This is a genomic window from Novosphingobium lindaniclasticum LE124 (assembly GCF_000445125.1).
GTDB classification, from domain to species: domain Bacteria; phylum Pseudomonadota; class Alphaproteobacteria; order Sphingomonadales; family Sphingomonadaceae; genus Novosphingobium; species Novosphingobium lindaniclasticum.
Genome location: NZ_ATHL01000149.1, coordinates 1 through 55,839, shown reverse-complemented (window position 1 = coordinate 55,839; position 55,839 = coordinate 1). Strand labels below are relative to the sequence as shown.

General features: G+C 66.1%; 56 protein-coding genes, 2 tRNA genes and 1 pseudogene (1 of these 59 only partly in view). 24 read left to right on the top strand and 35 right to left on the bottom strand.

The window, feature by feature from the left end; genetic code table 11:
* The 7 genes from L284_RS45065 to pepN all read right to left on the bottom strand — a co-directional run.
* A tRNA-Gly gene (locus L284_RS45065) sits at positions 1–23 on the bottom strand; it reaches 51 nt to the left of the window's first position.
* A gap of 122 nt (positions 24–145) precedes the next feature.
* Positions 146–682: an adenine phosphoribosyltransferase gene (locus tag L284_RS45060; RefSeq protein ID WP_021236008.1), complete on the bottom strand. Its 537-nt coding sequence runs from the start codon at positions 680–682 to the stop codon at positions 146–148.
* Positions 683–774: 92 nt separating this feature from the next.
* Positions 775–1,587, bottom strand: coding sequence for a cytochrome c1 (locus tag L284_RS45055; protein WP_021236007.1), 813 nt, complete (start codon positions 1,585–1,587; stop codon positions 775–777).
* A 28-nt stretch (positions 1,588–1,615) separates the two neighbouring features.
* On the bottom strand, positions 1,616–2,929 hold the full coding sequence (locus L284_RS45050; protein ID WP_021236006.1) for a cytochrome b: 1,314 nt from the start codon (positions 2,927–2,929) through the stop codon (positions 1,616–1,618).
* A gap of 23 nt (positions 2,930–2,952) precedes the next feature.
* Positions 2,953–3,486, bottom strand: coding sequence for a ubiquinol-cytochrome c reductase iron-sulfur subunit (petA, locus tag L284_RS45045; RefSeq protein ID WP_021236005.1), 534 nt, complete (start codon positions 3,484–3,486; stop codon positions 2,953–2,955).
* 272 nt (positions 3,487–3,758) lie between these two features.
* A complete protein-coding gene (gene pgeF / locus L284_RS45040) occupies positions 3,759–4,541 on the bottom strand; it encodes a peptidoglycan editing factor PgeF (RefSeq protein WP_021236004.1) in 783 nt (260 codons plus the stop codon).
* On the bottom strand, positions 4,534–7,188 hold the full coding sequence (gene pepN / locus L284_RS45035; RefSeq protein WP_021236003.1) for an aminopeptidase N: 2,655 nt from the start codon (positions 7,186–7,188) through the stop codon (positions 4,534–4,536). The genes pgeF and pepN overlap by 8 nt, the downstream gene beginning before the upstream one ends.
* A gap of 92 nt (positions 7,189–7,280) precedes the next feature.
* Here pepN and L284_RS45030 point away from each other — a divergent pair, with 92 nt between their 5' ends.
* A complete protein-coding gene (locus L284_RS45030) occupies positions 7,281–8,129 on the top strand; it encodes a Rossmann-fold NAD(P)-binding domain-containing protein (RefSeq protein ID WP_031343165.1) in 849 nt (282 codons plus the stop codon).
* Here L284_RS45030 and L284_RS45025 read toward each other — a convergent pair.
* On the bottom strand, positions 8,039–8,959 hold the full coding sequence (locus L284_RS45025) for a DMT family transporter (RefSeq protein WP_021236001.1): 921 nt from the start codon (positions 8,957–8,959) through the stop codon (positions 8,039–8,041). The genes L284_RS45030 and L284_RS45025 overlap by 91 nt on opposite strands.
* Positions 8,956–9,981 (bottom strand): threonine aldolase family protein, encoded by a 1,026-nt coding sequence (locus tag L284_RS45020; protein WP_031343162.1) that lies wholly within the window; start codon positions 9,979–9,981, stop codon positions 8,956–8,958. Before L284_RS45020 ends, L284_RS45025 begins: the two co-directional genes overlap by 4 nt.
* A 62-nt stretch (positions 9,982–10,043) precedes the next feature.
* On the opposite strand from L284_RS45020, the gene L284_RS45015 reads away from it, so the two are divergent.
* Entirely contained in the window at positions 10,044–10,334 is a 291-nt protein-coding gene (locus tag L284_RS45015) for a GNAT family N-acetyltransferase (RefSeq protein WP_021235999.1), read from the top strand.
* 134 nt (positions 10,335–10,468) lie between these two features.
* Here L284_RS45015 and L284_RS45010 read toward each other — a convergent pair whose 3' ends face one another.
* Together L284_RS45010 and L284_RS45005 are read right to left on the bottom strand one after the other, a co-directional pair.
* Positions 10,469–11,692, bottom strand: coding sequence for a M20 metallopeptidase family protein (locus tag L284_RS45010; protein ID WP_021235998.1), 1,224 nt, complete (start codon positions 11,690–11,692; stop codon positions 10,469–10,471).
* A 65-nt stretch (positions 11,693–11,757) separates the two neighbouring features.
* Positions 11,758–13,134 (bottom strand): lipopolysaccharide biosynthesis protein, encoded by a 1,377-nt coding sequence (locus L284_RS45005; RefSeq protein ID WP_021235997.1) that lies wholly within the window; start codon positions 13,132–13,134, stop codon positions 11,758–11,760.
* 181 nt (positions 13,135–13,315) lie between these two features.
* On the opposite strand from L284_RS45005, the gene L284_RS45000 reads away from it, so the two are divergent.
* Positions 13,316–14,071, top strand: a complete 756-nt coding sequence (locus L284_RS45000; protein ID WP_021235996.1) for a phosphocholine cytidylyltransferase family protein — start codon at positions 13,316–13,318, stop codon at positions 14,069–14,071.
* A gap of 87 nt (positions 14,072–14,158) precedes the next feature.
* Here L284_RS45000 and L284_RS44995 read toward each other — a convergent pair whose 3' ends face one another.
* Both L284_RS44995 and L284_RS44990 read right to left on the bottom strand, forming a co-directional pair.
* Positions 14,159–14,587: an HIT family protein gene (locus L284_RS44995; RefSeq protein ID WP_021235995.1), complete on the bottom strand. Its 429-nt coding sequence runs from the start codon at positions 14,585–14,587 to the stop codon at positions 14,159–14,161.
* A gap of 13 nt (positions 14,588–14,600) precedes the next feature.
* Complete coding sequence (locus L284_RS44990; RefSeq protein ID WP_021235994.1) at positions 14,601–15,749, bottom strand: CDP-alcohol phosphatidyltransferase family protein; 1,149 nt, start codon at positions 15,747–15,749, stop codon at positions 14,601–14,603.
* A gap of 171 nt (positions 15,750–15,920) precedes the next feature.
* Here L284_RS44990 and L284_RS44985 point away from each other — a divergent pair, with 171 nt between their 5' ends.
* From L284_RS44985 to L284_RS44975, 3 genes are all read left to right on the top strand, one after another.
* Complete coding sequence (locus tag L284_RS44985) at positions 15,921–16,964, top strand: diacylglycerol/lipid kinase family protein (RefSeq protein WP_021235993.1); 1,044 nt, start codon at positions 15,921–15,923, stop codon at positions 16,962–16,964.
* Positions 16,965–17,034: 70 nt separating this feature from the next.
* Complete coding sequence (locus L284_RS44980) at positions 17,035–17,949, top strand: hypothetical protein (protein WP_021235992.1); 915 nt, start codon at positions 17,035–17,037, stop codon at positions 17,947–17,949.
* On the top strand, positions 17,946–18,719 hold the full coding sequence (locus L284_RS44975; protein WP_031343160.1) for a nucleotidyltransferase family protein: 774 nt from the start codon (positions 17,946–17,948) through the stop codon (positions 18,717–18,719). Before L284_RS44980 ends, L284_RS44975 begins: the two co-directional genes overlap by 4 nt.
* A 74-nt stretch (positions 18,720–18,793) precedes the next feature.
* Here the strand turns inward: L284_RS44975 and L284_RS44970 are convergent, their stop codons facing one another.
* Positions 18,794–19,291 (bottom strand): DUF2141 domain-containing protein, encoded by a 498-nt coding sequence (locus L284_RS44970; RefSeq protein WP_031343159.1) that lies wholly within the window; start codon positions 19,289–19,291, stop codon positions 18,794–18,796.
* 233 nt (positions 19,292–19,524) lie between these two features.
* Here L284_RS44970 and rpe point away from each other — a divergent pair, with 233 nt between their 5' ends.
* The 7 genes from rpe (at position 19,525) to dxs (ending at position 27,189) form a co-directional block, all read left to right on the top strand.
* The gene (gene rpe, locus L284_RS44965; RefSeq protein WP_021235989.1) at positions 19,525–20,187 is read left to right on the top strand and encodes a ribulose-phosphate 3-epimerase; all 663 of its coding nucleotides are present in this window, start codon (positions 19,525–19,527) and stop codon (positions 20,185–20,187) included.
* Between the two features lie 148 nt (positions 20,188–20,335).
* Positions 20,336–22,213, top strand: a complete 1,878-nt coding sequence (locus tag L284_RS44960) for a heparinase II/III family protein (RefSeq protein WP_031343158.1) — start codon at positions 20,336–20,338, stop codon at positions 22,211–22,213.
* 156 nt (positions 22,214–22,369) lie between these two features.
* A complete protein-coding gene (gene purH, locus L284_RS44955) occupies positions 22,370–23,962 on the top strand; it encodes a bifunctional phosphoribosylaminoimidazolecarboxamide formyltransferase/IMP cyclohydrolase (protein WP_021235987.1) in 1,593 nt (530 codons plus the stop codon).
* A 37-nt stretch (positions 23,963–23,999) separates the two neighbouring features.
* Positions 24,000–24,209, top strand: coding sequence for a hypothetical protein (locus L284_RS44950; RefSeq protein ID WP_021235986.1), 210 nt, complete (start codon positions 24,000–24,002; stop codon positions 24,207–24,209).
* Positions 24,210–24,361: 152 nt separating this feature from the next.
* Positions 24,362–24,511, top strand: a complete 150-nt coding sequence (locus L284_RS48465; protein WP_021235985.1) for a hypothetical protein — start codon at positions 24,362–24,364, stop codon at positions 24,509–24,511.
* Positions 24,512–24,584: 73 nt separating this feature from the next.
* Complete coding sequence (locus L284_RS44945) at positions 24,585–25,046, top strand: Fur family transcriptional regulator (RefSeq protein WP_031343157.1); 462 nt, start codon at positions 24,585–24,587, stop codon at positions 25,044–25,046.
* 220 nt (positions 25,047–25,266) lie between these two features.
* Positions 25,267–27,189 carry a 1-deoxy-D-xylulose-5-phosphate synthase gene (gene dxs / locus L284_RS44940; protein ID WP_021235983.1) on the top strand — a complete coding sequence of 641 codons (1,923 nt, stop codon included), beginning with the start codon at positions 25,267–25,269 and terminating at the stop codon, positions 27,187–27,189.
* A gap of 76 nt (positions 27,190–27,265) precedes the next feature.
* On the opposite strand, the gene L284_RS44935 is transcribed toward dxs, so the two are convergent.
* From L284_RS44935 to L284_RS44925, 3 genes are all read right to left on the bottom strand, one after another.
* Positions 27,266–28,561 (bottom strand): amidohydrolase family protein, encoded by a 1,296-nt coding sequence (locus L284_RS44935; RefSeq protein ID WP_021235982.1) that lies wholly within the window; start codon positions 28,559–28,561, stop codon positions 27,266–27,268.
* A complete protein-coding gene (locus L284_RS44930) occupies positions 28,558–29,943 on the bottom strand; it encodes an amidohydrolase (RefSeq protein WP_021235981.1) in 1,386 nt (461 codons plus the stop codon). Before L284_RS44930 ends, L284_RS44935 begins: the two co-directional genes overlap by 4 nt.
* Positions 29,944–30,010: 67 nt before the next feature.
* The gene (locus L284_RS44925; RefSeq protein ID WP_021235980.1) at positions 30,011–31,666 is read right to left on the bottom strand and encodes a peptide MFS transporter; all 1,656 of its coding nucleotides are present in this window, start codon (positions 31,664–31,666) and stop codon (positions 30,011–30,013) included.
* A gap of 279 nt (positions 31,667–31,945) precedes the next feature.
* Here L284_RS44925 and L284_RS44920 point away from each other — a divergent pair, with 279 nt between their 5' ends.
* Both L284_RS44920 and L284_RS44915 read left to right on the top strand, forming a co-directional pair.
* A complete protein-coding gene (locus L284_RS44920) occupies positions 31,946–32,227 on the top strand; it encodes an integration host factor subunit beta (RefSeq protein WP_021235979.1) in 282 nt (93 codons plus the stop codon).
* A 167-nt stretch (positions 32,228–32,394) separates the two neighbouring features.
* Positions 32,395–32,479 (top strand) — tRNA-Leu (locus L284_RS44915).
* Positions 32,480–32,484: 5 nt separating this feature from the next.
* On the opposite strand, the gene L284_RS44910 is transcribed toward L284_RS44915, so the two are convergent.
* Entirely contained in the window at positions 32,485–33,705 is a 1,221-nt protein-coding gene (locus L284_RS44910) for an ABC transporter permease (protein ID WP_021235978.1), read from the bottom strand.
* Positions 33,702–34,661, bottom strand: coding sequence for an ABC transporter ATP-binding protein (locus L284_RS44905; RefSeq protein ID WP_021235977.1), 960 nt, complete (start codon positions 34,659–34,661; stop codon positions 33,702–33,704). The genes L284_RS44910 and L284_RS44905 overlap by 4 nt, the downstream gene beginning before the upstream one ends.
* A gap of 70 nt (positions 34,662–34,731) precedes the next feature.
* Here L284_RS44905 and queG point away from each other — a divergent pair, with 70 nt between their 5' ends.
* Positions 34,732–35,847 (top strand): tRNA epoxyqueuosine(34) reductase QueG, encoded by a 1,116-nt coding sequence (gene queG, locus L284_RS44900; protein ID WP_021235976.1) that lies wholly within the window; start codon positions 34,732–34,734, stop codon positions 35,845–35,847.
* Here queG and L284_RS44895 read toward each other — a convergent pair.
* The 4 genes from L284_RS44895 to L284_RS44880 form a co-directional block, all read right to left on the bottom strand.
* Positions 35,831–37,057: an NAD(P)/FAD-dependent oxidoreductase gene (locus L284_RS44895; protein ID WP_021235975.1), complete on the bottom strand. Its 1,227-nt coding sequence runs from the start codon at positions 37,055–37,057 to the stop codon at positions 35,831–35,833. The two genes, queG and L284_RS44895, sit on opposite strands and share 17 nt — an antisense overlap.
* A 107-nt stretch (positions 37,058–37,164) precedes the next feature.
* Entirely contained in the window at positions 37,165–38,157 is a 993-nt protein-coding gene (locus L284_RS44890) for an LLM class flavin-dependent oxidoreductase (protein ID WP_021235974.1), read from the bottom strand.
* Positions 38,154–39,023 (bottom strand): tetratricopeptide repeat protein, encoded by an 870-nt coding sequence (locus L284_RS44885; protein WP_021235973.1) that lies wholly within the window; start codon positions 39,021–39,023, stop codon positions 38,154–38,156. The genes L284_RS44890 and L284_RS44885 overlap by 4 nt, the downstream gene beginning before the upstream one ends.
* Positions 39,024–39,039: 16 nt before the next feature.
* On the bottom strand, positions 39,040–39,798 hold the full coding sequence (locus tag L284_RS44880) for an alpha/beta fold hydrolase (protein ID WP_021235972.1): 759 nt from the start codon (positions 39,796–39,798) through the stop codon (positions 39,040–39,042).
* A gap of 140 nt (positions 39,799–39,938) precedes the next feature.
* Between L284_RS44880 and L284_RS44875 the strand changes: the two genes are divergently transcribed.
* Positions 39,939–41,270 (top strand): glycosyltransferase family 39 protein, encoded by a 1,332-nt coding sequence (locus tag L284_RS44875; protein ID WP_021235971.1) that lies wholly within the window; start codon positions 39,939–39,941, stop codon positions 41,268–41,270.
* 114 nt (positions 41,271–41,384) lie between these two features.
* On the opposite strand, the gene L284_RS48305 is transcribed toward L284_RS44875, so the two are convergent.
* From L284_RS48305 to L284_RS44865, 3 genes are read right to left on the bottom strand one after another with little or no spacing between them, the layout of a single operon-like run.
* Positions 41,385–41,552: a hypothetical protein gene (locus L284_RS48305; protein ID WP_021235970.1), complete on the bottom strand. Its 168-nt coding sequence runs from the start codon at positions 41,550–41,552 to the stop codon at positions 41,385–41,387.
* 3 nt (positions 41,553–41,555) lie between these two features.
* The gene (locus tag L284_RS44870) at positions 41,556–41,747 is read right to left on the bottom strand and encodes a helix-turn-helix transcriptional regulator (protein WP_021235969.1); all 192 of its coding nucleotides are present in this window, start codon (positions 41,745–41,747) and stop codon (positions 41,556–41,558) included.
* On the bottom strand, positions 41,744–42,166 hold the full coding sequence (locus tag L284_RS44865) for a hypothetical protein (RefSeq protein ID WP_021235968.1): 423 nt from the start codon (positions 42,164–42,166) through the stop codon (positions 41,744–41,746). The genes L284_RS44870 and L284_RS44865 overlap by 4 nt, the downstream gene beginning before the upstream one ends.
* Positions 42,167–42,545: 379 nt before the next feature.
* Between L284_RS44865 and thrS the strand changes: the two genes are divergently transcribed.
* Genes thrS through L284_RS44850 form a run of 3 tightly spaced genes read left to right on the top strand, consistent with a single transcriptional unit; the run spans position 42,546 to position 45,685 of the window.
* Complete coding sequence (gene thrS, locus L284_RS44860; protein WP_021235967.1) at positions 42,546–44,543, top strand: threonine--tRNA ligase; 1,998 nt, start codon at positions 42,546–42,548, stop codon at positions 44,541–44,543.
* 27 nt (positions 44,544–44,570) lie between these two features.
* Positions 44,571–45,014, top strand: coding sequence for an acetyltransferase (locus L284_RS44855; RefSeq protein WP_021235966.1), 444 nt, complete (start codon positions 44,571–44,573; stop codon positions 45,012–45,014).
* Entirely contained in the window at positions 45,011–45,685 is a 675-nt protein-coding gene (locus tag L284_RS44850) for a spermine/spermidine synthase domain-containing protein (RefSeq protein ID WP_021235965.1), read from the top strand. Before L284_RS44855 ends, L284_RS44850 begins: the two co-directional genes overlap by 4 nt.
* A 141-nt stretch (positions 45,686–45,826) precedes the next feature.
* Here the strand turns inward: L284_RS44850 and L284_RS44845 are convergent, their stop codons facing one another.
* The 6 genes from L284_RS44845 to L284_RS44830 all read right to left on the bottom strand — a co-directional run bounded on the left by L284_RS44845 (position 45,827) and on the right by L284_RS44830 (position 49,046).
* Positions 45,827–46,045 (bottom strand): hypothetical protein, encoded by a 219-nt coding sequence (locus L284_RS44845; RefSeq protein ID WP_021235964.1) that lies wholly within the window; start codon positions 46,043–46,045, stop codon positions 45,827–45,829.
* 27 nt (positions 46,046–46,072) lie between these two features.
* Complete coding sequence (locus L284_RS44840) at positions 46,073–46,414, bottom strand: hypothetical protein (protein ID WP_021235963.1); 342 nt, start codon at positions 46,412–46,414, stop codon at positions 46,073–46,075.
* A gap of 35 nt (positions 46,415–46,449) precedes the next feature.
* Positions 46,450–47,337, bottom strand: coding sequence for a bestrophin family protein (locus L284_RS44835; RefSeq protein WP_021235962.1), 888 nt, complete (start codon positions 47,335–47,337; stop codon positions 46,450–46,452).
* Positions 47,334–47,540 (bottom strand): hypothetical protein, encoded by a 207-nt coding sequence (locus L284_RS0124990; protein WP_040714322.1) that lies wholly within the window; start codon positions 47,538–47,540, stop codon positions 47,334–47,336. Before L284_RS0124990 ends, L284_RS44835 begins: the two co-directional genes overlap by 4 nt.
* Positions 47,541–47,751: 211 nt before the next feature.
* A complete protein-coding gene (locus tag L284_RS48980; RefSeq protein WP_268745360.1) occupies positions 47,752–47,877 on the bottom strand; it encodes a hypothetical protein in 126 nt (41 codons plus the stop codon).
* A 188-nt stretch (positions 47,878–48,065) separates the two neighbouring features.
* Complete coding sequence (locus L284_RS44830; protein ID WP_021235959.1) at positions 48,066–49,046, bottom strand: agmatine deiminase family protein; 981 nt, start codon at positions 49,044–49,046, stop codon at positions 48,066–48,068.
* A gap of 144 nt (positions 49,047–49,190) precedes the next feature.
* Between L284_RS44830 and L284_RS44825 the strand changes: the two genes are divergently transcribed.
* The 4 genes from L284_RS44825 to L284_RS44810 all read left to right on the top strand — a co-directional run bounded on the left by L284_RS44825 (position 49,191) and on the right by L284_RS44810 (position 54,040).
* Positions 49,191–51,914 carry a bifunctional [glutamine synthetase] adenylyltransferase/[glutamine synthetase]-adenylyl-L-tyrosine phosphorylase gene (locus L284_RS44825; protein WP_031343150.1) on the top strand — a complete coding sequence of 908 codons (2,724 nt, stop codon included), beginning with the start codon at positions 49,191–49,193 and terminating at the stop codon, positions 51,912–51,914.
* Positions 51,911–52,387, top strand: a complete 477-nt coding sequence (locus L284_RS44820) for a peroxiredoxin (RefSeq protein WP_021235957.1) — start codon at positions 51,911–51,913, stop codon at positions 52,385–52,387. Before L284_RS44825 ends, L284_RS44820 begins: the two co-directional genes overlap by 4 nt.
* Complete coding sequence (locus L284_RS44815) at positions 52,384–53,181, top strand: ferritin-like domain-containing protein (RefSeq protein ID WP_021235956.1); 798 nt, start codon at positions 52,384–52,386, stop codon at positions 53,179–53,181. Before L284_RS44820 ends, L284_RS44815 begins: the two co-directional genes overlap by 4 nt.
* A gap of 145 nt (positions 53,182–53,326) precedes the next feature.
* Positions 53,327–54,040 carry a M23 family metallopeptidase gene (locus tag L284_RS44810; protein ID WP_021235955.1) on the top strand — a complete coding sequence of 238 codons (714 nt, stop codon included), beginning with the start codon at positions 53,327–53,329 and terminating at the stop codon, positions 54,038–54,040.
* A gap of 132 nt (positions 54,041–54,172) precedes the next feature.
* On the opposite strand, the gene L284_RS48130 is transcribed toward L284_RS44810, so the two are convergent.
* The 3 genes and pseudogenes from L284_RS48130 to L284_RS44800 form a co-directional block, all read right to left on the bottom strand.
* Positions 54,173–54,523 (bottom strand): hypothetical protein, encoded by a 351-nt coding sequence (locus L284_RS48130; RefSeq protein ID WP_152524775.1) that lies wholly within the window; start codon positions 54,521–54,523, stop codon positions 54,173–54,175.
* Complete coding sequence (gene istB, locus L284_RS44805; RefSeq protein WP_021235954.1) at positions 54,524–55,393, bottom strand: IS21-like element helper ATPase IstB; 870 nt, start codon at positions 55,391–55,393, stop codon at positions 54,524–54,526.
* Positions 55,390–55,839: pseudogene (locus tag L284_RS44800) on the bottom strand (IS21 family transposase); the annotation flags it as partial. The gene istB and the pseudogene L284_RS44800, both read right to left, overlap by 4 nt.

Genomic DNA, 55,839 nt, shown 5'->3' with positions numbered 1-55,839 from the left:
CTTTACCACTAAGCTATACCCGCCCATTGATGGGCCTGTCCCGATCGGGACGGTGACCTGCGTCGTGGCTGCCGCTTGCCACGATAAGGCAGGTGTCGTCAACGCCTTCCTTGCATCTTATCTGCATTGATCAGCGTCCGGGCTATCAATGACCGGGATAGTCCAGCAGCGCGTGCACCGTGATGCCGGCGGAGCGCAGCCGGTCGCCGCCACCGAGATCGGGCAGGTCGATGGCGAAGAGAGTGTGCTCGACGGTCGCTCCGGCGCGTCGCAGCAGTTCGATCGCGGCCAGTGCAGTGCCGCCGGTTGCCAGGAGGTCGTCGACCAGGATGACCTTGTGTCCCTCTCCCACGGCTTCGGGATCAACTTCCAGCGTATCGGTACCGTACTCGAGTGCATAGTCGATGGCGATGACCGGAACCGGGAGTTTGCCGGGCTTGCGGATGGAGACGAAGCCAAGGTCCAGCCGCGCCGCGATCGCGGCGCCGAAGATGAAGCCGCGCGCCTCGACGCCGGCGATCACATCGGCACCCGAGGCTTTCACCCTTTCCGCCATCAGGTCGACAGCAGCCGAAAAGCCAGGGCCGTGGCCAACCAGGGTGGTCACGTCGCGAAAGAGGATGCCGGGCTTGGGGAAGTCCGGCACGGTGCGCACCAGCGCCTTGATCTCGTCGAGGGTCATGCCGCCGTGCTTACGGGGTCGAGCGGACAAACGAAAGGCCCCCGCCATCGTAAGATGAGGGAGGCCTTTCGTTCAGGTCACAGGCGGAAGCCTCAGTGCTTCTTGCCGGCCCAGATATTGCGGTAGGACATGTAGCCCAAAATCGTGGCGAACAGGAGGAAGCCCAAGACCGGCCAGCCGGTCTGCTTGCGCTTCTCCAGCTTGGGTTCCGCGGTCCAGATCAGGAAGGCCGAGACGTCCTTGGCCATCTGGTCGACCGTCGCCTTCGTGCCGTCGGAATAAGTCACCTGGCCCTCGCCGGTGAGCGGCGGCGGCATCGCGAGGTTGAGATTGGCGAAGTAGGGGTTGTAGTGCAGACCATCCGGCGTCTTTGAATCCGGGAACTTCTTCAGAAGCTCGGCAGGCTGGTCCTGATAGCCGGTCAGCAGCGAATAGACGTAGGCCGGACCGTCGTGACGCGCCTTCGCCATCAGCGAGAGGTCAGGCGGGGTTCCCTGGCCGGCATAGAGCACCGGCGGGAAGTAGTCGGTCGCCACGCCTTCGCGGGTTTCCACTTCGCCCGTGCCGTTGTTGTAGACCGGCACCTGGAAGCCCTTGGCGATCGCCTTCACTTCGGCATCGTTATAGCCGAGCGCCGCAAGGTCGCGGAAAGCGACATGGCGCAGCGCGTGGCATACGGCGCAGACTTCCTTGTAGACCTGGAAGCCGCGCTGGAGCTGCTGCCGGTCGAACTTGCCGAAGGCGCCATCGCTGGCGAAGCGCACTTCCTTGGGGTGGAGGTGGAATTCATGTTCGGCGGTTGCCGCTGCCGGCTCCGTGATCTCCTGGTAGGCCCCTTTGCCGAAGGACCAAGCCAGGGCCACCGTGAAGAACAGCCCGACGAGGATCGAGAGAATGCGTGCCATGTCTTTCGTCTTTCGCTCTAGCTGTTGGTCACACGTCGCCGTGGACGGCTTCGGTGGCGCCATGCGCCGGGCGCAGTTTCGCGCCTTCGTCGTGCCCGAGCACCGATTCCGTGATGGAGAACGGCAGCGGGTCCGGTTTCTCGATGGCCGAGACGATCGGAATGACGATCAGGAAGTGCGCGAAGTAGTAGAGCGCCGCGATCTGGCTGAGCATCACGTAAGGTTCTTCGGCCGGGGCGCCGCCGCAGTAGAACAGCACCGCCATGGCCGGGATCAGGCCGAAGAAGAAGAACTTCCGGTAGAGCGGACGGAACGAGCCCGAGCGGACCGGCGAACGGTCCAGCCAGGGCAGGAAGAACCACACGAGGATCGCTCCGAACATCGCCAGCACGCCCATGAGCTTGGCCGGAATGAAGAAGAAGTCCTGGGTGAAGGCGCGCAGGATCGCATAGAACGGCCAGAAGTACCATTCGGGAACGATGTGCGCGGGCGTGCTCATCGGGTTGGCCGGAATGTAGTTGTCCGGGTGGCCCAGCGCGTTCGGGAAGAAGAACAGCGCCGCACAGAACAGGATCGCGAAGACGCCGATCGCCCAGCCGTCCTTGGCGACGTAGTAGGGGTAGAACGGCACCGTGTCGCTCTCGCTCTTCACTTCCACGCCGGTGGGATTCGACGACCCCGGAATGTGCAACGCCCAGATGTGCAGGATCACTACACCCACGATGACGAAGGGCAGGAGATAGTGCAGGGAGAAGAAGCGGTTGAGCGCGGCGTTGTCCGGCGCGAAACCGCCGAGCAGCCACTGCTGGAGCGGCTCGCCCACGAAGGGGATCGCGCCGAACAGGCCGGTGATGACCTTGGCCCCCCAGAAGCTCATCTGGCCCCAGGGCAGCACGTAGCCCATGAAGGCCGTGGCCATCATCAGCAGGAAGATCACCACGCCCAGCAGCCACACCATTTCGCGCGGGGCCTTGTACGATCCGTAGAAGAAGCCGCGGAAGATGTGGATGTAGATCACGACGAAGAACGCCGAAGCGCCGTTGGCGTGCGCATAGCGCATCATCCAGCCCCAGTTCACGTCGCGGACGGTCTGCTCGATGGTGTCGAACGCCACTTGCGTATTGGCCGCGTAGTGCATGGCCATGACGATGCCGGTGACGATCTGCAGGCCGAGGCAGAGCGCGGCGAGGAAACCGAAGTTCCAGAAATAGTTGAGGTTGCGCGGAACCGGATAACCGCCGCCGACAGCGTTGTAGACGAGGCGCGGCAGGGGCAGCCTCTGGTCCATCCACTGCATGAAGGGATGGCTTGGGGTATATTCCTTGGCCCAGGGAAAGCTCATGTTCTTGATCCTCTCTCTTGGCCTCAACCGATCTTTACGACCGTGTCGGTGGTGAAGGCGTATTCCGGAACCTCGAGATTCTTGGGCGCGGGGCCCTTACGGATACGGGCGGCCGTGTCGTAGGAAGAACCGTGGCAGGGGCAGAAGTAGCCGCCGAACTCGCCTTTCGCCTCGCCCTCGCCGGCACCGAGCGGCACGCAGCCCAGGTGGGTGCAGACGCCCATGGTGATCAGCCAGTTTTCCTTGCCTTCCTTGGTGCGTTCCTCAAGCGTCTGCGGATCGCGGAGCGAGGAAACATCGACCTTGTTGGCTTCCGAGATCTCATGTGGCGTCAGGTTGCGCACGAAGACCGGCTGCTTGCGGAAGATCGCCTTGATGGCCTGACCGGGCTGGATCGAGGAAATGTCGATCTCGGTCGAAGACGCCGCAAGAACGTCCGCAGAAGCGGACATCTGGCTGACCAGAGGGACGACGATTCCCACGCCGGCGACACCCGCCGCGCTTACCGCGGCGATATTGATGAAATCGCGCCGCCGCACGCCATCTGCTTCTGCCATGATTGCCCTTGCCTTGTTATTGACAACCTACTCCCGGGATTCCGGAAGCAAGCCCAGATTCCTGACCAATTCTATTTTTGTCTGGTATCCCCGTAACGGCCCCCCGTTGACGGTTAACTGCCTCGGGAGCGACCCGAAACGAATACCGACTTTGCGGTTCTGATATACAGGGAAATCAACCCTGCCAACCGCCTTTTTGGATCGGCCCGGCAGGTTCGTCGTCAACGAATTCAAGGCATAACCATCCGGCGGCGGCGCCCGGCGGACCTGTTTCAGCCCCGTCCAATGATGGAAATCTGGCGTCCATAGCTCGCCTCCGCCCGGTGGGTGGAGCGGCGATAGGAGTAGAAACGCTCCGGCGCGGAGTAAGTATCGAGGGCGAGGCGCTCCACGCCCGCTATTCCGGCAGCTTCCAGCCGGGAGGCGACATAGTGCTCCAGGTCGAACTGCCAGCGTCCCTCGCGGCCTTGCGCGAAGAAGCGCGCATCGTCCGCCCCATGTGCCAGGAACCGATCGCGGAAGGCTTCATCGACCTCGTAGGACTCCTGGGAGATGCAGGGACCAACGGCAGCGACGATCCGCGCGCGCGCCGCGCCGAGCGATATCATCCGGGCGATGGTGCTGTCCGTCACCCCGCCGATGGCGCCTTTCCACCCGGCATGAGCCGCACCGATCACGCCCGCTTCCCGGTCGGCCAGGAGCACCGGGGCGCAGTCTGCCGTGACGACACCGATCAACACACCCGGTCGATCCGTGACGAGAGCATCGGCATGGGGACGCTCGGCGTCGCTCCACATGTCCGCGCCCAGGATCACGCAGTCTGGCGAATGGACCTGGTAGACGGATGCGAGAGGCGCTCCCGGCAGCACCGCCTCGGCGGCGCGGCGGCGGTTCTCCGTCACCGCCGCCGGTTCGTCGCCGGATCCGAGACCGACGTTGAGGCCAGCCACCTCGCCCACGCTTATCCCGCCGCGACGGCCCAGGAAACCGTGCGGGAGGCCGCCAAGCAGGCCGGCGCGGTTGACTTCGACGGGCTCGCCCCCGACGTCAGCCAAGGCTCTTGCTCACCTGTTCGCGAACATCGCGGGAAAGACCGGGCTGGGCCGCGATCTTCTCCAGCTCCGCACGCATCATGGCGGCGCGAGCGGGTTCGATGCGCCGCCAGCGGCCCAGCTGCGGCACGAACCGCGCGGTAGTCTGCGGGTTGATCGGGTCGAGCTTGCGGATCAATTCGCCGATCATCCGATAGCCCGCGCCGCTGGCGTCATGGAACGCCTTCGGGTTCACCGCTGCCGTCATGTAGAGCGCGCGGGCGCGGTTCGGATTGTTCAAGGTGAATTCGGGGTGCTGCGACAGCGCCTCGATATGCTGCAGCACTTGCGGATGGAAAGAGCCCGCCTGAAGCGCGAACCACTTGTCGATCACGAGCGCATTGCCCTGATAGCGGCGCAGGAAGTCGGCAAGCGCCTCTTCCCGCTCGGGGCCTTCGAGGTTGCAGAGCACGGTGAGCGCCGACTGGCGATCGGTCATGTTGTCTGCCGCGCGGTATTGCGCGATGGCGCGGCGGGCGCCTTCGGCCGGATCGCCCGCAGCGATCAGCACGAGCGCCTGCGCCTTGGTCTTGCGGGCACCGCGCGCAGCCGCGTCGCGGCTATAGGGAACGCCAGAGACGCGGTCGTGCAGAGCGACGAGGGACTCCGCCAGTTCGCTGCCGAGCCAGGCTTTCAGACCCTCGCGTTCCTCGTGGATCGCGGCCGGGTCCGCCACCAGCACCTGTTCGGCAAGATAGGCGACGCCCGGCAGGACCATCAGTTCGCCGCGCATGAGATCGTCCAGCCCATCGTCCGAAAGAACGGCCGCAAAAGCCTGGCCGATCGCCTTGCGACCCTCGGCGCGCGCGGTTTCCGACAAGCCGCCGCCGACCGCCGCCACCAGATGCTGGACGACCAGGCTCTGCATGGCCTCGTATCGGGCGAAAGGATCGTCGTCATGAGCGGCAAGGAAGACGAGGTCCTCGTTCGAGCGCTCCATGTCGATGGCGACCGGGGCCGAGAAGCCGCGATTGATCGAGACGACCGGCGGCCGCGCGAAGCCTTCGAACGCGAAGCTGCGGCTGTCCGTGTCGAGCACGATCAGCCGCTCGCCCGCATGACGGCCGCTGTCGCGGTCGAACAGGGCAATGCGCAGCGGGATCGGCACCGCCTGCTTCTCCGGCTGTCCGGGAGTGGCCGGGATGGTCTGGGTAAGCGTGAGCGTGGCGACATCGCCTTCGTGCGACGCTTCCACCGCCACTTGCGGGGTGCCCGCCTGCGCGTACCAGAGGCGGAACTGCCGGAGGTCGAGCCCGGCGCCGTCCTCGATCGCCTTGACGAAATCCTCGCACGTCGCGGCCTCGCCGTCGTGGCGGTCGAAATAGAGGTCGGTTCCCTGGCGGAACCTGTCCGGCCCGGCCATGGTGCGCATCATGCGGATCACCTCGGCACCCTTGTTGTAGACCGTCGCGGTATAGAAGTTGCTGATTTCCTGGTAGGAATCAGGGCGTATCGGGTGTGCGAGCGGTCCCGAATCCTCGGGGAACTGGGCGGCGCGCAGGACCCGCACGTCCTCGATGCGCTTCACGGCCTCGCTGCCCATGTCCGCGCTGAACAGCTGGTCGCGCAGGACGGTGAAGCCTTCCTTGAGCGAAAGCTGGAACCAGTCGCGGCAGGTCACGCGGTTGCCCGACCAGTTGTGGAAATACTCGTGTCCGATCACGCTTTCGATACCGTCGTAATCGGCGTCGGTGGCGGTTTCCGGTTCTGCCAGCACGTAGCGGGTGTTGAAGACGTTGAGGCCCTTGTTCTCCATCGCCCCCATGTTGAAGTCCGATACGGCGACGACATTGAACAGGTCCAGGTCGTACTCGCGGCCGAAGGCCTCCTCATCCCACTTCATCGAGTTGATGAGCGAATCCATCGCGTGCTGGGTGCGCTGCTCGTCACCGGAGCGGACCCAGATGTTGAGATCGACCCGGCGGCCCGAGCGCGTGGTGAACTGCGCGTGATTGGCCACCAGATCGCCCGCGACGAGCGCGAAGAGATAGGCCGGCTTGGGCCAGGGGTCGTGCCACTCGGCCCAGTGGGTGCCGTCCTCGCCTTCTCCCGTGGCGGTGCAGTTGCCGTTGGAAAGCAGGATCGGGAACTGGCCCTTGTCGCCCGCCATGCGCACCGAATAGGTCGAGAGCACGTCCGGCCGGTCGGGGAAGAAGGTGATGCGGCGGAAGCCCTCGGCCTCGCACTGGGTGCAGAGCATCCCGTTAGAGGCGTAGAGACCCATGAGCTGGCTGTTCGCCGCGGGATTCACCGAGGTTTCGATTTCGACCTCGTGCGCCTCGCCGGTCAGTTCCACCAAGAGGTCGGCACCGTCCATGCGCCAGTCGTTCACCGCCTCGCCATCGACGCGCACGGCCAGCGGGGTGAGCTGGTCGCCGTTCAGGTGCAGCGTCGAGGCGGCGCTGCCCGCGGGATTGCGGCGCACCGACAGCCTGGCCGTCACGCGGGTCTCTTCGATGCCCAGACGGAAGTCGAGCGCGATCTGCGGCACCAGCCAGGCGGGCGGCTGATAGTCCTCGCGGCGGATGACCGGCGGCGCCTGGGGCGCGGGAGCGGCATCGGCGATCTGCGCGTCGGCGTCGGGCGTGCTGGGGGTGCTGGCAATATCCATGCCGCTAAATTAGAGCCTTGTCCCTCGAATGCCAGCCATGGCGCGACGAATTCACACACGAATCGAGAGGAATCCTCATGTCCCCGCGCCCGATGCCGAAGCGACTTTTCATCTTCGGGCTGGGCTACACCGCGAAGGTCGTGGCCGGGCAGGCGGCGGCGCGGGGTTGGGAAGTCATTTCCACCGGGAGCGAGGGAACGATCTCCTTCGCGGACGAAGGCAACGTGCGCCTCGCCCTGGCGGACGCCGATCATGTGCTGTCGTCGGTGCCGCCCGGCCGGGAAAGCCGGGGCGAGCCGCTGGACCCGGTGCTTGATCGCTATGGCGATGCGCTGAAGGGCATGCCGCTGTCCTACCTCTCCTCGACCGGTGTCTATGGTGATACCGGCGGCGCCTGGGTGGACGAAAGCGCGCCGGTCGGCACCGGTCGCCGCACTGCGCGGGCCGAGGCGGATGCGGCGTGGCTGGCACGGGGCGCCAGGGTCTACCGCCTGCCGGGGCTCTACGGTCCGGGCCGATCGGTGCTGGACCGGGTGCGGGAAGGCCGCGCTCACCGGATCGACCTGCCGGGGCAGGTGTTCAGCCGCGTCCATGTCGCGGACATCGCCTCGGGCGTGATCGCCGGGCTGGACGGGCCTCCGGGAGCCTACAACCTGGCGGACGACCTGCCTTGCGGCCAGAACAGACTGGTGGAGGCGGCCTGCAGCCTGCTCGGCCTGCCGGTGCCGCCGCTCCAGTCGATGGAGGAGGCGCAGCTCTCACCGATGGCGCGCGGGTTCTATGCCGAGAACCGCCGGGTGGCGAACGGCAAGGCGCGGCGCGTGCTTGGCTGGAAGCCGCGCTTTGCGACTTACCGAGAGGGGCTGCGCGCCCTCAGCGCCACGACCAGCCCGACCGTCGCCAGCGCCGCCCCCGCCACCGCGAGCAGCGACCAGCGATAGCCCTCGAACACGGTGGAGATCAGCATGGCGACGATGATCACCGTCACGCCGTTGTAGGCCGCCTTGCCTGCGCCGAGTTGGCGGATCAGCGTGTAATAGAGCGGGAAGGTTACCACCGACCCCAGGATCGCCAGGTAGGCGGTGCCCAGCCAATAGGTCGGATCGTGCGGGATCACCGGCGGGCCCGAAGTGGCCCAGGCAATGCCGACGTCGGCCAGGGTGCCGTAGAGCATGGCCCAGGAAAGCAGGCTCACCATCGGCAAGGCCTTGCCGGTCTCGTTGGCCTGGATCACGTTGGAGACCGAGGCGCAGAGCATGGCGATGAGCGCGAAGACGGTGCCGAGCAGCACCTTGCCGCCCAGCGGCGCTTCATGCGCCTCGTGCAGCAGCAGCAAGGCGAGACCGGCAATGGCGATCATGCTGCCGATCCCGAAGCGCCAGGTGATCGGCTGACCCAGCAGGACCCGCGCGAGAATGGCATTGGGCACCAGCAGCAGTCCGATCATGACCGCGACGATGCCGGAGGTCAGGTGCATCTCGGCGCGATAGACGAAATTGTAGTTCCCGCAGAACTGCGCCACGCCGACGGCCAGCGCCAGCCAGTGACCTGCCGCGCCGATCCTCAGGCTTTTCCTCATCACCATCGCGACGAGGAACATGGCCGGGGTCGCCAGTACGAAGCGCCAGGCGACGGACCAGCTTGCCGGCACGTCCCCGATCTGGCCGGTGATGACGAACCAGGTCGAGCCCCAGATCAGCGCAACCAGCAGGAACGGCAGCGCTACGCCGGGCGCCAGGAAGCCGGGAGTGCTGTTGGCCGAATCGTTCACAGCGCTGCAATCGCTTTTGCGAGAGCGGACACCTGATCCTCCCGCGAGTCCCAGGCGGTGACGAGCCGCGCCGCTTCCTCGCCCCAGTCGTAGAATTCGAAACCGAGTTCGCGCAGGGCCAGCCGCTCGACGGCCGTGGTCGTCAGGAATATCTCGTTCGCCTCGACCGGGTGCAGCAGCCGGTCGCCCGCGGCGGCAGCGATCTCGCCGGCGGCGGCGTTGGCGGCGCGGGCGTTGTCCAGCCAGAGATCGCCTTCGAGCATGGCGAGGATCTGCGCGGCCAGGTAGCGCCCCTTGGATTGCAGGTGCCCGGCCCGTTTGCGGCGAAAGCGCACTTTGTCGGCCATGGCGGGGTCGAAGAACACGATCGCCTCTGCACTCATCCCGCCGTTCTTGACCATGCCGAAGCTGAGGGCATCGACACCGCCCGCCGCGCCTGCCGCGTTTCCGCCGAGGCCCGCCGCGAGAGCGGGGTCGCCGCCCAGGAATGCCGCCGCATTGGCGAAGCGCGCGCCGTCCATATGCAGGCCGAGCCCCCTGCCCCTCGCGAAATTCGCCAACCCGGCCAGTTCCTCGGGCCGGTAGACGCACCCGTACTCGCTCGCCTGCGTGATCGATATGGCATGGGGCTGCACCTGGTGCACGCCGTCGCGGATCGAATCGACTATGCGGGCGACGGCCTCGGGCGTGATCTTCGCACCCTCACCGCCCGCCAGCAGCAGCTTGGCGCCGTGCAGGTAGAAGCCCGGTGCGCCGCCCTCGTCCATTTCGATATGCGCCTCGCGGTGGCAGATCACCGCGCCGTGCGGCTCGACCATGGCCGAGAGGGCAAGGCAGTTCGCCGCCGTGCCGGTGGCAACCCAAAGCGCTGCGCAGTCGCGACCGAACAGGGCGGAAAAGCGCTCGTCCAGCAGGTTGCTCAGCGCATCCCCGTCATAAGGCGAATCCGGCGTGTCGGCCGCCCGCATGGCTTCCCATACCCTCGGGTGGACCCGTGCGGCGTTGTCGGAGAGGAATTTCATGACCATATGCCCTGTAAGCGGACGCGAGCGGCGTCAAGCGAACCTTTTAGGGAGACATGCCCATGGTCGGCGTGACCATCACCAAGCACGAGACCGCCACCGGCGGCGAATATCAGGCGCATCTGGCCGACAGCGACGCCACCGGCCACCTCACCTGGCAGACCCGCGACGGCGTGCACTATGCCGACCACACGTTCGTTCCCTCGCAGATCGGCAATCGCGGCGTAGCGGCGCGGCTGGTCGAGGCCATGGTCGCCGACGCGCGCGAGAACGACTTCAAGGTCGCACCCTTGTGCAGCTACGTCGTGGCTGCGTTCAAGCGTCACCCGGAATGGGATGATGTCAAAGCCTGAAGCCGCGCCGCCCCCGTCATTGCGAGGAGGCGACGCCGACGCGGCAATCCAGGTCAGCTCTGCGCGACTCCGGATCACTTCGCTGCGCAGGCGATGACGAAGAGCGGCGGCGGTCTATGTAGGAAGACGCAGCCCTATCCCCAACCTTGCGCCAGCCAACCTTCGGCCAGCCCCGCCAGGAAGGCGGCGCCGCGTGGCAGGGCCTTTTCGTCGACCATCATCTTCGTCGAGTGGATGCCGCAGCAATGCTTCCAGTCGGCGCCGTCCTCCGCCACGCCCAGGAAGAACATCGCCCCGGGCACCTTTTCGAGCACGTAGGCGAAGTCCTCCGCACCCATGATCGGGTCCTTGAGGCGCTGGAACGCGGCCTCGCCATAGAGATCGCGGGCCACACGTTCGCCGCAGTCCACCGCGCGCGGATCGCAGATCGTGACGGGAAAGCCTTCCAGAATGGTCACTTCGCCCTTCAGCCCATGGGCACCGGCGATCCCGGCGACGAGTGCCGGCAATTCGTCCTTCAAGCGCGCGCGATTGGCGGCCGAAAGCGTCCGCATGGTGCCGGTCAGCCTCGCCGTGTCGGGGATGACGTTGTGTGCGCTGCCTGCCTCGATCCTGGCGATCGTCACCACGACCGGATCGAACACGCTGTAGCGCCGCGCCACCATGGTCTGGATCGCGCAAACCACTTCGCAGGCGACCGGTATCGGGTCCACCGTGTCGTGCGGCATCGAGGCATGGCCGCCGCGCCCGGTCACGACGATCCGCAATTCGTCAGCCGCCGCCATGAGCGGCCCGCCCCGGCCGCCGATCACGCCGTGCGGCGCATTGGGCATGATGTGGAGCGCGAAAGCGGCATCGGGCAGCGAACGGTCGGTTCCCTCCCCGCCCAGCAACCCGTCTTCCAGCATGAAGCGGGCGCCGTGATGACCTTCCTCTCCGGGCTGGAACATGAAGCGCACTTCGCCGGCCAGGCTTTCGGCCCGCGTGGCCAGGAGTTCCGCCGCACCGGCCAGCATGGCGACATGGGTATCGTGCCCGCAGGCATGCATCACGCCGGAGACGGTCGAGGCGAAATCCAGCCCGGTTTCCTCGGGCATCGGCAGGGCATCGGTATCTCCGCGCAGCAGCACGCAGCCGCCTGCTCCGCTCCCGCCTTTCAGCGTGGCGACGAGGCCGGTCGTCGAAGGCCCTTCACGCCATTCCAGCGGCAGATGGGCGAGCGCCGCGCGGATCTTGTCCCGTGTCCTGGGATTGTGGAGGCCGATTTCCGGCTCGGCATGAATGGCCCGGCGCAGGGCGACGATGCGGTCGGAAAGGCCGGCGGCGTCCTCGACCAGGGTGCTTGCGGATGACGGCATAGCACCATGATAGCTCACGAACCCGACCTGTCGAGGGTCAGGTGCCCAGTGTTAGCTGCCTATAGTCAGCTGGCCGAATCGGCCACCGGCAGATCGTCCTCGGGATCGGGCATGATGCTGATCTCTTTCCGGTCGATCTGCTGGAGCGTGCGCCACGCCATCAGCCCCATGACGATATAGGACACCGCGCCGCCCACGGCGACCGCCCAGGCCGCCCCGCTGGGGCCGGTCGGGAGCAGGAAGACGAGCCCGATGGCCAGCGCGATCAAGGCGATCAGGCGGGCCACCAGCGAATGGCGGGCGCGCCCGGTTGCGTGAAGCACCGGTTCGAAAGCGACGCTGGCCAGATCGAAACAGGCCGCGAGCGTCAGCGGCACCAGGATCGCCGCGCCCTGTTCGAAATCGTCGCCGCCGATCACTTCCAGCATCTGCTTGCCGAGCAAAACCGCCACGGTGACCACGACGATCCCGGCCAGGCCGGCGATCTTGCTGGTCTGCAGCGCAAGCTTGCGGAATTCCGACGCCTTGGACGAAACGCGGGCGCGCGCGACTTCGGCGTAGACGGATCGGGTCAGCAGCGACGAGAGCTTGCTCAGCGCCTGCGAGATCTGCGAGGCAAGCCGGTAAAGACCGGCCGCCTTGGTACCGACCCAGGCGCCGACGATCAGCAGCGGGCCGTTCTTCATCGCCGCGTCGAGAGTGGAGGCGGCGTAAGTCTGCATGAAGAAGCGCGTGACGCCGGGGTTCTCTTCGATCGCCTTGCGCCAGTTGCGCAGGTTCGCGAGATTCACCGCTTCGGGACAGAGCCGCCGCGCCATGATCCAGTAGAGCAGCGCTTCGACGATATCGATCGCCGCCCACGCGAACAGGAACCGGCCGACACTCGGCCCGGTCATCCAGATCACGAGCGAGGCGGCAAGACGGCCGCTGGGAACGATGGCTTCGACATAGACCGCCATGTCGAAGCGGTTGAGCGCGCGCACGATCCCGGTGGGCGCCGAGACCAGCGCCCAGAGCGATCCCACGCAGAACCAGAAAGCCACGTCGACGAAATGGGGGTTGAGTTCCAGCTTGTGTGCGAAGCCGAAGATCAGGACCGCCGCCAATCCGCAGCCGATCACCGCGCCGACGCCATCGAGCAGGCCGCAGAGCATGCCGAGACGGCCCAGCTTGCCCCAGTCCCTGGCGTGGACATGTTCGCTGCCGTACCGCACCACCACCCGCCAGGTCTGGAAGCTGGCAAGCGCGATCAACGCCTGCGCCGTCCCGAAGATCAGTGAGAAGTGGCCGAAATCCTTGAGGCCGAGCGAGCGCGTCTGGATAGCGAGATAGGCAAGGCCGCAGACCGCACCGAAGCCTTTCCCGCCCAGCAACCAGGCCGTGTTCTGAAGTATCCGCCCTAGCGGAGATTTGCTCTCGCGGCGGTGAAATTTGGCGGACATCGCGGCTGCATGTGGACGAGGGGGAAGGGACTTGCAAGCTGTGCCGATTGCGGATGTCCCCACCGTGAACGATTCGAATAGCCCGGCAGCCGATCGAAGCGCTTCGCGCGGCACCTTTCCCTTTCAGGCGCCAATGCCTAGATGCGGGCCATCTTCTCCTTCCAACGAAACGCGAAAATTCATGATCGAACACGCCATCCTTCTCAGTGCCGGCCAAGGCTCGCGCCTGCTTCCGCTCACCGCCGAGCGGCCCAAGTGCATGATCGACTTCTCCGGCAAGTCCCTGATAGAATGGCAGATCGAGATGCTGGCCCGCGGCGGGGTGAAGCGGATCGACGTGGTCACCGGCTTCATGACGGACATGCTGGAAGAGCATCTGAACCGCATCGACGACCCGCGAGTCGAGATCAACGTCCGGTTCAATCCGTTCTTCAAGGTTGCCGACAATCTCGGCTCCTGCTGGATTGCGCGCGAGGCCATGCGCGGCGATTTCCTGATCCTCAACGGAGACACGCTGGTTTCGGAGGAGATCGTCCGCCAGGTCCAGCAAGGCGCGACCGATGTCGACGGCAAGCCCTGGCCGATCACCGTGACCGTCGACGTCAAGGCGGATGGCTACGACAGCGACGACATGAAAGTCGAGCGCGAGGCGGACGGCCGACTGGTCCACATCGGCAAGACGCTGACCGCCGCCCAATCGAACTGCGAATCGATCGGCTTCCTCGCCTTTCGCGGTGAGGGCGCCGACCTGTTTCGCGAGACCGTCCGCCAGGCCATGCGCACCCCGGAGGGGGTCCAGCACTGGTATCTCAAGGTCATCGATTCGATCGCCCCCACCGGCAAGGTCGGCACGGTGTCCATCGAGGGAATGCAATGGGCGGAAGTGGACTTCCTCAACGACATCGAGATCGCGACGAAGCTGACCGACACCTGGTGAGAAAAGCCGCGTCGTCCCGGACTTGACCCGGGACGACGGTTAAAGCCGTTTCGGAGCCGTCAGGCGTCTCTACCTGACTGAAATCCTCTAGCCGAAGTGCTCCTTGAGCCACTCCACCAGCGCGGCCAGATCGTCGCCGTCCAAAGCCACGGCATGGCCCAGGTCGGGGACCTTGGGCCAGCCGCAATCCACGAATTCCTGCCCCTGCCACTCCCGCGCGCCTTCGTAGCGCGGGATCACGTGGAAGTGGACATGCGGGTCCACCATCATCAGCATCAGGTAGTTGAGCCGATCATAGCCGACCGCTTTCCGCAGCGCCGCCTCTATCGCGGCCGTGGCCAGCTTCAGGTCGGCATGGCTCTCCGCCGGCAGCGCGCCGAACGCCGTGGCGTCGGATTTAGCGGCAAGCACCAGCGATCCCAGAGTCGGCTGCGTGGGCCGCGCCAGAACCGCCCAATGCGCGAATTCCGCGACGAGCGTGTGGGGGTAGCCGAACTTTTCCATCGTCGCGTTCATCGTCGATCCTCCCTCAGGCGTCCGAGAGCCAGGAGGTGATCGTACCGCCGCGCGCGCGCACTATCCATGCCTGAACCAGACGGACGGCGTGGATGAGGCACGAAACGACAGTCCACCACGCCACGACGACGAGGCCGATGTCCGGGCGAGAGAACAGCATGGCCACGAACAGGATCACCATGTTCGGATTGCGGCGCGCCGTGATCAGGCGGAACCGGCTGTCGAACTTGCGCCAGACGTGGATGTGCATGAGGCCGTTCTGCTTCATGAACAGGCCCTCGATCAGGCGCTGCACTACATAGCCGCCCTGAATCGCACCCTGCACCCACCAGAACGTGGCATCGTCATAGGCGAGGCCCCAGGTCGCCAGGCCGGTCGCCCAGAACCACCACCAGAACGGCGGATGGACCAGGTCCATGCCGTGGTCGGCCACGTTGCCCCACTCGGAAGAGGTGATCGTGCACCGCGCAAGTTTGCCGTCCACGGTATCCAGCACCATGAACACGAGGCCGAGAGCCATGCCCAGCCAGTAATGCCCATAAGCGAAGAGGACGGTGGCCAGCACACAGAACGCGGCACCTACGGCGGTCACCATGTTCGGGGTGATGTGCAGCCTGGCGCAGATCCGCGTCAGCACCAGCGCCCACTCGGGCCAGAGATACTTGGTCAGCACGTCGGTCACGCCCTTGTAGGCTCCGAAATAGCTGGCACGCTCGATCGTGCGGACCGACTGCGGGCTTAAAGCCATGAGGAACGGCGTTTCGCGCTTGCGAAGCTGCTTGTTCTCTATGGTGGGTCCGCTTTCGTAGGCGACGACGGTAAGGCCACTCACATCCGCAAGGGAGGAACCGGCAGCCATGGCCTCGGCGATTCGCGCCGCTTGCGCGGGGTCGGCGGCATGGGCCAGCGCCGGAACGCCGCCAAGGGTGAGGACCATGCCCCGGCGCGATGTGACGTATTTGAACCAGCCCGGATCCCACGCGAAAGCCGCGTTCGAGAGGATTACTGCGCCCTGCGGAGCCGCCGTCGCCAACCGGCTGTCGGGCAGGGCGCCATTGGCGCGCGCGATGCGAGCTACGCGCTCGGCCATGGTCAGGCCCCAGAGCTTGACCGGGTTTTCGCCGACGGTGACGACGCGAGGGGGATTGTCATGTTCGACCATGTTCGCGGCCGTAATCCGTCCCTTTGCCCGAGGCAACGCTGCGACTTGCGGAAAATGCGACCGTTTTTGCCGGTCTTGCAAGTGGCGCAAAAGCGCCATACAACTGTAACCTTAATGTGTCAGTGAATGTTTCCTGATGATTTTCGTCTGCGGCATCCCTACATAGGGCCCGTGTACGGAACCATTTACGAATTCGAAACGCTGCCGACCTTCGGCGAGCAAGGCAAGCGCAAGGGCACTGCTCCTGCGCGTGCGGCCCGTCGCGGCCGCGCCGTTCCTCTCGTAGGTATCATCCGCAATCCTCGCAGCCATCGCAACAAAGGCCGTGCGGCCGAGATGGAGGATTGCTCCAACATCCTCACCGAGACCCCGCGCACGCGCCAGGATCTCCACCGGGTGCTCGACGGCTTCGCGCGCCGCGGCATCGACTATCTGGTGGTGGACGGCGGCGACGGCACGGTGCGTGACGTCCTGACTTGCGGCGCAGACATCTTCGGAGAGGAATGGCCCACGCTGATGGTGCTGCCCAAGGGCAAGACCAATGCCCTGGCCATCGATATCGGACTGCCGACTCACTGGTCGCTAGCGGAGGCGCTGGCCGCCGCCCACAAGGGCAAGACCGTGACTCGCCGCCCGCTGCGCATCTCGTCCAGGGATTCGAGCAGCGGCCACATCATGGGCTTCATCCTGGGCACCGGCGCTTTCGCACTCGCGACCGAGGCCGGCCAGGAAGCCCATCGCCGCGGTGCCTTCAACAGCTTCGCGGTCGGTCTCAGCGTGCTCTGGGCCATGATCCAGACGCTGTTCGGGCGGTTGGGGAATCCCTGGCGCTCCTGTACGCCGATGCGGTTGATCGATCGGCACACCGGCCGCGAGCTTGCTTATACCGGCCCCGGCAACCCCGACGAAAGGTTCATGGCCGTCGCCACCACTTTCGAGAAGTTCCCGCTCGGCGCGCGCCCCTTCGGCAGCGACGTTGCGCCCGGCATGAAGCTGGGCGTGATCGATTGGCCGGTGCGCTGGATCATCGCCCTTCTGCCGGCGATCCTGTTCGGCCTGAACGGCAGGTTCCTGGAGCGCCGCGGCACCCATCGCCTGAGCGCCAGTGCCGTGGATTTGGAACTCGGCGGCTCGTTCATCCTCGATGGCGAATCGTTTCCGGCCGGCGACTACCTGCTCGAAGAAGGCCCTCAGCTGACTTTCGTCGTCCCCTGACCATCGCCGAATTGCGGAGTGCGACATCGGTGCGCTTGATTTCGAGCCATCGGTGCCCGACCATGATCCCATGACTCAAGATCTCGAGGGGCGCGTCACGGCGGCGCTCCAGCGTCCTGTCGTGCCTGAAGTCCGCGCTTTTGCGGAGCGTCTGGCGCTGGCCGCCGGCAATGCGGTGGCGGTGCTGTTCTACGGCTCCAACTTGCGCACGGGATCGCTCGATGGCGTGCTGGACTTCTACGTCCTCACCGAAGGCCCGCAGGTCGAGAAGATCTGGCCGCGCGTCAGCTATCATGAATGGACCTGGCAGGGCGTCCCCCTGCGGGCCAAAGTCGCGACGATGGCACTGGATACCTTCCGCGCCGCCGCCGCCGGTGAACTGCTCGACACCACGATCTGGGCGCGTTTCGTCCAGCCGAGCGGTATCGCCTGGCAGCGGGACGAGGCTGCGCTGAGCCGCGTCGCCGCCGCCGTGTCCGGCGCCGCCCGCACCGCCGCCCGGCTCGCGGTTGCGCTCGGGCCTGAGACCGGCACCGCCGGGGATTACTGGCGGGCGCTGTTTCGCGCGACGTATGCCGCCGAGTTCCGGGTGGAGAAAGCCGGCCGGGAGGACTCCATCCTTTCCGTAAACCGCGAGCACTTCGACGGGCTGCTGCCGCTGGCACTCACCGCCGACGATGTCCGTTTCGAACGCCTGCCCAGCGGCACGCTGCACCCGCAGCTTTCACCGCGCGATCGCCGCCGCATGCTGGCGTGGTGGAAACGCCGCCAGCGTTTGGGCAAGCCTTACAACGTGCTGCGCCTGCTCAAGGCTTCGACCACTTTCGAAGGCGCCGCGCGCTATGCCGCCTGGAAGATCGAACGCCATACCGGCGTGCCGGTGACGATCACCCCCTGGCGCGAGCGGCATCCTGTGCTGTCGGCGCCCGGCGTGCTCTGGCACGTCTGGCGCGCCAAGAAAGCCATGGAGCGCAGGCCGGCATGACAGGGGACATGCCCTCCGCCCTGATACTCGCAGGCTCGCGCCCCGGCTCTCCCGATCCGGTCGCAGCGGCTGAAGGGCTGACGCACAAGGCCTTGGTCGAACTCGAAGGCAAGCCGATGCTCGCCCATGTCGTGGAGGCCCTGAGCGATGCCGGGATCAGGCGCTTGGCCGTCGTCGCCAACGACCCGGCGGTGGTTGCGCTCGCCGAACTGCTCGGCTGCGAGACGGTTCCCGCCGAGGCCGGGCCCAGCGCCAGCGTTGCGGCGGGCTTCGCCCTGCTCGGCGCGCCGATGCTGGTGACGACATCCGACCATGCCCTGCTGCGCGGCGATTGGGTGCGGGATTTCGTCGGCGACACGCCCGAGGATGCCGACGTTTCCGTGCTGCTGGCCCGGCGCGAGGCGATCGAGGCAGCCATGCCGGGATCGCGGCGCACGTACTTGCGCTTCGCCGACGGCCACTGGTCGGGCTGCAACCTGTTCCTGCTGAAAACGGCGCGCGCCGAGGCGGCGATCGAGACCTGGAAGCTGGTCGAGGCCGATCGCAAGCGCCCCTGGCGCATTGCCGCGCGCCTTGGTTTGGGCATGCTGGCGAGCTATGCGCTCGGCCGCCTTACCCTTTCGGCGGCATTGTCCCGCCTGGGCGCGAAAATCGGCCTGAATGCCCGCCTGGTCGCTGCACGCGATGGGCTGGCGGCGGTCGATGTGGACAAGCCGTCCGATCTCGTGGACGCCCGCGCGATCTTGGCGCGGCGCCAAGGCTCCGGTTAGCCTCGCGCCTCGCGCTTTATACCGCCGTCCATCCCAGCCTCGTGGTGACGGCCGGCGCAACCGGCCTGCCCAGACTACATATACCGCATCTGAATACGGATCGACTTCACCTCCTTGCCCACCGGCACACCAACCTTGGTGTAGCTCGGCTTGCCGAGGTTGAAGATGTTGATCGAGGGATTGTTCGACATCGCCCCGCCATCCGAGCCGAGATCGGTCTTGCCGTTCCCGTTCACGTCATGCCGCACGGCGATGCCGTAAGTGCCCGAGGCCGGAACCGGCACGCAGAAGGTCATCGAACCCGCCTTGGCAGGCGCCTCGATCCGCTTCAGCCACTTGCCCTTGGCAAGCCATTCGGCGGGGGTGGCCCGGTACGACTGGACGCGCATGCGGCCTTCGGACGACTTGATCCCGTCCACGGTAACCATGATGGCGGGGCCGCCGCCGGCGCGGCACTGGCTCATGTCGTTGCGAACTTCGTCGCGATACTGCGCGGCGGCCGGCACGGAAAAGGCCAGGGCAGCAAGCCCTGCCGCAATCACCACGGGCGCCTTGGGAAACGTCAATCTCATCTCCGGTTCCATCATGTATTCAAGGGCCGGAAGCCCATGAAATATCGGCCGCCGCACTGCCATCTGAGCCGTGAATGCACTCTGAATTGGCAGTTCACAAGCCCGGCAGGAAGGGCCGGCGAGGGGGCATAGGGAACATCCTCCATATGGCGTGTGGAAAACGGCGCCGTGCCGCTTGTACCCCCAACATCCGGTGCCCTATCCTTCGCACCCGAGGAGTACCGTTCTTTATCATGACCACGCCGCTGATCTCGCCCTCCATCCTGTCCGCCGACTTCGCCCGTCTGGGCGAGGAAGTCCGCGCGATCGACGAAGCCGGCGCGGATTGGATCCACGTCGATGTCATGGACGGCCACTTCGTCCCCAACATCACCATAGGCCCGGCCGTGGTGAAGGCGCTTCGCCCGCACTCGGCGAAAGTGTTCGACGTCCACCTGATGATCTCCCCGGTGGATGCCTATCTCGAAGCCTTCGCAGAGGCCGGCGCGGACTACATCACCGTCCACCCCGAGGCGGGCCCGCACGTCCACCGCACGGTGCAGACGATCCGCAATCTCGGGAAGAAGGCGGGCATTTCGCTCAATCCGGCCACGCCTGCCAAGATGCTGGACTACCTGATCGACGAGATCGACCTCGTCCTCATCATGAGCGTCAACCCCGGTTTCGGCGGCCAGAGCTTCATTTCCAGCCAGCTTCGCAAGATCGAGGCCGTGCGCAAGATGATCGACAAGTCGGGCCGCGACATCCGCCTGGAAGTGGACGGCGGCGTCGATGCCAAAACGGCGCCGCTCTGCGTTGCGGCGGGCGCCGACGTGCTGGTGGCGGGTTCGGCGACCTTCCGCGGAGGCCCTTCGCAATATGCCGCCAATATCCGTGGCCTGAAGGGGCTCGCCTGACCCGGTGATTGAAGACGGTGACGATTTGATACGGTGACCCGGGCACCCCGTGCCGGCTTCCCCGACGGAACCCGTTGATGGGAACCCGGGCGGGCTCCGGGAGATTTCTTCGGCGGATGGGCCGCATGTCGGCGGTGTGGAGGGTGCCTTGAACCAGAGCGTTAGCGGATCGCCGGCCCTGAAGACCGCGTCCGACGAACCCTATCCCGAAGGCGATATCACCGGTATCTCGGCTTTCGCGGTAGAGGATCACGAACTGCTCTCCCCTCGCGCCGAGCGGCATGTGGAAATCGCCCAGATCGACGGCGGCCGTGCTCTGGCGCTCGCCGATTTCTCCTCGCCAGCGGTCGGCCCCGGCGAGCGCTTCATCCGCTTCGCCTATCGCCTCGGCATTCCCGGTTCGGTGCTTTCCGCGCCCGTGGGGAAAAAATCCCGTACCCGGCTGCTCGCCACGGTCAGCAACACGCTGCCCGGCCATGCCGCCGCAGGGACCGCGCTGCGTGCCGGGCACTTCCTGATCCATGGAGCGAAGACGCCGATCGCCCAGGTCGACTATGCCGGACCGTCCCGCGTGACGCCGCCGCTGGAGCGCGTAGTCCACAGTTTCTCCTGGCTTACCGACCTCGAGGCCTGCGGCCCGCGCGAGCAGGGTGCGCCCACCGCCGAGCGCATCCTGACTGCCTGGCTCCAGGCCAATCCGAAGCCGCCCGCGAAGCCCGGCAAAGGCCCGGCCTGGGACGTCGGCAATACCGGCGCGCGGCTGATGAACTGGCTGGCCCACGCCCCCCTGATCCTCTCTGGCGAAAAGGCACTGCGCAGCCGCACGCTGGCCCACATTTCCGAAACCGCCCGCTGGCTGGACCGCCATGTCGGCCGCGCCGAGGACGAACTTGCCGCCGTCGCCGGCTGGAGCGCCATCGTCGCCGCCGGCCTGTTGCTGCCGGAAGGGCGTCCTCGCCGTCTCTACGGCGAAGCGGGCCTGATCAAGGCTCTGGGCGAGCTGATCGGCGACGACGGCGGCGTGCTGTCCCGCAGCCCGCTCGCGCAGATGGAAGCCATCGCGCTGCTGGTGCGGCTGCGCAACTGCTACCACGCCACCCGCAGGGACGCGCCGAAGGCGGTGGAGCGGGTGATCGAACTGCTGGTTCCGCCGCTCCTGGCGCTGACCCATGGCGACGGCTCGCTGGGATCGTGGCAGGGCGGCTGGGCCGTCGATGGCGAAGACGTGAACGCCCTCGTCAAGGCCACCGGCGTCCGCACGCGCCCGCTGCGCGAGGTGCGCCAGTGGGGCTACCAGCGCGTGCTCGCGCACAAGTCGATCCTTCAGTTCGACACGGCGCCGCCGCCGCTGCCCGCACACGCCCGCTACGGCTGCGCCTCCACGCTGGCCTTCGAGATGTCGCATTCCGGCCACCGCCTGGTGGTCAACTGCGGCGGTTCGGCGAGCGGCGGCGGGCTGGTGCCGGTGCGCCTCGAACAGGGGCTCCGCGCCACCGCCGCCCATTCCACCCTCACCCTTGACGATGCCAATTCCACCGCCGTCCTGATCAACGGCGCGATCGGCGGCGGCGTCAGCGAAGTCGATATAGACCGCAAGACGCTGGTGCAGGAAAACGGCGGCAATGCCACCCGCATCGAGGCCAGCCACAACGGCTACGAGGCGCGCTATGGCCTGACCCATCGCCGCATCCTGATCCTGCGCGACGACGGCAGCGAACTGCGCGGCGAGGACGTGCTGATCCCTGCCGGACGCAAGGGCCATCGCGGCAAAGTGGGTTTCGCCATCCGCTTCCACCTCGGGCCTCACGTCGAAGTCCTCCTCACCGAGGACGGACAGGGCGCGGGCATGGCTCTGCCCGACGGCAGCCTCTGGCAGTTCCGCAGCAGCGCGGGCGAGGTGACGCTGGAGGATTCGCTCTGGGTGGACGGCCAGGGCCGTCCGCAGGCGACGCAGCAACTCGTGATCCAGGGGCTGGTCTCGCGCGGAGGCGGTAATTTCGGCTGGCTTATCAAGAAAATGGGGTGAATTGCCGCGACGAGCCCTACGGCTTGTGGCACTCTCATCCTGCGGTGATCACCGGGAAAATGCGGCATCGAGAGAAAGAGCATTTTCGCTCACCGCGAAAACGCTCTAGAGGGCGCGCAAAATCCCTGTCCGCCAGTCCAGAACGAGGCCATATTCATGACCGATACCGTCCAGATCCGCCGCGCATTGCTTTCGGTTTCCGACAAGACCGGCCTCGCCGATCTGGGCAAGGCGCTCGCCGCGCGCGGGGTGGAACTGGTCTCGACCGGCGGCACCGCCAAGGCGCTGCGCGACGCCGGCCTGGACGTGAAGGACATCTCGGAAATCACCGATTTTCCGGAGATGATGGACGGCCGCGTCAAGACCCTGCACCCCAAGGTCCACGGCGGCCTGCTGGCTGTCCGCGACAACCCGGAACACGCCAAGGCGATGGCCGACCATGAAATCGGCGCGATCGACCTCGTGGTCGTCAATCTCTATCCCTTCGAGGCGACAGTCGCCAAGGGCGCCGACCGTGACGAGATCATCGAGAATATCGATATCGGCGGCCCGTCGATGGTGCGCTCGGCTGCGAAGAACCACGCCTTCGTCGCCATCGTCACCGACCCCAAGGACTACGACGGCCTGCTGGCGGAACTGGAGACGACCGACGGCGGCACCACGCTGGCCTTCCGCAAGCTGCTCGCCGCGCGCGCCTATGCGCAGACCGCCGCCTACGATTCGATGATTGCACAGTGGTTCGCCTTCGCCGACCAGGGCCTCGAGTTCCCCGAGATGCTGAGCATCAACGGCCGCCTCGGCACCGAACTGCGCTATGGCGAAAACCCGCACCAGAAGGCCGCGCTCTACACGCCGGTCGGCCCGTTCACCAAGGGCCTGGCCCAGAGCGAGCAGGTGCAGGGCAAGGAGCTGTCCTACAACAACTACAACGATGCCGACGCCGCCTTCGAACTCGCGGCCGAGTTCAAGGGCCAGGATCCGGCCGTCGTCATCGTCAAGCATGCCAACCCCTGCGGCGTGGCACAGGGTTCAAGCCTGCTCGAAGCCTGGCAGGGCGCGCTGGCCTGTGACGACGTTTCCGCCTTCGGTGGCATCGTCGCGGTGAACACTACGCTCGACGGCGCCACGGCCGAGGCGATCTGCCAGATCTTCACCGAAGTGGTCGTCGCACCGGACGCTGACGAGGACGCCCGCGCCTTCTTCGCCAAGAAGAAGAACCTGCGCCTGCTGCTGACCGGCGACCTGCCCGATCCGCGCCGCGCCGGCCTGCTGGTGCGCCAGATCACCGGCGGCCTGCTCGTCCAGAACCGCGACAACGGCGCCATCGGCTTCGACGACCTCAAGGTCGTGACCAAGCGCGCGCCGACCGACCAGGAACTGAAGGACTGCCTCTTCGCCTGGACGGTGGCCCGCCACGTCAAGTCGAACGCCATCGTCTATGCCAAGGACGGCGTCACCGCCGGGATCGGTGCGGGCCAGATGAACCGCCGCGATTCCTCACGCATCGCCGCGATGAAGGCTGCCGAAGCCGCCGAGAAGTTCGGCTGGGCGCAGGCGCGCACGGTCGGCTCGGCAGTGGCATCCGACGCCTTCTTCCCCTTCGCCGATGGCCTGCTGGCCGCTGCCGAAGCCGGCGCGACGGCGGTGATCCAGCCGGGCGGCTCGATCCGCGACGACGAAGTCATCGCCGCTGCCGACGAGGCCGGCCTGGCGATGGTCTTCACCGGCATGCGCCACTTCAAGCACTGATCTTGAACGCGGGTCCGACCAATCGAGGGAGGCGGCCATGTGGCTGATGTGGCTAGGGCCGCTCGTCACCGTCGCCTTCCTCGTCGGGCTCGCCACGGCGGCAGTGCTGGTCCGGCTCGGTCGTATCCGCAGGCCCCATCACGTCCTCGGCGCGCTGGCCCTTCCGTTCGGATGCGCCGCGCTGCCGGTCGTGGCCCTTGCCGTGATCTCCGTTGGTTCGGCCCTGCTTACCGGCACGACACCTTGACCGAAATGTGACGGTTCCATCGCTCCGTCGCTCCATATCAACAGTTCGTCGCAGAATGGAGTGCAGCTCGTCGCCATTCACTGGACGGCAAGGCGATTCGCTCCAAGTGAGCGGCACGCAATCCTTACCAAGCAACAGAGCTGATTTTCATCATGGGACTCTTCAAGGCCGACTTCTACCGCTTCTTCGCCCTCGGCTTCGCCGGCGGTGCGCTGCTGGTGCTCGGCGCGATGGGTGTCGGCCATCACTCGCTTACCGGCGGCATCGTACCCGCCGCCGAAGCCGCCGCGCAGATCGACTGATCGCCGGCCAGGGGCGCGCCGCCCTTTCACGCTTTCAATTGCGCAGTGCCGCGCCAATGCCCATATGGGCGACATGGCTAATGCGCATCATCATCACGAACATTCGGGCGACAACCTTGTAGAGGCTGCCCGCGCCGCTTTGGAGAAGGCCGGCGAGCAATGGACCGAGATGCGGGCGGACGTCTTCGGCGCGCTGGCCGAGCGCGACCGCCCGGCTTCGGCCTACGATCTGGCTGAAAGCGTGTCGACCATGCGCGGCAAGCGCGTGGCGCCCAACAGCGTCTATCGCATCCTCGATCTTTTCGTCCGCACCAATCTCGCCCGCCGGGTCGAAAGCGCCAATGCCTACCTCGCCAACAGCCACCCCGGCTGCCAGCACGACTGCATCTTCCTGATCTGCGACGTCTGCGGCCAAGCCGTCCATATCGACGACGACAAGCTCACCGGCGCGCTCATCGCTGCGGCCAAGCAGGCTGGCTTCGCCGGCGTGCGCCCGGTGGTGGAACTACGCGGCACCTGCGCCGTCTGTAGCTGAGGCGGTTTTAGAGCCCTCCGCTGCCCGTGCCGCCATGCTAGCGTCGCCCGAGGCGAACATCCGCGTCCTCCGCGATTTTAGCCCGAATCGCGGCCATTTACGTCTCCGAACGTCGCAGCCAGGCAACACTCCCCACGTTTTTCCTGTCCTTTCGGATGACACCGGCATATTGCCCACCGCTTAATTCGACACCAGAACATGTAGCGTGTAGAAGCAGACCATGACAGCCAACCCGGCCACGCCGCTCCTCGACACCGTCGACACCCCGGACGATCTTCGCAAGCTCAAGCCTGCGGACTTGCGTCAACTGGCCGACGAACTCCGCACCGAGATGATTTCCGCAGTCGGCCAGACCGGCGGCCACCTCGGCTCGGGCCTCGGCGTCGTCGAACTGACCGTCGCGATCCACTACGTGTTCGACACGCCAACCGACCGGCTGATCTGGGACGTGGGCCACCAGGCTTATCCGCACAAGATCCTCACCGGCCGCCGCGACCGCATCCGCACCCTGCGCCAGGGCGGCGGGCTCTCCGGCTTCACCAAGCGCTCGGAAAGCGAATACGACCCCTTCGGCACGGCCCATAGCTCCACCTCGATCTCGGCCGCGCTCGGCTTTGCCGTCGCCAACAAGATCAAGGGCACGCCGGGTCGCGGCATCGCCGTGATCGGCGACGGCGCGATGAGCGCCGGCATGGCCTATGAGGCGATGAACAACGCCGCCGAGGCCGGAAACCGCCTGATCGTCGTGCTCAACGACAACGACATGTCGATTGCGCCCCCGGTTGGCGGACTGTCCGCCTATCTGGCGCGCCTTGTATCCTCGGGCCGGTTCCTGGGCCTGCGCGACCTTGCCCGCAAGTTCGCGCGCCGCCTGCCCCGCCCGCTCCACGCCGCCGCCCGCAAGACGGACGAGTTCGCGCGCGGCATGGCGATGGGCGGTACCCTGTTCGAGGAACTCGGCTTCTACTACGTCGGCCCGATCGACGGCCATGATCTCGATGCGCTCGTTCCCGTGCTGGAAAATGTGCGCGATGCCGCCGAAGGCCCGATCCTGGTCCATGTCGTGACCCAGAAGGGCAAGGGCTACGGCCCCGCCGAGGAAGCCGCCGACAAGTATCACGGCGTGCAGAAGTTCAACGTCGTCACCGGAGAGCAGGCCAAGGCGCCCGCCGGCCCGCCCAGCTATACCGGCGTCTTCGCCAAGGCGCTGGTGGCCGAAGCGGAGAAGGACGACCGCATCTGCGCCATCACCGCCGCCATGCCCTCGGGCACCGGGCTGGACAAGTTCGCGCAACTCTTCCCGAACCGCAGCTTCGACGTGGGCATTGCCGAACAGCATGCCGTCACTTTCGCGGCCGGTCTGGCGGCGCAGGGCATGCGGCCGTTCTGCGCCATCTACTCCACGTTCCTCCAGCGCGCGTTCGACCAGGTGGTCCATGACGTGGCGATCCAGAACCTGCCCGTGCGCTTCGCGATCGACCGCGCCGGTCTGGTCGGCGCCGACGGCGCCACGCACGCCGGTTCGTTCGACGTGACCTACCTCGCCACCCTGCCGAACATGGTCGTGATGGCCGCTGCCGACGAGGCGGAACTGGTCCACATGGTCCACACCGCCGCCCAGTACGACGACGGGCCGATCGCCTTCCGCTATCCGCGCGGCAACGGCGTGGGGCTGGAGCTTCCCGAAGTGCCGGAACTGCTGGAAATCGGCAAGGGCCGGATCGTCCGGGAAGGCACCAAGGTCGCACTTCTCTCGCTCGGCACACGCCTCGGAGAAGCGCTCAAGGCCGCCGATCTGCTGGATGCCAAGGGTCTCTCCACCACCGTGGCGGATCTGCGTTTCGCCAAGCCGCTGGACACCGACCTGATCCGCAAGCTGATGCTCAGCCACGACGTGGTCGTCACCGTGGAAGAAGGCGCCATCGGCGGCCTGGGCGCCCACGTCCTGACCATGGCCAGTGATGAGGGCCTCACCGATGCAGGCCTGAAGATCCGCACCATGCGCCTGCCGGACGTGTTCCAGGATCACGACAAGCCCGAGGCGCAGTATGACGAAGCGGGGCTGAACGCGCCGCAGATCGTGGACACCGTGCTGAAGGCCCTGCGCCACAACAGCGCCGGCGTGAACGAAGCCCGGGCCTGACGGCGCCTTCGCCATCGATTCGACGGCAAAGTAACAGGAAAGGGGCCTTCGGCAATCGCCGGAGGCCCCTTTCCTGTTACCAGTCGTAAGCCTTGGGCAGATACGTCCGATCGAGGCTCTTGTAGCGCTGCTTCAAGCGGCTCTGGTGATTGTCGAGCGGCTGCCTGATCCCGTCGATATAGACTTCGACCGGCGCCGATGAGAGTTCCAGTGGATCGCCGTCCCACACGACGACATCGCCAACGGCGCCCGGCGCCAGCACGCCCTCTTTACCGCCCATGCCGCTGATTTCGGCCGGAACAGAGGTGATCGCGGCGAACGCCTCGCCCCAGGTCAGGCCCACCGCGCCGGGCAGCCTGTTCAGGGCCACGAGATTGCCGGCCTGCTGCGGCGCATAGCGGGGCTGGTTGCTGCCCCCGAACATGCCGATGGCAACCTTGACGCCGGCCTTCTTCATCCGCCCGACGTTCGACTGGGTGGCCGCGAGGCTTTCGAAGCTGGCGGGAAGATCGCGCAGCGGCATGGCGATGACCGGCACCTGGGCGGCCGCGATGGCGCCGGCCACCAACCAGCCTTCGGTCGCGCCCACCAGGACGAGGTTGAGCTTGGGAAACTCGGTCTTGAGCGCCAGAACGCTGCGAATGTCGGCGGCACGTTCGACGCCGACATAGAGCGCCTGACGGCCGTCCAGCACCGGTGCCAGGGCCAGGGCATCCGCACGGGTGAGCATGGCATCGCTGCTGCGCGCGCCGGGCACCGTTGCCAGGTCGCGCGCCTCACACAGGGCATTGCGCAGCGCGACATGGGCCGCAACGCGGCTACCGCCTGCCAATCTGGCCCCCGCTTCGCCCAATTGCACGAACTGGAAGGCCCGCGCCGTGTTCACCAGGTCGACGCCGGCGCCCAGATCGATCAGCGCGCCCTGCCCGGCAAAGATCGAATCGCCGTTTACCGGCGCGACGCTGGCGCGGGTGACGCCGCCTTCGCGGCTGATCGCGATATGCGCGTTGGCGGGATTGATCGCCGGGGCCACATCGAGCGCGGCATTGAAGGGAGACTTGCCCGCTTCGGAATCGTTGCTGTCGGCCACGCCTTCCACGTCCCAGAGGCCGAGATCGGTCACGGCGGAGAACAGCCCCGGCGTCACCCATTTGCCGGTGCCGTCCACACTGCGCATCCCGGCGGGCACGGCAATGCCGGCCCCCGCCGCGACCACCTTGCCGGCCCGCACCACAACGGTGCCGTGCTCGATCGGCGCGCCGCCGTCACCCGTGGCGACGGTGGCGTTGGTTATCGCGAAGTCCTGCGCAGAGGCCATGCCCGGAAGGACAACGGCCGCCAGCGCGGCCATGACAAGGGCGCGGCGGCTCATTTCACGTCTCCTTCACCCGGCTGGCCCAGCTCGAAATCGCTGACCGGACGGCGTCTGGCGTCCTGCGCGTCGAACATCAGGGCGCCGTCGATCCACACTTTCTCAGGCCGCGAGTAAACCGAGAGCGGATTGCCGTTCCACAATACCACATCCGCCATCTTGCCCACCTCGAGGCTGCCGGTCTTCTCGCCGATACCCATGGTCTTGGCGGCATTGTAGGTGAACCAGCCGACGACCTGGGCGTCGGGAATGTCGATGCCGATGCGGCGACCGTCGGCCTGGGCCTTGGCGGCTTCCTGGTTGAGGCGCTGGATGCCGTTTTCGTCATCCGAGTGGATCACCACGCAGGCCCCTGCATTGGCGAGCAGCGCCGCATTCTCGGGGATCCCGTCATAGGCCTCCATCTTGAAGCCGTACCAGTCGGCCCAGATGGCGGCGCAGATGTCGTTTTCGCGCAGGATATCGGCGATCTTGTAGGCTTCCACGGCGTGATGGAAGGCGGTGATCTTGTAGCCCATCTCCTTGGACATATCGATCACCTGCGCCATCTCGTCGGCGCGGTAGCAGTGGTTCTGGACCAGGATCTCGCCCTTGAGCACGCCTTCCAGCGTATCCTTGCCCAGGTCGCGCTCGGAATGGTCGCCGTCCATGTATCGCCGCGCATCGATCCAGGCCTGGCGATCGACGGACATGTTGCCCATCCGGGTCGAGGGCTTCTGACCCTTGCCGCCGTAGACCCGCTTGGGGTTCTCGCCGCAGGCCATCTTCAGCGCATAAGGCGCGCCGGGGAACTTCATGCCCTGCACGGTGATGCTCGGCACGTTCTTCAGCGTGACCGCGCGGCCGCCGATGAGGTTGCCCGAGCCGGGCAGGATCTGGAGACTGGTGACGCCGCCGTTGGCGAGCGCACGGGTGAAGCCGGGATCCTGCGGCCAGACCGAATGCTCGGCCCAGACGTCGGGCGTAGTGGGGCTGGTCATCTCGTTGCCGTCAGCCAGCGCATCCACGCCGGGCGAGGGATAGACGCCGAGGTGCGAATGGATGTCGATCACGCCCGGCGTGACGAACTTGCCCGTGCCGTCGATGCGGGCATAGCCCTCGGGGATCGCCATGTCGGCACCGCCCACCGCCTGGAGCTTGCCGTCTCGGAACAGCACAACGCCGTTCTCGATCCGGCCGCCGCGCCCGTCATAGACGGTGGCGCCCACCAGAGCGGTCGGCGTGCCGGGATAGGACTTGTAGGTGGAAGGATAAGGATCAGCGACGATCGGCGCCGCCTTCTTGTCCTGCTTCTTGGCGTCCGCACCCGTAGCGCCCAGCGCCAGTGCCGCGCCCAGGACGAGTGTGGACGACCAGCGCCGCAATGCCGGCGATACCCTCATGTCGTATTTCCCCTGTTTGATTGCAGTCCGGCCCGGAAGAACCTTGGTTCGCCGGGCCGGTTTGGTGTCAGTGCGGTTTGCGTTCCGGGTGGAAGCCTGCTTCCTGCGCTTCCAGCCCCAGTTCGCTCTGCCCCGCAAGATCGCGGTCGATCCCGCGATCCTCCAGGGTATCGAGATGCATCCAGCGCTTCACCAGTGGCGAAAGCGCCAGCACCACGACCGCAACGCCGATCGTAGTCCAGCCAATCGTGGAGTAGATGCCCAGGGTCACCTGCTTGTCCATCACGCCGCTTTCGCCGCCGGTGGCCTCGCCGATCTTGCCTGCCACGAAATTGCCCACGGCGGTCATGTAGAACCACGCGCCCATGATGAAGCTGCCGAGGTGCAGCGGCGAAAGGCGCGTCATCGCCGAAAGGCCCACGGGCGAAAGGCAAAGTTCGCCGGTGGTGTGCAGGGCATAGATCAGGAAGACGAACAGAACCGAGGTCATCGCCGCCGGATCGCCGCTGCCCGCGCCCCAGACGAAGACCAGGAAGCCAAGGCCGACCTGGATCAGCGCCAGGCCGAACTTGGCGGGGGCCGAAGGTTCGATGCCCTTGCGGCCGAGGTACTGCCAGAGGGCGGCGAAGATCGGGCCGAACAGCACGATGTAGATCGGGTTGATCGACTGGAACAGGCTGGTCGGCACGCCGCCGCGGTCCACGAACTTGTCGGTATAGAGGCTCAGCGAGCCGCCGGCCTGTTCGAACAGGCCCCAGAAGATCGGGTTCAGCGCGATCAGGAACAGGATCGCGAAGATACGCTCACGCGGTTCCTTGGGCAGCTTGAAGGCTTCGTAGAGCGTGTAACCGAGCATCGCGACGCCCGAGACGACGAGCAGCGACTGGATCACGCTGACGTACTGGATCAGGAACCAGATCACCGCCACCGAGCCGATGCCGATGCCGTAGAGCGTCAGTTCGCCCTTCTTCGCTAACGGCTTGGGAGGCTCGCCCCGGCCCTTGAGCGCGGGCTTGCCGGCCACGAAGATCAGCAGGCCCAGCACCATGCCGATGCCGGCAAGGCCGAAGCCCCAGGACCAGCCGATCGTCTCGCCCAGGTAGCCGACCAGGATCGTGCCCAGCGCGGCGCCGGTGTTCACGCCCATGTAGAAGATCGTGTAGGCCGAATCGCGGCGGGAATCGGTCATCTTGTAGAGCTGCCCGACGATCACCGAGATGTTCGCCTTGAGGAAGCCCGAGCCGACGATGATCAGCGCCAGCGCCAGCCAGAACACGTTGATGGCAGGATCCGCCTGCTTCACCAGCGGGTCGGTGGCGCCGTGGATGCCCTCATAGGCCATGAACAAGTGGCCCACCGCGAGCACGATGCCGCCGAACAGCACCGCCTTGCGCTGGCCCAGGTAACGGTCGGCCAGGTAGCCGCCGAGCACCGGGGTGATATAGACCAGACTGGTATAGGCGCCGTAGATCAGATTGGCGCTACCGTCATTGAACAGCCAGAATTTGGTGAGATAGAGGATCAGCAGCGCGCGCATGCCGTAGTAGGAGAAACGCTCCCACATCTCGGCGTAGAACAGCACGAAAAGGCCGCGCGGGTGGCCGACGAATTCCTCGCTCTTGCGGGTGGCGATGACGCCGCCGATGGCCAGCACGGCAAAGAGGAGAATGGCGCCGATCGCGGCGATCCAGTCCCCCTCGTTCCAGGTTGCGATATCTTTCATGCGCCCTTCTTTTGTCCTGTCGCCCGAAAAGCTTGACCCACAAGCTTGAAAGCGGAGACGTTAGCGGCCAAATCGGCCGTGTAAATGGGGTGGAGAGGCGTCATCAGGCTTTCGTGAGCACGGAAAACCGCGTGATTTTTCCTACCTCGGGTGAGCCATTGCGCGAAAAGCACCGGAATGGCATTTTCTTGTGCTGACGGAACCAAGTCACACGAAATAATATGATTCGTCAGTGACCTTGGGATTTTTCCGGAGGGCATTTTGAAAGGGACGCACGCGATGATCAGATCCGAACTGCTGCTCGCTCTCGCCAAGGAGAATCCCGAACTGCGCGCCGAAGATGTCGAGCGTGCGGTGGATACTTTCTTCGACGAGATCGCCCAGCGCCTGGCCGATGGCGGCCGGGTGGAACTGCGCGGATTCGGTGCTTTCTCCACCCGCCATCGCGAAGGCCGCACGGGCCGCAATCCGCGCACCGGCGAAAGCGTGGACGTGCCGGAAAAGCGCGTCCCCTATTTCAAGCCTGGCAAGGAAATGCGCGCCCGCCTGAACGTCGAGTAGCAGGTTACGCCTTAGGGCGACCTCGTCATGGAACGTGCTTGCCCTTGAACGTCCTCGCCATTGCATATTCTCGTCATCGAACCCTCAGGCTCGGATACTCGGGCGGTAAGGCGACTGGGTAGTTGCCCCGCGCCGCGCGATCTGCCAGATCGCGCGGACAGCCTCGTGCGGACGTGGCGGAATGGTAGACGCATGGGACTTAAAATCCCTTGATCTTCGATCGTGCGGGTTCGAGTCCCGCCGTCCGTACCAAGGCGTCAGGGGCGCCGTAGCGACCAGCGGCTCCGGCGCCTTGTCTTACCCGCTGGTCCCGACTTCATCACCCGCGAACGGAACAGGCGCGCTCCGCCGCGCACCAGCAGCGCGACCCAGAGCATCTGCCAGCCGATGGCCAGGACATGCGGCAGCAAAGCAGGCTCCTGCGCCGCACGGGCCAGCATCGCAAACGGTGAACTGAACGGCACCAGCACGGCGGCGATCTCCACCGCGCTGCCGGGCTGGGTCATGGCGAAGCTGGCGAAGAAGAAGACCATGAGCTGCGCCATCGTCACCGGCATGGACAAGGTCTGCACTTCGCGCACGGTGGTCGCCATCGAGCCGATCGCCAGGAAGACCGAGCCGAGCAGCAGATAGGCCATGGCGAAGTAGACCACGCCGAGCGCGATCAGCAGCGGCCAGCCGACGGCCGGATCCGGCAAGCGTTCGGGCGAGATGCCGCCACCGAGCCAGAGCAGCCCCAGCGTCGCTGCCCAGGTCGCGATACCGACCAGCGAGATTCCGAGCATGGCGAAAAGCTTGCCCAGGAACACTGCGTCCATCGGTACGGCGGCTGCCAGCACCTCGATGATCTTGTTGCCCTTTTCCTCGACCAGGTTGGACAGGACCATGCCTGCCAGCATCATCGTCAGCAGGAACAGCAGGGTCTGCGCGCCTTGCGCGGTGGCGAACCGGCCTTTGCGCTCGGTGGCGCTGCTACGCGCCACCGGCTTCAGCGCCACGGCAGGGTACGCGATCTCAGCGCCCGAGCGCGCCTGCGCCGCGAGCATCGAGACCGGCCCGCGCCAGGCCTCGATCAATCCCCCCGGTCCGGTAAGCACCGGCTTTTCCAGAGAGCCCGACAGGATCGCCGCGGTCTTCACCTTCCGCAAGGCCAGGGCCTCACCGGGATCATAACTCTCCCCCTTGGCGAGCCTGCGGATCACCAGCAGTTCCGGCAGTTCTTCGTCGAGCACGGGTGCCAGCCGGGCGCGGGTACGCTCCAGCGCGTCCGCATCGGCGACCGACATCGCGATCCCGAGCACCGGGCGCTCCTGACTCGCGTCGACGCGCGAGCCGAGGCTGCCTGCCAGCACGGCGATAAGCACCGGAAACAGCGGTCCCAGCAGGAAGAAGAAGAAGCTGCGGCTGAACAGGATCGCCGTGAAATCGCGCCGGGCGACGACCCAGGCCGCGGCCAGAACGGAAAGGCGGCCGTTCATCGTACGTCCTCCTGCTCCGAGCCGACATCCAGCGCCCGCGCCGCCGCTGCGCCGGCGATGGCGACGAAGGCGTCGTGCAGCCCCGCCCGCTCGATCGACAGCGAGAGAATGCCCGCATCACCCTCGATCAGCGCGCGCAGCAAAGGCTCCACGCCGCCTTCCGGCAGCGAGAAATTCCAGAATGTCCCCTCTCGCCGGGCATCCACAGGCAGGGCCTTGCGCCAGGCGCCATCCGGATCCCGCGTTTCCAGACGGACCTGCCGGGGAATCCGGTCCCGCGCCTCATCCACGGAACCGGCGAACGGAACCTTGCCCCCGGCGATGATCGCCACGTCGTCGCAGAGGCGCTCGGCATGGGCGATGACGTGGGTGGAGAAGATCACCGTCGTTCCCTCTTCGGCGAGTCCGCGAATCATCCGCTCCAACTTGCCCTGGTTGAGAGCATCGAGCCCGGAAAACGGCTCGTCCAGGATCACCAGGCGCGGCCGATGGACCAATGTGCCGAGAATCTGCACTTGCTGCGCCATGCCCTTGGACAGCTGGCGGATCTGGCGATCGGCCGCATAGCCAAGGCCGTGCCGCTCCAGCAGTTCGTGCGCGCGGCGGCGCCCTTCCCGCAGCGGCAAGCCGCGCAGGGCGCCGAGGAAAGCGATCGCTTCGGTGGCCTTCATCGCCGGGTAGAGGCCGCGCTCCTCGGGCAGGTAGCCGATGGCATGCGCCACGTCATGCGGTCGCTCGGCACCGAGGATCCTGCGGCTTCCCGCGTCGGGATCGATGATGCCCAGCAGCATCCGCAAGGTGGTCGTCTTGCCCGCGCCATTCGGACCGAGGATGCCGTAGACTGCACCGACCGGCACGCTGAGATCCACGCCGTCCACCGCCGTGAACCCATCAAAGCGTTTGACGAGACCCCGTGCCTCGATCGCGAGAGAAGGCCCTTCCACGTTGCTGGCCAAGGACCAATCTCCTAATGCGCGTCATACGATCGCACTCTCGTGGTGCCTATGAACCGGAAAGTCCGCAAGCTTGGTTAACGATGCGCTGAATGCCCTGGCCCGCGATCTCGAGGCGCAAGCCCGGGAACTGGGGTTCTGCGCTTTCGGCGTGGCTGCGGCCGAGGAAGACGCGGATCGCGCGGCCCGGCTGGATGCGTGGCTGGCGGACGGCATGCACGGATCGATGGACTGGATGGCCGACCGCGCGCACCATCGCCGCTCCCCTCAAGGGCTCTGGCCCGAGGCGCGGCGGGTGATCGCGCTGGGCATGAGTTACGCTCCCGCAGGCGACCCCCTCAGCCTTGCGGAAGTGCCGGAAGTCGGCCGGATCTCGGTCTATGCGCAAGGCGCCGACTATCATGACTGGGTGAAGAAGGCGCTCAAGAACCTGGCGCGCTGGCTGGTTTCGGAAGCCGACAAGCGCAGGCTTGGTCCGGCAGGCGTGAAGGTCTTCACCGATACCGCGCCGGTCATGGAAAAGCCCCTGGCCGCCGCCGCCGGGCTTGGCTGGCAGGGCAAGCACACCAATATGGTCAGCCGAGAGCATGGATCGTGGCTGTTTCTGGGCGAAATCTACACCACGCTCGAACTGCCGCTCTCCGCCGAGGGCCGCGACCGCTGCGGATCGTGCCGGGCCTGCCAGGATGCCTGTCCGACCCAGGCTTTTCCCAGCCCCTACCGCCTCGATGCGCGGCGCTGCGTCAGCTACCTCACCATCGAGCACAAGGGGCCGATCCCCGAGGAGTTTCGCGTGGGGCTGGGCAACCGCATCTACGGCTGCGACGATTGCCTGGCGGTCTGCCCATGGAACAAGTTCGCGGAAACGGCGCACCGCCTGAAGGCCTTCCTGCCGCGGGCGGAACTGACTGCGCCGCGCCTTGCCGAACTGCTGACGCTGGACGACGCAGGCTTTCGCAAGCTGTTCTCGGGCTCGCCGATCAAGCGGATCGGCCGGGACCGTTTCGTGCGCAACTGCCTCTATGCGGCCGGAAACAGCGGAAACGCCGCCCTTATGGCACAAGTCGCACCGCTTCAGGCCGATCCCGATCCGGCCGTCGCGGAAGCCGCGCGGTGGGCGGCGCAGCGGCTGAAGGCCTCCCCACCGACCGGCGGGGAGGATCCTCCGAAGCTTACAGAAGCTCCTTGAGCGGCTTGTCCTTGTCGGCCAGTGCCGCAAGGTCGGGCCGGGCGCCCGCCTCTACCAGCTTGCGGCCCTGGACGTAGTCCTTGACCATGTTGACGCAGTCGAGCGCGAGGACCTTGCCTTCCTTGAGGTAGACCACCGAGAAGCTGCGATCCTCGGGATTGCCGCGGATTACCGTCTGGTCGAAGCCCAGGTTGATACCGGCCGTCTGCAGCTTGAGGTCGTACTGGTTGGACCAGAACCACGGGAAGGCCTTGTACGGCTTCTCGTCTCCGCAGATCGCCTTGGCTACGCATGTGCCCATGTCGTTGGCGTTCTGCACCGATTCCACGCGCATCACCGTGCCACCCGCGAAGTCGCAGGCAAAGGCGGCGCAGTCGCCGATCGCGTAGATGTCCGGCAGCGAGGTGCGGCAATATTCGTCGACGTCGACGCCGTTGGCGCCGGCCGCGCCCGCCAGGATCAGCGGGCCGACGGCCGGAACGATGCCGATGCCCACGATCACGGCTTCGGCGGCCAGCACTTCGCCATCGGCCAGCTTCACGCCGGTCACCTTGTGGCCGTCGCCTTCGAGGCATTCGACCGCGACGCCGGTGCGCAGATCGACGCCGTGGTCGCGGTGCTCCTTCTGGTAGAAGGCCGAGAGCGGCTCTCCCGCCACGCGCGCCAGCACGCGCGGCAGCGCTTCGAGCAGCGTGACCTTGAGCCCCAGCTTCGAGAGCACCGCAGCCGCTTCCAGGCCGATATAGCCGCCGCCGATCACCACCACGTTCTTCGTGCCGGCATCGACTTCGGCCATCAGCGTGTCGCAATCTTCGCGGGTGCGCACGGCATGGACGCCCGCAAGATCCGCGCCCGAGCACGAGAGCCGGCGCGGATCGCCGCCGGTGGCCCAGACCAGCTTGCCGTAGCCATGGGTCTCCCCGTTCGAGAGCGTCAGTTCACGCGCCCCGGCATCGACCTTGGTGACTTCGGTGCCGAGCTTGAAGGTGATCTCCTTCTCCGCCCAGAACGTCGGCGGGCGGATGTAGAGCCGGTCGAAGGTCTTCTCGCGCGCGAAGTATTCCTTGGAGAGCGGCGGCCGCTCGTAAGGATGCTCCGGCTCGCGGCCGATGACGGTGATGGTCCCCTCGAACCCGTTCTGGCGCAGGGCGATGGCGCATTGCGCCCCGCCGTGTCCCGCTCCCACGATGACGACGTCTGATTTGCTCATGGCCGGAGGAGTTCGGGCAATTTCGCCTCCGGGTCAATGTCTCGGCACGAAATCGAATTGCTCTTGCAAGGATATCGCGCTTGCGGCCGACCTTGCATGAAGAGATCTCATGCCCCTGCCCCCTCGAAGGCCTCCATCGTCAGTTCCAGCGAGCGCACCTGGGCATCGGGATCGAAGATCGCGCCCGAGATGATCAGTTCATCCGCCCCGGTGCGCTCGACGATAGCCTTGATCTCGTCCCGCACCCGCGCCGGAGTGCCCACGGCGCTGACGGAGCGGACCTGCTCCAGCATCGCCTTGGCCGCACCGGGAAGCCCCTGGCGATAGTCGCGGATGGGCGGCGGCAGGCGGCCGGGACTGCCGGTGCGCAGGGCGACGAAACTCTGGTCGGTCGAGGACGCCAGGTAATGCGCTTCCTCATCCGTTTCGGCGGCCACCACGTTGATACCCGCCATGAAGTGCGGCTTGTCGAGAACCTTTCCCGGCTCGAACCGCTCGCGATAGATGCGGGCCGCCTCGTCCAGCATGGCGGGCGCGAAATGCGAGGCGAAGGCGTAGGGCAGGCCAAGCATGGCGGCGAGCTGGGCGCCGAACAGGCTGGAGCCGAGGATCCACATCTGCACGTCCGCGCCATCGGCCTGTGGCGAGGAAACCCCGCCTACCGCCTGGCCGGCAAAGCGGGCCTGAAGTTCCACGACATCCTGCGGGAACCGCTCCGAAGCGCCGTGAATGTCCTTGCGCAGGGCATTGGCGAGCCTGCCGTCCGCACCTGCCGCGCGGCCCAGGCCGAGATCGACGCGGCCGGGAAACAGCGCCGCCAGAGTGCCGAACTGCTCCGCGATCACATAGGGCGTGTGGTTCGGAAGCATGATTCCGCCCGCCCCGATCCGGATCGTCGACGTCGCCGCGCCGATATGGGCGAGCACGACCGAGGTGGCGCCTCCCGCGATTCCGTCCATGCCGTGATGTTCCGCGACCCAATAGCGCGCGTAGCCGGCTTTCTCGGCGGCCTGCGCGGTGCGGGCGGAGATCGCGAGCGCTTCGGCGACGGTGCCGCCTTGGCGCACGGAAACGAGATCGAGGACGGAAAGTGGCGTCATGGCTTCGATGTTCCTTCGGGCCCAAGCTGGGCGAGGTATTCCTTGGCAGTGGCGGCAGAAGGGGATTCCGGCGCCATCCTCACCACCGAATTCCAGCTGCGCCGGGCGACTTCGTCGCGGCCGCCGAGTATGGCGATGACGCCGGCTTCGAGACCGATCTCGGGATCCTGCGGTGCAAGTTGCGCGGCCTTCTCGATCAGGCTCTGCGCCTCGATCAGCCGCTTCTCTCGCCGTGCCAGCGTGGCGGAAAGCAGCCAGGCCTGGGCGCTGGTGGGATCGGCGCTGCGGGCATCGGATAGCGCCCGGCCCGCCTCCTCGTTCTGCCCCAGCGACACGAGCGCCCGCGCGCGGTCGAGCGCGATCGACGCGCCCAGCGCGCCGTCTCCGGCGGTCTTGGCGGCCAGCGCGGCGGGGGCCAGCAAAGTCAGCGCCTCACCCGCCTTGCCATCGGCCAGCGCTGCATTGCCCGCCATGGCGCCCAGTCTTGCGCGGCTGAGCTGGTCGCCGGGGTCGGCGGCGTCGCGCGCCTGCACGAAGACCGTGCGCGCCTCCGCCCAGCGATCGAGATCGGCGAGCGCCACGCCGAGACAGAGCCCGGCGCGGACCCGCTCGCGGCCCTGCGCGCTGGCAAGCGCCTGACGCGCGACTTCGGCGGAGCGATTCGGGTCGGCCTCGACCGCCAGCAGGCAGCCGTTTTCCCGGCGCAGCGGCAGCGGACCGGCGAACTGCGCCGATTCCGTGCGGCGCTTGCGGGCCTCGTCTTCCTTCTTCTCGACGATCTCGCGCGGGAGCGCCGAAGCATAGGGGCTGGCCCCGCCCGCGCCGAGGGTGGCCTGCATCAGCATGAAGGGAAGAAGCAAAGGCATGGGAATGGTCCTTGGATCAGGCCGCCGGATCGCGGGCGAGAACCAGTTCGGCAACCGTGCGCAGCAGCAGATGGATATCGGGCTCTCGCGAAAGGCGGTGGTCTCCGTCCTTGATCAGCATGACCTGCACGTCGGCTGAACGCAGTCGCTCGGCCAATCTGACCGAGATGTCCCAGGGCACGTCGGTATCGCGCTGCCCGTGGAGCAGGCGGGCCGGGCCGTCCCAGGCGATCTCCCTGTCCAGCATGAGGTTGGCCTGCCCGTCGGCCCAGAAGCCGGGATGCGTCGGCGTCGGTTCGGGACCATAGGGATTGTCTTCCCATATCGTCTCGCCATCCGCGAGCATGTTCTTGTCCATCTGGGCGATGCCCCATTCGGTGAAGTCCGGCGCGGCGGCGATACCGACCAGGCCCTTGACCTTCCCGCTCTCTGCAAGCGCTTCGGCCACCATGAGCATGAGCCAGCCGCCCATCGACGAGCCGACCAGCACCACCTGCTCCAATCCCGCCGCCGCGATCACCGCCAGCACTTCGTCGCGCCAGCGGCTGAGCGTGCCGTCCGCGAAATCGCCGGGGCTCTCCCCGCATCCGGAATAATCCACCAGCAGGCAGGGACGCCCGGCCGCCTGCGCCATCTCGAACAGGGCCGTGGCCTTGCTGCCGCTCATATCGGACATGTAGCCGGGCAGGAACACGATCGTCGGGCCGGTGCCGGGGGTGAAACGATGGGCGATGCGGCGCCCGTCGGGCAGCTCCAGATAACGCGTGTCGGTCATGGCGGCCCATCTGGGGTCCGGGCGCTGCGAGCACAAGGGCCGGAGACGGAGCGGATGATGGTTGCGGGCGAGTGGATCGGCAGCCTAAAGCTCTGGGGAAAGCGCCTGAATCCGTCGTGTCACCAGAAAGCCGCCCCAGAATGTCCGCGCAGATCCTCGACTTTCCCACCCGGCCGAGCCGGCTCGCGTTGCGCCTGGAATGGTTCGCCACCGACCGATCCGTGCTGCTGGCGATCTGGGCGCTGTATCTCGCCTTGCGCGTGGCGGTCCTGCTGATCGACGTTGCGCCGAGTTCCGACGCCATCTCCTACTTTGCCAGGGCCGCCGACCTGGCGAACGGGCTGGGCTACCGCGACAAGGGTCTGGCCACGGCGTTCTGGCCTCCCGGCCTGCCGCTGGCGCTTTCGGTGATGTTCCACCAGTTCGGCGTGTCGCACGTCTCGCTGGGGCTGTTCAATCTGGCGGCCTCGATGCTGACCGGTTTGCTAACGCTGGCGCTCGGCCGCCACATCTTCGGCAACGAAGCCGCCGCGCGAGGCGGGCTGCTGCTGCTGGCGATCTATCCCAACGCCATCGGCTACGTTCCCCTGGCACTTACCGAAGTCTTCTACACCACGCTGCTGCTCGCCGGCTGCTGGGCCCTGATGACCCGGACCAATCGCTGGCAACTGGTCGGCGCCGGGCTGATCTTCGGCTTCGCGACTCTGGTGAAGGCGCAGACCCTGGTGATCGTGCCACTCATCTTCGCGATCGACTGGCTGCGCGTCCGCCCGGTCTGGAAGCGCCTGCCGGGACTGCTGACGGAAGGCCTCATCGTCGTCGCCGTGTCCGCGCTGGTGGTGCTGCCCTGGACGCTGCGCAACCATGCCCAGCTCGGCCACTGGGTGGTGGTCTCGACCAACGGCGGCTACACCCTGCTCACCGGCAACCACGACACCGCCACCGGCGATTTCACGCCGGACGCCCCGGTGGTGAAGCGGTTCATGGCCCGCACCGACCTCGACGAAGTGTCCAGCGACATCGAGGCGGCCCGCATGGGACTGACCTGGATTCGCGACAATCCGGGCAAGTTCCTGGCCCTCGCCCCGAAGAAGATGATGCGCCTCTGGCTGCCGGACGGCGAGGCGGAGTGGGCCTATCAGGCCGGCGCGCCGAGCTATCCCCGCTTCGAGGCGCTCTACCGCGCCGTCCGCTACGTGAATCAGGGCTATTACGCCCTGCTGATGCTGGGCTTCGCGGCCGCCTTCGTGGTCATGACCCTGCGGCGACGGCACGAGCGGCTGCGCTGGACCGGCTGGTGGCTGCTGCCTTACGCCGCGGCGCTCTATCCGACGCTGATCTGCCTGCTGTTCTCCGGCCAGTCACGCTTCCACTATCCGGTCATGCCGTTCGTCTGCATCACGACAGGCTGGCTGGCAGCGACGGCGGTGGAACGGCTTGCGTGGAGAAAGCGCAAGCCGACTCTTCACTAGAGCGGTTCCGATCCGACTGCATCGGATCAACCCCTCTAACTTTATGGTTCGACGCATTTTCCGAGTTATCAGGTGATTCCACCTGATTGGAAAATGCTCTAGCGCCGGGCTGCATCAGAGCAGAGCGGGGCCGATCACGCGCACGATCACCGGTCCCGTCGCAGCCCCGCCGCTTTCCGCCTGGCGCGGACCGGAGACATGCTCGCCCAGCAGAGCGAGAACGGCCACGAGGGCAAGCGCAAGCGCCGCCCATGTCCCGATCCTGCCAAACCGCCCCGACATCGCTCACCCTTTCAGGAAAATATCTTCGATCCTCATAGCAAAGACCTCGGCGATGCGAAACGCCAAGGGCAGCGAGGGATCGTACTTGCCGGTTTCGATGGCATTGACGCTCTGGCGGCTGACGTCCAGCCGCTCGGCGAGATCCTGCTGGCTCCAGCCGCGTTCGGCGCGCAATTCCTTCAAGCGGTTCCTCACGCCCCGCCGTTCCCGCCGAGCGTCAGCCGATTGAACAGCACGCCGGCAAAGAGACCCAACGCCCAGAGCGGAAACACGAAGAACAGAGGCAGTTTCGGCACAGCGGGCGCGAAGACTTGCAGGAGGCCCCAGACGCTGCAAACCGCCAGCGTGAGGCCCGTCGCCACCAGGAACTTGCGGACCTCGAGCATCCGCAGATATTCATCTTCAAGCTCGACCAGCAGCCGCCCCATGGCCCAGATCCAGCCCAGGATCGCCAGTCCCGGCAGAAGGGCCAGGCCGATGGTCCGCGCATCGGCCGGCGCATTGTCGGGAATGAAGCGCGTGGCCAGCATGATTGCTCCCACATAGAGCAGACTGAGCGGCACCATCCGGCGCCCGTATCGGCGATAGGCGGGATTTCCCAGCCTGTTGGTCATGACATGTCCTCTTGGATCCGGCGGAATACCGGAATTTGTAAAGCAAACTTGTCATTTGTGCAGAGTGAAGTCAAGTATCCTTTACATTGCCGAGGCGGATGACTTTTCCGCCCGCCGTCGCTATATCCGCCTGCGATGACCCAGCTTCGCACGCCCTCGACCACTACCACCACCCGGCGCTTCCGGGCACGGCTGGTCGCGGCCTGATCGCTGCCACCGTCGCCCGGAGTTCGGGCTAGCGGCGTCACTTCGTCCGAATTCAGCTGAAATGACGGCGCCGCACCTTCACCCGGAGGCGCGCCTGTGCCATGGCGCGCCCAAAGCTTTTCCGCCCACATGCTCTGGTATGGCATGGGGCAAATGAGAGATGAGTTCCTCCATGTCCGAAATGTTCAAGATCAGCCTGCCCGACGGTTCGGTTCGCGAGATGCCCGAAGGCTCCACCCCGGCGGACGTCGCCGCCGCCATCGGCCCCGGCCTTGCCAAGGCCGCGCTCGCCGCCAGGATCGACGGGGAACTGGTCGACCTCGACCGTCCCTTCACCGGCGATGCCGATCTCGCCCTCGTCACCAGCCGTGACGAGGAAGAGGCGCTGGACCTTGCCCGTCACGATTTCGCCCACGTTCTGGCAGAAGCGGTGCAGGCGCTGTTCCCCGGCACGCAGATCACCTTCGGTCCGTCGACGGACGACGGCTTCTACTACGACTTCGCGCCCAATCCGGAGCGCGGGCCGTTCACCGACGACGACCTTCCGGCCATCGAGGCGGAGATGCGCAGGATCATCGCCGCCAACAAGCCGCTGCGCCGCGAAGTCTGGGACCGCGAACAGCTCATCAGCCGCTGGAAGCAGCAGGGCGAGACGTTCAAGGCCGAATGGGCTGCCGAACTGCCGGGTGATGAGCCGCTGACCGTCTACTGGTCGGGCGAGGACTGGCTGGACATGTGCCGTGGGCCGCATCTGCCCTCCACCGGCAAGCTGGACCCGGCCGCCTTCAAGCTGACGCGCGTTTCGGGCGCCTATTGGCGCGGCGACCAGAAGAACGCGATGCTTTCGCGCATCTACGGCACCGGCTGGCTCAACAAGAAGCAGCTTGCCGCCCACCTCACGCGCCTTGAGGAAGCCGCCAAGCGCGATCACCGCAAGCTGGGGGGCGAGATGGACCTGTTCCACCTCCAGGCCGAAGCGCACGGTTCGGTGTTCTGGCACCCCAAGGGCTACGTGATCTACCGCGCCCTCGAAGACTACATGCGCCGCGCGATCGGTCAGGCGGACTGCAAGGAAGTGAAGACGCCGCAGGTCATGGACGCGCGGCAGTGGGAAGCCTCCGGCCATTGGGGCAAGTACCGCGAGAACATGTTCGTCATCCCCGACGAAGTGCCCAACACCGAGGACGACGGCCCGATCATCTCGGACGACGCCCAGTGGATGGCGCTGAAGCCGATGAACTGCCCGGCGCACGTGCTGATCTTCAAGCAGGGCATCAAGTCCTACCGCGACCTGCCGCTGCGCCTCGTCGAGAACGGCTGCTGCCACCGCAACGAGCCGCACGGCGCACTCCACGGGCTGATGCGCGTGCGCCAGTTCACGCAGGACGACGGCCACATCTTCTGCCGCGAAGACCAGATCGTGGGCGAAGTGCAGGCCTTCTGCGAAATGGCGGACCGGGTCTACAAGGACTTCGGCTTCACTTACGCGATCAAGCTGGCGCTGCGCCCGGACAACCGCATCGGCACGGACGAGCAGTGGGACAAGGCCGAAGCCGAACTGCGCGACGCGGTCGTGCGCGCGGGCCTCGCCACCGAGGAATACGGCTGGGAAGAACTGCCCGGCGAAGGCGCGTTCTATGCGCCCAAGCTGGAATGGCACCTGACCGACGCGATCGGCCGCACCTGGCAGGTCGGCACGATCCAGTCAGACCGCATGCTGCCCGAACGCCTCGACGCCAGCTACATCGGCGAGGATGGCGCGCGCCACCGCCCGGTCATGCTGCACCGCGCGATCTTCGGTTCTTATGAGCGCTTCATCGGCATCCTGATCGAGCACTTCGCCGGCAAGCTGCCGGTCTGGCTCGCCCCGGTCCAGGCCGTGGTCGCCACGATCGTCTCCGACGCCGACGACTATGCGCAGGAAGTGACGAAGAAGCTCAAGGCGGCAGGCGTCCGCGTCGAAACCGACGTGCGCAACGAGAAGATCAACTACAAGGTGCGCGAACACTCGCTGAAGAAGGTTCCGCACCTGCTGGTAGTCGGCAAGCGCGAGGCGGAGGAACAGACCGTCGCCCTGCGTACCCTCGGCGCCGAGCACCAGAAGGTCATGAGCCTGGACGAAGCCATCGCCCTGCTCAAGACCGAAGCCACCGCGCCAGATCTCCGCTGATGATCCGGCGCTGATGGTCCGGCTCCGGTGATCAGGCCCGGCTCTCCCGACGATGCCCCGCGCGCCTTCGCCATCTGGCGCGCGGCGGTGGAGGCCACCCACGGCTTCCTGTCTGCGGAGCACAAGGCCGAAATCGCCGGGCAGGTCGAAGCGATGCTCCCGGCGGTCCCCTTGTGGATCGCCGAGGATGCAGACGGCATCGCGCAAGGCTTCATGGTCTTTGCGGAGGGGATGATCGAGGCTCTGTTCGTCGATCCGGCCGTTCACGGGCGGGGCTTCGGCTCCGCGCTGGTCGGCCATGCGCTGGCGCTGGATCCGCAGGCGCGCGTCGATGCCAACGAGCAGGCCGACAACGCCCTGCCTTTTTACGAATCGCGCGGTTTTCTGCGCATCGGTCGATCCGAGCACGATGCGGACGGCCGCCCCTATCCCATCATTCACTTGCGTCACCCCGGAAAGACATCAGCATGATCAAGCGCGAGCTTATCGACACCGCATGGATCCCCGACGGGGAGAAGCTGGAACTCTACAAGCACGATCAGGACTTCATGATCGTGCTCGGCCACAACGAACTGATGTCCACCCGCAAGTGGGGCAGCGAGGAAGCCCTCGCCACGATGGCCTGGGACCGCATCAAGGGCGTGACCAAGCGCCCGCACATGCTGATCGGCGGCTATGGCATGGGCTTTACCCTGCGCGCCGCGCTGCGCACCCTGCCCGAGGATTCGAAGCTGACGGTGGTCGAACTCGTGCCCGAGATCATCGAGTGGGCGCGCGGCCCGATGGCCGAAGTGGCGCAGGGCTGCCTCGACAATCCGCGTGTCAACCTCATGATGGGCGATGTCGGCCACGTCATCGATGCCGCGCGGGCAGACTACGACGCCATCCTGCTCGACGTCGACAACGGCCCCGATGGCCTCGTGCGCGAGGACAACAACCAGATCTACTCGAAAACCGGCCTGCGCGCCGCGCGCAATGCCCTGACGCCCGACGGCGTGCTGGCGATCTGGTCGGCAGGCGCCGACCCCGCCTTCACCCGCAGGCTGGAACGCGCGGGCTTCAAGGTGGATGAAGTGAAAGTCTCCTCGCGCAGCAATGGCAAGGGCCCCAAGCACGTCATCTGGTTCGCCACGCCGGAGTAAGGCAAAGGTGCGCGCTCTCGTCCGCGCCTGAGCCTTTTACTAGAAACCGCGTCCCCCCAACGATTGCGGGAGCTTCGTCTTTTCATTCACGCCGAGGCGCGGAGACGCCGCCTGGCTGTATGGAGTTGGAACATCGGATAGTCAGCGGGGCAGGCTTCGATTCTCGCGGGCTTGGATACGCCGCGTCCTCACCCGACCCGCAGCCGTCACCAGAACGCTGGTGCTCAGCAGAATACCCGAGACCAGCAACCCTACGGCGACCAGCCCGGGCGGGCTGAAATCGGTGCGGGCATCGAGTTCCACCCATTTGCCCAGCTTCACGCGGGCAGAGGCAGTCTGACGATCTTTGGAAAGACGCATCGGTGTTCCTTGCCTATAGGGTTTCGCCTAATCTTGCTGCGCCAATCGGTCCAGCCAGGCCTGCGCCTGTTTGGGCTCGCCCACCGCGTCGGCCCTGACCGGCCCGCGCGCGGCCAGGAATTCCTGGTGAAGCGCGAAGCATTCCATGTCGAGTTGCAGGCGCAGATCGTCGATCTCTCCGGCAAGCTCGGTAAGACCGTCCACCAGCGGTGCCGCCTTGGCGCGGGCCTGCTTGTCCTTGTTGTGGCCGAACAGCCCCCACTGGCCTGCCGCCGTGACCCGCAGCGCCTCGATCAGCGCGTTGCGGTAGTCGATTTCCAGGTCTGCACGGCGCGTGTCCATGCGTTCGAGACGGTCTGCTTTGGCCATGGTCCGCTCCTAGAGCGCCATGAGCACCAGTCAACTCACCAGAGAATGCCGTGCTTGTCCGGCGTGATCGGCGGCGGCGCTTCGTCGCCGATGGACTGGAGCAGGTCGATCTCGATCGTGCGGCACATGGCGTTGAGCGGAAGGTCGTGGACCGTGTTGGCGAAAGGATCCACCAGATCGTCGCCAATAGCCAGAACTGCCAGGAACATGATGCCCGCTATCGTCGAGCCTAGCGGCGTCGCCACGCCCAGCGTCTCGACCAGGCCGATCGGCAGCAGGATGCAGAACATGTGCGTGAAGACGGTGGGGAAGAAGCGATACTGGTAAGGCAGCGGCGTGTTCTTGAGCCGCTCCATCCCGCCCTGGGCATTGGCGATGTCGACCAGCACGGCTTCCATCTGCGCCTGCTGGATGGTGTCGATCCAGCCCTTGCGGCGGGCTTCGTCGATGCGGCGGCCGGTGTCGTCGAGAATGCCGTTGGCCACGTTGGCACGCTCCAGCGAGGCGTCGGCGTCCCCGCGCGAGAGCATGCGCAGCACTTCCACATCGGGCTTGATGCGGCGAAGCTGGCAGCGCAGCGCGTTGACGTAGGCGATCTGGCGCAGGACTATGCGGCGCTTCAATTCGGTCGCTTCCGGGTCCGGCATGAAGTTGCGGGCAGCGCGCGCGATATTGCGGCTGGCATTGATCATCAGCCCCCACAGGCCGCGACCCTCCCACCAGCGCTGATAGGCCGAATTGCTGCGGAAGCCCAGGAACAGCGCAAGCGCCGAGCCGAACAGCGTCACCGGCAGTTCGGGCGCGTGAAACGGCAGCACGAAGTACGTCACGGTAACGACCACGTCCCAGACGAACAGCAGCGTCAGCGGCTTCCAGATCTCCCGGAATATCTGGACGGGTTGCAGCGAGGGCGTGACGATCATCGGGTGAAGGAATCTCCGTGTGCCGAAGTGGCGGCCTTCGACAGCGCGACCGAGGTTCCCGAAACCGGCCTCAGAGTGAACCAGTCAGCCCTGTCGATCGCTACGAGGAAACCCAGCACGCCGAGGCCGAAAAGCAATAGCAGAAAATTGCCGACAAGCGACTGGCGAAGGCGGCTACGCTCCTCGTCCGATACATCCCGCATGGCGAAACTCCTTTTCCAAATCACGACAGCCGCAATCTGGGGAAGGATAATTTCGACTGCATCCATCGTTTGTGACAATTCTTTGCTGCAACGCAGCAGGAGCGATGTGCAGTGCAACATAAACGGCGAACCGCATCCCTGCGCGCGGACATAGTCTGAAATAAAAGGGAAATCGGCTGGACAGCCGCCGACATCAGCCGCACGCCGGCGCTTAGAACGGCAGCGAATCCTTGGCGAGGATCAAGGCGAGTGCGCAGCCGCACACCAGAACGGCCCGCAGAAGATCATCCTGCCGAAGATTGCGGGCGCTATGCGCAAGAGCGACGATACGAGCCATGCATGCGGTCATGCACGGCGACCCCTTGCGAATGCGTTAAATCCCGCCGGGTTTGCAGCCCTGCAGCTGTCGTTCGATCAGCCACCCTGTCCGCCATTTCGAGCGCAGCGAAGCTAACCGCAGTCCTCGCAAAGCCGCCCGACATCGATTCGCTGCCCTTGCGATAACGAAAGACCCGATCCGCGCCGTCAGCGCGAGGGCATCTGCTGGCTGGAGCAGTGGAAAGAGCCGCCGCCCGCCAGCACCGCGTCCGCCATGACGCCCACGGTATCGCGATCCGGGAACAATTCGGCGATCGCGGCGACGCCCTCTTCATCGTGCGCGGTGCCGTAGATCGGCACGACCACCAGCTTCGAGGTGATCGCGAAATTCATGTAACTGGCGGGCTCGACCCGGCCGTCCGTCTCCACACGCCCTGGCGAAGGCACTTCGCGCACCGTCACCCCCATGGCCTGCGCGCGAGCCTTGGCATCGGCGTAGACGGCGGCGTTGGGGTCGTTCGGCCCGGTCGCACGCGGCAGCGCCATGACGTTCGGTGCGATGAAACGCGCGAGGTTGTCGACATGGCCATCGGTGTGATCGTTGAGGAGGCCGTCGCCCAGCCACAGCACCCGGTCATATCCGAGATCGCGCTTGAGGCGCATTTCCAGATCGCCGAGCGACAGATGCGGGTTGCGATTCGGATTCAGCAGTACCTGCTCGGTCGTCGCGACCAGCCCGGTGCCGTCGCCGTCGATCGCCCCGCCTTCGAGGATCCAGTCCGCAGTCTCGACCTCCAGCCCGGCATCGCGCGCCAGTTCGGCGCCGATCTCCTGATCGCCGTCCATCAGGTACTTGCCGCCCCAGCCATTGAAGCCGAAGCGCATCGCCTTGAGCGCACGGCGGCCGTCCGAGACCACCAGCGGCCCGGTATCGCGCAGCCAGACGTCGCCGAAACGGCGCACTTCCAGCTTTACCTTCGACGAGACCAGCGAGGCCGCCCGCGCGCGGTTCACGTCATCGCGCACGACCAGACGCACGTCCTGCCCCGATTCGGCCACGGCAGAGGCGAACTGCGCCATCTGGACTTGCGCGGCTTCGAGGAAGCCGGGCCATTCCACCGGATCGTGCGGGAAGCCGATCCAGATCCAGTCCTGCGGATGCCATTCGGGCGGAAGGGCGAAGGTCACGGGAAAATCTCCTTCAACGCAGCGCAGAGCTTGTCGCTGCGGGAACGGCCGAGCCGATAGAAGACTCCGGCCCGTCTCGCAATGCGCGCCAGCAGAGATTGGCAGATGCTTGCCCTCGGCGGCGGGGGAAGGCAGGAAGCCGGAATGGAAGCCGAACCTCAAGCCGACTGGACGGGCGCGATCGCCCGCGCACGCGCCCACGCCCCCTATCTCTCCAGCGCGCTAGACCGGCTTCCCGCCCTGACCGAACGGCTCGCCGCCGGGCAGGGCGAGGCCGCGCTCGATTGGGCACGCGCCGCGGGCGAAGGCGCACCCAGCGTCGGCGCGGCATTGCGGCGCGAGAAGCAGGCCCTCGCCCTCGCCCTCGCGATCGGCGACCTGGCCGGAGCCTTTCCGCTGCTCCAGGTCACCGGCGAACTCTCCGCCCTGGCCGACCGGGCGCTGGACGCCGCCATCGCCGAAGGCATCCGCCGCCGCGTGCCCGATGCCGAACCGGCGGGCTTCCTCGCCCTTGCGCTGGGCAAGCACGGGGCGGGCGAACTCAACTACAGCTCGGACATCGATCCGATCCTGCTGTTCGACCCCCAGCTACTCCCCCGCCGCGAGCGCGACGAACCCGGCGAGGCCGCGCAGCGCGTCGCCCGCGCGGTCGTGGAAACGCTCGCCGGCGTGACTGACGAAGGCTACGTCTTCCGCACCGACTTGCGGCTGCGTCCGGCCTCGGAAGTCAGCCCGCTCGCCATCTCGATCAATGGAGCCCTGACGCACTACGAATCCTCCGCCCTGGCCTGGGAACGCGCCGCCTTCATCCGCGCGCGCGCCTGCGCCGGAGACGTGGCGGCGGGCGAGGCTTTTCTCGCCGCGATCCGCTCCTTCGTCTGGCGCAAGAGCCTGGACTTCGGCGCCATCGCCGAGATCGGCCGCCTCACCGCGCAGATCCGCGCCAACACGCGCGGCAGCGCGACGGTAGGCCCCGGCTTCGACCTCAAGAAGGGTCGCGGCGGTATTCGCGAGGTGGAGTTCTACGCCCAGACCCACCAGCTCATCCACGGCGGTCGCAACCCCGCGCTGCGCCTGCGCGGCACCCGCGCCACGCTCGATGCCCTGGCCGAGGCGGGACTCGTCTCGCCCGAGGATGCCCGCCTGCTTGGCGAGAGCTACGACCGTCTGCGCACCGTCGAGCACCGCCTGCAGATGATGCAGGACCAGCAGACTCACTCGCTGCCGATCAGGGAAGACCTGCTCGACGAAGTGGCCCGGCTCGACGGCTTGCCCAACGGCTGCGCCCTGATCGCCGAACTGACGCAGATCACCCAGGCCGTGGGCGAGCGCTATGACGCGCTGGTCATGGACCACACACCCGCCGGCACCACCGTCTCCGTGCCCGCACCGCGTCAGGAAGATCTTCGCGACGAACTCATGCGGATGGGCTTCGCCGATCCCGATGCCATGGTCTCGCGCATCGAAGGCTGGCTTTCCGGCCGGATGCGTGCGCTGCGCTCCGACGCCGCGCGGCGGGCGTTCGAGGCGATTCGCCCCGGCCTGCTCGCCGCCCTTGCCGCCGCGCCCGAGCCGGAGCGGGCCATGGCGCGCTGGGAGCAGTTGCTCAACAACCTGCCCACCGCGATCAACCTGTTCCGCCTGCTGGAAGCCCGCCCGGCGCTGGTCGAGCGCCTGGCCCGCATCCTCAGCCTGGCGCCGCCGCTGGCCGATGCGCTGGCCCGCCGCGCCGATCTGCTCGACCCGCTGATCGACGCCAGCGCTTTCGATCTGCCCGGCAGCCTGCCCGAACTCATTGCCGAATTCGCCCGCTTCGAGCCCGGCGACGATTACGAGCGCAAGCTCGATACCGTGCGCCGCAAGGTCGGCGACCGCCGCTTCGCCTTGGGCGTGCAACTGATCGAGGGAGTCAACGATCCGCTGGACATCGGCCATGCCCTGGGCCGTATCGCCGAAGCGGCGTTGGTCGTGCTGACCGATGCCGCCATGACGGAATTCCGCGATGTCCACGGCGGCGTCCCCCAGAGCGAACTCGTGGTCCTCGGGCTCGGCCGCATGGGCGGCGGCATTCTCACCCATGCCTCGGACCTCGACCTGATCTACCTTTTCACCGGGGACTTCAGCCGCGAATCGGATGGGCGTCGCCCGCTCGGCGCAACGCTTTACTACAATCGCCTGTCCCAGCGGGTGACGGCGGCGCTCTCGGTTCAGACGGCAGAAGGCGCGCTCTACGAAGTGGACACGCGGCTGCGTCCCTCCGGCGAGCAGGGTCCGCCCGCCGCAAGCCTGGAGAGCTTCGCCCGCTATCAGCAGGAACAGGCCTGGACCTGGGAGCACATGGCCCTTTGCCGGGCACGTGCGCTCTACGGTTCCGAAGAAGCGCGCGAGCGACTGAACGCGATCGTCCGTGACGTGCTCACCGCGGAGCGCGACCCGGCCAAGCTGCGAACGGACGTGCTGGAAATGCGCGCCCGCATGGCCGAGCACAAACCGGCCAAGGGACCGCTCGACGTCAAGCTGATGCGCGGCGGCCTGGTGGACCTCGAATTCCTCGTCCACTTCACGCAATTGCGCAGCGGCAAGGGACTCGACGCCGATCTTGGCGAAGCGGTACGCCTGCTCGTCGAGCAAAACCTGCTGCCGGCGAGTTTGGCACAGGCCCATGACATGTTGACCCGGCTGCTGGTCGCCGCGCGTCTGCTTGCACCCGATTCGCTGAAGCCCGTCGATGCCGCCTGCATGGCGCTCGTGCGCGCATGTGGCTATGGGCATTGGCAAGACCTCGAAACCGGCCTCGCCCAGGCCCGCGCGCAAGTCGCTGCGGCATGGGCGCAGGCTTTCCACGAAGCCCTGGAGATTGCCTCATGACAACTCGCCCCGCTGCCGGCGACACCTTCCCCGACATCGCGCTCGAAACGCCGGAAGGCGGCAGCGTGAAGGCTTCGGATTTCGCTGGCCGTAAGCTGGTCGTGTTCTTCTACCCGAAGGACAGCACCCCCGGCTGCACCACCGAAAACATCGATTTTTCGGCCCTGCAGGACCAGTTCGAAGCGACCGGAACCGCCCTGCTGGGTGTCAGCAAGGACTCCGCCAAGAGGCACCTGAACTTCATCGCCAAGCACGATCTCAAGGCCCCGCTCGCCACCGATGCCGAGGAAAACGGCCTCTCCGACGCGCTTGGGATCTGGACGGAAAAGCAGAACTACGGCCGCACCTACATGGGCATGGTTCGCACCACCTATCTGATCGGCCCGGACGGGAAGATCGCCCGCGTATGGGACAAGGTGAAGGTCAAGGACCACGCCCAGCAGGTGCTGGACGCCGCGAAAGCTCTCCGATGACGCGCTCGGTTGCCGCTGCCATCCGTGAAGCACTGCTGGAATGCGATCCGCGCGCCAAGGTGATGGCGACGCGCAAGGCGGCGCGCGACTGGCGCCTGGACAGGCTTTCCTTCGCGTTCGACGTGGACATGCCGGATACGCCCGGGCGGCCGGACGCTCCCGAACTCCTGCCGCCGAACCGCATGCCCAAGCGTGGGAAGGGCGGATCGGAACGCGGGCGAATCGCGCTGTGGCATGCCCTTGCCCATATCGAGTTCGTCGCGATCGACCTCGCGCTCGACATGGCGGGCCGATTCGGCCGGGAGATGGGAGAGACCTTCGTCGGTGATTTCCTCGCGGTCGCGGCCGACGAAGCGCTGCATTACGCCCTCATCGATCGCCACTTGCGCCTTTTGGGCAGCCATTATGGCGCCCTGCCGGCCCACGACGGACTCTGGGAGGCCGCCCACAAGACGCGCGGCAATGTCTCGGCGCGGCTTGCGGTCGTTCCAATGGTGCTGGAAGCACGGGGGCTGGACGTGACTCCGGCCACGCTCGAGCGCGTAAAAGCGAGCGGCGATGCGCGCGGCGCGAGCATCCTCCAGCGCATCCTTGACGATGAGATCCGGCACGTCCGGTTCGGCGCAACGCATTTCGCCGACGTCGCCGAGCGGTTGAACGAAGACCATGACAGCCTCTGGAAAGCCTTGGTTTCCCGCCACTTTGGAGGAGCCGTTAAGCCGCCGTTCAACGACTCGGCGCGTCTCGCAGCCGGTTTATCGCGGGATCTCTACGGCAGTCTTGCCTGTTCCTGATCCTTCGGGATAACTCGCCTACAGAGACGGCGGGGGGTTCCGACCATCTCCAGACTAGGGTTTGCGCGACGCGCCTGCGTGCGTGTTCGTCATAGATACAAGCGTCGTGGCCTGAGGGCTCGCGGCGGATAACAAGGTATTGCGAGTGGTCGTAACGAAATTCTTCGCCAATTTCCGCGCAGTGACCGGTGCCGTCGCCGTTGCAGGATCTCTCGTCGCCGCTCACCCGGCGATGGCCAACAGCAGCGCTGCCGCTGCCGATATTTCCGCCTCGCTTCGCTCTTCTGCGTCCGGCAGCCAGTCGAGCGGCGGAGAAGACGAACAGTTCCGCAACCTCTTCAGCTCGTGGCAAAACTTCGAGGAAACCGGCCTTGCTTCGGCGAAGGCCAAGCCCGCCATCCCGGGCGCGGCCAAGCTCGGCGCAGTCTCGATCCCTTCGCGCACGCCGCTTGAAGGTCTCAAGCTGACCAGCAGCTTCGGCATGCGCAACCACCCCATTCTCGGCGGTCGTCGCGCCCACAAGGGTATCGACCTTGGCGCCCCCATCGGTACTCCGATCTACGCGACTGCGGACGGCGTCGTCAGCAAGGCTTCGTGGTTCGGCGGTTACGGCCTCTACGTCTCGCTCGAGCACGGCGGCGACCTCGAAACCCGCTACGGACACATGTCGCGCCTCAACGTCGCCGAAGGCCAGATGGTCCACAAGGGTGACGTGATCGGCTTCGTCGGCACCACCGGCAACTCGACCGGCCCGCACCTCCATTATGAAGTTCGCGTCGATGGACAGGCCGTGAACCCGATCCCCTACATGCAGGGTGATCGTATGGCCGCAGCCGAAAGCGGCTCCACGGGCGGCTGATAAAGATCCAGATCGGCCAGGATCTGCGAAAGACAGACCGGCTCGCAAAGATTTGGAGAGGAGGGAAAAGGCGGCCGAAAGGCCGCCTTTTCTTATGCCATTGGAAAAAGCAAAGCCTCTTCGCCGCACCGGCTACGGCATCTTGTTATCGAAGTATTGGTCGATGATGCGGCGCAAGCGATATTCGGCGGGTGTCCAGCATGTACCGCTCGATAATCTATGTCCCGGCCAGGTGATGGTGTGCCGGTACACGCGCCCTGTAGGTGCGGGCAACTGGCAGCCGCCTTTCCGGGAATGGCCATCTTCCCATGTAGAGATGGTCTCGGCGATCGCGACACGCACGTTCGCCAGCTTCGCCCCTCGAAGAGTTCCCTGGGCAGCTTGCGGACGCGGGATATTGTCGGGCCACCACCTGTAGCGCGACAAACAGGATGAGGATTGCGCGTCAATCAGGATGAGAATGTGATTGTCGCGGCGCGTCATTCAGTGCCGATTTTGCTTTTCGCTGGCAAGGATCTCGTTCTCATCCTGATTGTCGCGGATGGTCTCGAGGACTTTCGGAGTGGTGTAGGCGGCAGGACGTCCAGCCCCGGTGCGGCGGGCCTGAGCCGTGCGCCGGCGATAACTTTCCACGTTCATCTCGAAGATCGTGGCGTGATGCACGAGCCTGTCGACCGCAGCGAGCGTCATTGCCGGGTCCGGGAAGACGCGGTTCCATTCACCGAAGGGCTGGTTGGCGGTGATGAGCAGGGATCTGCGCTCATATCGGGCACTGATCAGTTCGAAGAGGACAGAGGTTTCCGCTTGGTCGCGTGAGACGTAGGCGAAGTCGTCGAGAATGAGCAGATGATATTTGTCGAGCTTGGCGATTGCGGATTCCAGCGTCAGTTCGCGGCGAGCCACCTGCAGACGTTGGACGAGGTCAGAGGTGCGGGTGAACAGTGCTCGCCAGCCTTTTTCCACCAATGCCAGGCCGATCGCCGCCGCCAGATGGCTTTTGCCGCCGCCTGGCGGGCCGAACAGGATGAGATTGGAACCCTGGTCGAGCCAACCATCGCCGGCGCACAGGGCCATGACCTGTGCCTTGGAGATCATCGGCACGGCCTCGAAGGCGAAGCAGTCCAACGTCTTGCCCGCCGGCAGGTGGGCTTCAGCCAGATGACGCCCGATCCGGCGACGATCGCGTTCGGCGAGTTCGTGTTCGGCGAGAGCTGCAAGGAACCGGCTCGCGGGCCATCCTTCCTTGTCCGCCTGGGCTGCAAAATCTCCCCAGATATGCTTAATGGTTGGCAAGCGCAGTTCATTGAGCATCAGGCCCAGGCGCTGTGCGTCGATCATGGGAGCCGTGCTCATGCCGCTTCTCCCTGTTCGATCAGCCCGTCGTAGATCGAGAGCGAGACCATCTCGACCACGACTTCGGGCAAAGTGGCGGGATCGGGGCTGAAGCGGGCCCGAAGTGCCGACAAGCATGGGATCCTGCGGATTGCCAGGTTCTCCTCCAGGACATGGGAGAGCTCCGCCTCGCAGGCGCGCTCGTGGGCCATGGCCAGAAGCTCGACCATGATCCGGCAGGCTTCTTTCTCGCCCACAGCTTCCAGCAAGTGCTCGAACATGAGGCGGTAGGGCGCACGGGGGAACAGGCTGTCACGATAGACCAATCCCCGCAGCGCCATCGGCTTGCGGCGCAGGGAATGAATGACATGGCGATAATCGACAACGTGGCCGTGCTTACCGTTCACACCGGCGCGGCCGCGCTGCAGGGTCATGAGCCTTGTGCCGCCGATGAAGACATCGAGACG

Bases quoted from the DNA above. Each gene is read 5' to 3' on its own strand.
- L284_RS44885 (WP_021235973.1), bottom strand. From the start codon at position 39,023: ATGCCTTTGCTTCTTCCCTTCATGCTGATGCAGGCCACCCTCGGCGCG.
- L284_RS44815 (WP_021235956.1), top strand. From the start codon at position 52,384: ATGACGCGCTCGGTTGCCGCTGCCATCCGTGAAGCACTGCTGGAATGC.
- L284_RS44990 (WP_021235994.1), bottom strand. From the start codon at position 15,749: ATGGTCGAACATGACAATCCCCCTCGCGTCGTCACCGTCGGCGAAAAC.
- L284_RS44890 (WP_021235974.1), bottom strand. From the start codon at position 38,157: ATGACGCCACTTTCCGTCCTCGATCTCGTTTCCGTGCGCCAAGGCGGC.
- L284_RS44920 (WP_021235979.1), top strand. From the start codon at position 31,946: ATGATCAGATCCGAACTGCTGCTCGCTCTCGCCAAGGAGAATCCCGAA.
- L284_RS44975 (WP_031343160.1), top strand. From the start codon at position 17,946: ATGACAGGGGACATGCCCTCCGCCCTGATACTCGCAGGCTCGCGCCCC.
- L284_RS48130 (WP_152524775.1), bottom strand. From the start codon at position 54,523: ATGACGCGCCGCGACAATCACATTCTCATCCTGATTGACGCGCAATCC.
- istB (WP_021235954.1), bottom strand. From the start codon at position 55,393: ATGAGCACGGCTCCCATGATCGACGCACAGCGCCTGGGCCTGATGCTC.
- L284_RS44925 (WP_021235980.1), bottom strand. From the start codon at position 31,666: ATGAAAGATATCGCAACCTGGAACGAGGGGGACTGGATCGCCGCGATC.
- L284_RS48465 (WP_021235985.1), top strand. From the start codon at position 24,362: ATGGGACTCTTCAAGGCCGACTTCTACCGCTTCTTCGCCCTCGGCTTC.
- L284_RS45030 (WP_031343165.1), top strand. From the start codon at position 7,281: ATGCCGAAGCGACTTTTCATCTTCGGGCTGGGCTACACCGCGAAGGTC.
- L284_RS44910 (WP_021235978.1), bottom strand. From the start codon at position 33,705: ATGAACGGCCGCCTTTCCGTTCTGGCCGCGGCCTGGGTCGTCGCCCGG.
- L284_RS48980 (WP_268745360.1), bottom strand. From the start codon at position 47,877: ATGGCTCGTATCGTCGCTCTTGCGCATAGCGCCCGCAATCTTCGGCAG.
- L284_RS45020 (WP_031343162.1), bottom strand. From the start codon at position 9,981: ATGAAATTCCTCTCCGACAACGCCGCACGGGTCCACCCGAGGGTATGG.
- L284_RS45000 (WP_021235996.1), top strand. From the start codon at position 13,316: ATGATCGAACACGCCATCCTTCTCAGTGCCGGCCAAGGCTCGCGCCTG.
- L284_RS45055 (WP_021236007.1), bottom strand. From the start codon at position 1,587: ATGGCACGCATTCTCTCGATCCTCGTCGGGCTGTTCTTCACGGTGGCC.
- L284_RS44865 (WP_021235968.1), bottom strand. From the start codon at position 42,166: ATGACCAACAGGCTGGGAAATCCCGCCTATCGCCGATACGGGCGCCGG.
- L284_RS44845 (WP_021235964.1), bottom strand. From the start codon at position 46,045: ATGCGTCTTTCCAAAGATCGTCAGACTGCCTCTGCCCGCGTGAAGCTG.
- L284_RS44945 (WP_031343157.1), top strand. From the start codon at position 24,585: ATGGCTAATGCGCATCATCATCACGAACATTCGGGCGACAACCTTGTA.
- L284_RS44950 (WP_021235986.1), top strand. From the start codon at position 24,000: ATGTGGCTGATGTGGCTAGGGCCGCTCGTCACCGTCGCCTTCCTCGTC.
- L284_RS45005 (WP_021235997.1), bottom strand. From the start codon at position 13,134: ATGTCCGCCAAATTTCACCGCCGCGAGAGCAAATCTCCGCTAGGGCGG.
- L284_RS44980 (WP_021235992.1), top strand. From the start codon at position 17,035: ATGACTCAAGATCTCGAGGGGCGCGTCACGGCGGCGCTCCAGCGTCCT.
- L284_RS44820 (WP_021235957.1), top strand. From the start codon at position 51,911: ATGACAACTCGCCCCGCTGCCGGCGACACCTTCCCCGACATCGCGCTC.
- L284_RS44995 (WP_021235995.1), bottom strand. From the start codon at position 14,587: ATGAACGCGACGATGGAAAAGTTCGGCTACCCCCACACGCTCGTCGCG.
- L284_RS44935 (WP_021235982.1), bottom strand. From the start codon at position 28,561: ATGAGCCGCCGCGCCCTTGTCATGGCCGCGCTGGCGGCCGTTGTCCTT.
- L284_RS44895 (WP_021235975.1), bottom strand. From the start codon at position 37,057: ATGAGCAAATCAGACGTCGTCATCGTGGGAGCGGGACACGGCGGGGCG.
- L284_RS44970 (WP_031343159.1), bottom strand. From the start codon at position 19,291: ATGAGATTGACGTTTCCCAAGGCGCCCGTGGTGATTGCGGCAGGGCTT.
- L284_RS45010 (WP_021235998.1), bottom strand. From the start codon at position 11,692: ATGCCGTCATCCGCAAGCACCCTGGTCGAGGACGCCGCCGGCCTTTCC.
- rpe (WP_021235989.1), top strand. From the start codon at position 19,525: ATGACCACGCCGCTGATCTCGCCCTCCATCCTGTCCGCCGACTTCGCC.
- L284_RS45050 (WP_021236006.1), bottom strand. From the start codon at position 2,929: ATGAGCTTTCCCTGGGCCAAGGAATATACCCCAAGCCATCCCTTCATG.
- L284_RS48305 (WP_021235970.1), bottom strand. From the start codon at position 41,552: ATGTCGGGGCGGTTTGGCAGGATCGGGACATGGGCGGCGCTTGCGCTT.
- L284_RS45060 (WP_021236008.1), bottom strand. From the start codon at position 682: ATGACCCTCGACGAGATCAAGGCGCTGGTGCGCACCGTGCCGGACTTC.
- petA (WP_021236005.1), bottom strand. From the start codon at position 3,486: ATGGCAGAAGCAGATGGCGTGCGGCGGCGCGATTTCATCAATATCGCC.
- L284_RS44840 (WP_021235963.1), bottom strand. From the start codon at position 46,414: ATGGCCAAAGCAGACCGTCTCGAACGCATGGACACGCGCCGTGCAGAC.
- L284_RS44835 (WP_021235962.1), bottom strand. From the start codon at position 47,337: ATGATCGTCACGCCCTCGCTGCAACCCGTCCAGATATTCCGGGAGATC.
- purH (WP_021235987.1), top strand. From the start codon at position 22,370: ATGACCGATACCGTCCAGATCCGCCGCGCATTGCTTTCGGTTTCCGAC.
- L284_RS44875 (WP_021235971.1), top strand. From the start codon at position 39,939: ATGTCCGCGCAGATCCTCGACTTTCCCACCCGGCCGAGCCGGCTCGCG.
- L284_RS44930 (WP_021235981.1), bottom strand. From the start codon at position 29,943: ATGAGGGTATCGCCGGCATTGCGGCGCTGGTCGTCCACACTCGTCCTG.
- dxs (WP_021235983.1), top strand. From the start codon at position 25,267: ATGACAGCCAACCCGGCCACGCCGCTCCTCGACACCGTCGACACCCCG.
- pepN (WP_021236003.1), bottom strand. From the start codon at position 7,188: ATGGATATTGCCAGCACCCCCAGCACGCCCGACGCCGACGCGCAGATC.
- thrS (WP_021235967.1), top strand. From the start codon at position 42,546: ATGTCCGAAATGTTCAAGATCAGCCTGCCCGACGGTTCGGTTCGCGAG.
- L284_RS0124990 (WP_040714322.1), bottom strand. From the start codon at position 47,540: ATGCGGGATGTATCGGACGAGGAGCGTAGCCGCCTTCGCCAGTCGCTT.
- L284_RS44825 (WP_031343150.1), top strand. From the start codon at position 49,191: ATGGAAGCCGAACCTCAAGCCGACTGGACGGGCGCGATCGCCCGCGCA.
- L284_RS44880 (WP_021235972.1), bottom strand. From the start codon at position 39,798: ATGACCGACACGCGTTATCTGGAGCTGCCCGACGGGCGCCGCATCGCC.
- L284_RS44850 (WP_021235965.1), top strand. From the start codon at position 45,011: ATGATCAAGCGCGAGCTTATCGACACCGCATGGATCCCCGACGGGGAG.
- L284_RS45015 (WP_021235999.1), top strand. From the start codon at position 10,044: ATGGTCGGCGTGACCATCACCAAGCACGAGACCGCCACCGGCGGCGAA.